The sequence below is a fragment of the Micromonospora sp. NPDC049801 genome (genome assembly GCF_040656575.1).
GTDB lineage: Bacteria > Actinomycetota > Actinomycetes > Mycobacteriales > Micromonosporaceae > Micromonospora.
This window is the reverse complement of the sequence record NZ_JBFAMS010000005.1, coordinates 1-57671: the sequence shown is the minus strand read 5'-3', so window position 1 is coordinate 57671 and position 57671 is coordinate 1. Positions and strand designations below refer to the sequence as shown.

Annotated in this window: 53 protein-coding genes and 1 riboswitch (1 of these 54 running past the window's edge); of the genes, 16 read left to right on the top strand and 37 right to left on the bottom strand. The window is 71.4% G+C overall.

Annotated features, from left to right (window positions below; all coding sequences use genetic code 11):
- A protein-coding gene (locus AB0I89_RS10820) for a WXG100 family type VII secretion target (protein ID WP_357123575.1) crosses the window boundary here: on the bottom strand, positions 1-126 show its start. It extends 195 nt beyond the left edge of the window; only the first 126 of its 321 coding nucleotides appear in the window; it begins with the start codon at positions 124-126; its stop codon lies beyond the left edge, outside the window.
- A 289-nt stretch (positions 127-415) separates the two neighbouring features.
- On the opposite strand from AB0I89_RS10820, the gene eccE reads away from it, so the two are divergent.
- From eccE to rarD, 4 genes are all read left to right on the top strand, one after another.
- Positions 416-2356: a type VII secretion protein EccE gene (gene eccE, locus AB0I89_RS10815; RefSeq protein ID WP_357123572.1), complete on the top strand. Its 1941-nt coding sequence runs from the start codon at positions 416-418 to the stop codon at positions 2354-2356.
- 131 nt (positions 2357-2487) lie between these two features.
- Complete coding sequence (locus AB0I89_RS10810) at positions 2488-2874, top strand: phage holin family protein (protein WP_355049298.1); 387 nt, start codon at positions 2488-2490, stop codon at positions 2872-2874.
- Positions 2875-2985: 111 nt separating this feature from the next.
- Positions 2986-3483 carry a GNAT family N-acetyltransferase gene (locus AB0I89_RS10805; RefSeq protein ID WP_357123568.1) on the top strand — a complete coding sequence of 166 codons (498 nt, stop codon included), beginning with the start codon at positions 2986-2988 and terminating at the stop codon, positions 3481-3483.
- Entirely contained in the window at positions 3480-4412 is a 933-nt protein-coding gene (gene rarD, locus AB0I89_RS10800) for an EamA family transporter RarD (protein WP_357123565.1), read from the top strand. The genes AB0I89_RS10805 and rarD overlap by 4 nt, the downstream gene beginning before the upstream one ends.
- Positions 4413-4524: 112 nt before the next feature.
- Here the strand turns inward: rarD and AB0I89_RS10795 are convergent, their stop codons facing one another.
- Together AB0I89_RS10795 and AB0I89_RS10790 are read right to left on the bottom strand one after the other, a co-directional pair.
- Positions 4525-5247: a zf-HC2 domain-containing protein gene (locus AB0I89_RS10795; RefSeq protein WP_357123562.1), complete on the bottom strand. Its 723-nt coding sequence runs from the start codon at positions 5245-5247 to the stop codon at positions 4525-4527.
- On the bottom strand, positions 5244-5759 hold the full coding sequence (locus tag AB0I89_RS10790) for a sigma-70 family RNA polymerase sigma factor (RefSeq protein WP_357124632.1): 516 nt from the start codon (positions 5757-5759) through the stop codon (positions 5244-5246). The genes AB0I89_RS10795 and AB0I89_RS10790 overlap by 4 nt, the downstream gene beginning before the upstream one ends.
- A gap of 215 nt (positions 5760-5974) precedes the next feature.
- On the opposite strand from AB0I89_RS10790, the gene AB0I89_RS10785 reads away from it, so the two are divergent.
- On the top strand, positions 5975-8101 hold the full coding sequence (locus tag AB0I89_RS10785; protein ID WP_357123559.1) for a PhoX family phosphatase: 2127 nt from the start codon (positions 5975-5977) through the stop codon (positions 8099-8101).
- Positions 8102-8183: 82 nt separating this feature from the next.
- Here AB0I89_RS10785 and AB0I89_RS10780 read toward each other — a convergent pair whose 3' ends face one another.
- Entirely contained in the window at positions 8184-8966 is a 783-nt protein-coding gene (locus AB0I89_RS10780; RefSeq protein ID WP_357123556.1) for an IclR family transcriptional regulator C-terminal domain-containing protein, read from the bottom strand.
- Between the two features lie 154 nt (positions 8967-9120).
- On the opposite strand from AB0I89_RS10780, the gene AB0I89_RS10775 reads away from it, so the two are divergent.
- Positions 9121-10353 carry an MFS transporter gene (locus tag AB0I89_RS10775; protein ID WP_357123553.1) on the top strand — a complete coding sequence of 411 codons (1233 nt, stop codon included), beginning with the start codon at positions 9121-9123 and terminating at the stop codon, positions 10351-10353.
- Between the two features lie 48 nt (positions 10354-10401).
- Here AB0I89_RS10775 and AB0I89_RS10770 read toward each other — a convergent pair whose 3' ends face one another.
- From AB0I89_RS10770 to paaA, 26 genes are all read right to left on the bottom strand, one after another.
- Complete coding sequence (locus AB0I89_RS10770; RefSeq protein WP_357123550.1) at positions 10402-11487, bottom strand: polyprenyl synthetase family protein; 1086 nt, start codon at positions 11485-11487, stop codon at positions 10402-10404.
- Positions 11488-11577: 90 nt separating this feature from the next.
- Entirely contained in the window at positions 11578-13131 is a 1554-nt protein-coding gene (gene nuoN, locus AB0I89_RS10765; RefSeq protein WP_357123547.1) for an NADH-quinone oxidoreductase subunit NuoN, read from the bottom strand.
- Positions 13132-13246: 115 nt separating this feature from the next.
- Positions 13247-14782: an NADH-quinone oxidoreductase subunit M gene (locus AB0I89_RS10760; protein ID WP_357123544.1), complete on the bottom strand. Its 1536-nt coding sequence runs from the start codon at positions 14780-14782 to the stop codon at positions 13247-13249.
- Between the two features lie 64 nt (positions 14783-14846).
- Positions 14847-16772, bottom strand: a complete 1926-nt coding sequence (nuoL, locus tag AB0I89_RS10755; RefSeq protein ID WP_357123541.1) for an NADH-quinone oxidoreductase subunit L — start codon at positions 16770-16772, stop codon at positions 14847-14849.
- 12 nt (positions 16773-16784) lie between these two features.
- A complete protein-coding gene (nuoK, locus tag AB0I89_RS10750) occupies positions 16785-17084 on the bottom strand; it encodes an NADH-quinone oxidoreductase subunit NuoK (protein WP_355048264.1) in 300 nt (99 codons plus the stop codon).
- Positions 17081-17851 (bottom strand): NADH-quinone oxidoreductase subunit J, encoded by a 771-nt coding sequence (locus AB0I89_RS10745; RefSeq protein WP_357123536.1) that lies wholly within the window; start codon positions 17849-17851, stop codon positions 17081-17083. Before AB0I89_RS10745 ends, nuoK begins: the two co-directional genes overlap by 4 nt.
- Positions 17848-18489 carry an NADH-quinone oxidoreductase subunit NuoI gene (gene nuoI / locus AB0I89_RS10740; RefSeq protein WP_355048266.1) on the bottom strand — a complete coding sequence of 214 codons (642 nt, stop codon included), beginning with the start codon at positions 18487-18489 and terminating at the stop codon, positions 17848-17850. Before nuoI ends, AB0I89_RS10745 begins: the two co-directional genes overlap by 4 nt.
- Before the next feature lies 1 nt (position 18490).
- Positions 18491-19843 carry an NADH-quinone oxidoreductase subunit NuoH gene (gene nuoH, locus AB0I89_RS10735; protein ID WP_357123532.1) on the bottom strand — a complete coding sequence of 451 codons (1353 nt, stop codon included), beginning with the start codon at positions 19841-19843 and terminating at the stop codon, positions 18491-18493.
- Positions 19840-22332 (bottom strand): NADH-quinone oxidoreductase subunit G, encoded by a 2493-nt coding sequence (locus tag AB0I89_RS10730; protein ID WP_357123529.1) that lies wholly within the window; start codon positions 22330-22332, stop codon positions 19840-19842. Before AB0I89_RS10730 ends, nuoH begins: the two co-directional genes overlap by 4 nt.
- The gene (nuoF, locus tag AB0I89_RS10725; RefSeq protein ID WP_357123526.1) at positions 22332-23648 is read right to left on the bottom strand and encodes an NADH-quinone oxidoreductase subunit NuoF; all 1317 of its coding nucleotides are present in this window, start codon (positions 23646-23648) and stop codon (positions 22332-22334) included. The genes AB0I89_RS10730 and nuoF overlap by 1 nt, the downstream gene beginning before the upstream one ends.
- Entirely contained in the window at positions 23645-24856 is a 1212-nt protein-coding gene (nuoE, locus tag AB0I89_RS10720; RefSeq protein WP_357123523.1) for an NADH-quinone oxidoreductase subunit NuoE, read from the bottom strand. The genes nuoF and nuoE overlap by 4 nt, the downstream gene beginning before the upstream one ends.
- Positions 24853-26178, bottom strand: a complete 1326-nt coding sequence (locus AB0I89_RS10715; RefSeq protein WP_357123520.1) for an NADH-quinone oxidoreductase subunit D — start codon at positions 26176-26178, stop codon at positions 24853-24855. Before AB0I89_RS10715 ends, nuoE begins: the two co-directional genes overlap by 4 nt.
- The gene (locus AB0I89_RS10710; RefSeq protein ID WP_357123517.1) at positions 26175-26912 is read right to left on the bottom strand and encodes an NADH-quinone oxidoreductase subunit C; all 738 of its coding nucleotides are present in this window, start codon (positions 26910-26912) and stop codon (positions 26175-26177) included. Before AB0I89_RS10710 ends, AB0I89_RS10715 begins: the two co-directional genes overlap by 4 nt.
- Complete coding sequence (locus AB0I89_RS10705) at positions 26909-27586, bottom strand: NADH-quinone oxidoreductase subunit B (protein WP_007454590.1); 678 nt, start codon at positions 27584-27586, stop codon at positions 26909-26911. The genes AB0I89_RS10710 and AB0I89_RS10705 overlap by 4 nt, the downstream gene beginning before the upstream one ends.
- 14 nt (positions 27587-27600) lie before the next feature.
- Positions 27601-27966 (bottom strand): NADH-quinone oxidoreductase subunit A, encoded by a 366-nt coding sequence (locus AB0I89_RS10700; RefSeq protein WP_007454588.1) that lies wholly within the window; start codon positions 27964-27966, stop codon positions 27601-27603.
- Between the two features lie 135 nt (positions 27967-28101).
- Complete coding sequence (locus tag AB0I89_RS10695) at positions 28102-29379, bottom strand: geranylgeranyl reductase family protein (RefSeq protein WP_357123514.1); 1278 nt, start codon at positions 29377-29379, stop codon at positions 28102-28104.
- A 139-nt stretch (positions 29380-29518) separates the two neighbouring features.
- The gene (locus AB0I89_RS10690; RefSeq protein WP_357123511.1) at positions 29519-29743 is read right to left on the bottom strand and encodes a hypothetical protein; all 225 of its coding nucleotides are present in this window, start codon (positions 29741-29743) and stop codon (positions 29519-29521) included.
- A 114-nt stretch (positions 29744-29857) separates the two neighbouring features.
- Complete coding sequence (locus AB0I89_RS10685) at positions 29858-30568, bottom strand: demethylmenaquinone methyltransferase (protein WP_357123508.1); 711 nt, start codon at positions 30566-30568, stop codon at positions 29858-29860.
- Between the two features lie 128 nt (positions 30569-30696).
- Entirely contained in the window at positions 30697-31947 is a 1251-nt protein-coding gene (locus tag AB0I89_RS10680; RefSeq protein ID WP_357123505.1) for an LPXTG cell wall anchor domain-containing protein, read from the bottom strand.
- A 364-nt stretch (positions 31948-32311) separates the two neighbouring features.
- Positions 32312-33502, bottom strand: a complete 1191-nt coding sequence (gene mqnC, locus AB0I89_RS10675; protein WP_357123502.1) for a cyclic dehypoxanthinyl futalosine synthase — start codon at positions 33500-33502, stop codon at positions 32312-32314.
- A 73-nt stretch (positions 33503-33575) separates the two neighbouring features.
- Positions 33576-33971 carry a hypothetical protein gene (locus tag AB0I89_RS10670; RefSeq protein WP_357123499.1) on the bottom strand — a complete coding sequence of 132 codons (396 nt, stop codon included), beginning with the start codon at positions 33969-33971 and terminating at the stop codon, positions 33576-33578.
- Positions 33968-35077, bottom strand: a complete 1110-nt coding sequence (paaE, locus tag AB0I89_RS10665) for a 1,2-phenylacetyl-CoA epoxidase subunit PaaE (protein WP_357123496.1) — start codon at positions 35075-35077, stop codon at positions 33968-33970. The genes AB0I89_RS10670 and paaE overlap by 4 nt, the downstream gene beginning before the upstream one ends.
- Positions 35074-35580 carry a 1,2-phenylacetyl-CoA epoxidase subunit PaaD gene (paaD, locus tag AB0I89_RS10660; RefSeq protein ID WP_357123493.1) on the bottom strand — a complete coding sequence of 169 codons (507 nt, stop codon included), beginning with the start codon at positions 35578-35580 and terminating at the stop codon, positions 35074-35076. Before paaD ends, paaE begins: the two co-directional genes overlap by 4 nt.
- Complete coding sequence (gene paaC / locus AB0I89_RS10655) at positions 35577-36302, bottom strand: 1,2-phenylacetyl-CoA epoxidase subunit PaaC (RefSeq protein ID WP_357123489.1); 726 nt, start codon at positions 36300-36302, stop codon at positions 35577-35579. The genes paaD and paaC overlap by 4 nt, the downstream gene beginning before the upstream one ends.
- A gap of 76 nt (positions 36303-36378) precedes the next feature.
- Positions 36379-36666: a 1,2-phenylacetyl-CoA epoxidase subunit PaaB gene (paaB, locus tag AB0I89_RS10650; protein ID WP_266248073.1), complete on the bottom strand. Its 288-nt coding sequence runs from the start codon at positions 36664-36666 to the stop codon at positions 36379-36381.
- Complete coding sequence (gene paaA, locus AB0I89_RS10645) at positions 36663-37742, bottom strand: 1,2-phenylacetyl-CoA epoxidase subunit PaaA (protein ID WP_357123485.1); 1080 nt, start codon at positions 37740-37742, stop codon at positions 36663-36665. Before paaA ends, paaB begins: the two co-directional genes overlap by 4 nt.
- Positions 37743-38113: 371 nt before the next feature.
- Between paaA and AB0I89_RS10640 the strand changes: the two genes are divergently transcribed.
- Positions 38114-39103: a hypothetical protein gene (locus AB0I89_RS10640; RefSeq protein WP_357123482.1), complete on the top strand. Its 990-nt coding sequence runs from the start codon at positions 38114-38116 to the stop codon at positions 39101-39103.
- Complete coding sequence (locus AB0I89_RS10635; RefSeq protein ID WP_357123479.1) at positions 39103-40065, top strand: hypothetical protein; 963 nt, start codon at positions 39103-39105, stop codon at positions 40063-40065. The genes AB0I89_RS10640 and AB0I89_RS10635 overlap by 1 nt, the downstream gene beginning before the upstream one ends.
- Before the next feature lie 12 nt (positions 40066-40077).
- On the opposite strand, the gene AB0I89_RS10630 is transcribed toward AB0I89_RS10635, so the two are convergent.
- From AB0I89_RS10630 to AB0I89_RS10620, 3 genes are all read right to left on the bottom strand, one after another.
- Positions 40078-40929, bottom strand: a complete 852-nt coding sequence (locus tag AB0I89_RS10630; RefSeq protein ID WP_357123476.1) for a menaquinone biosynthesis protein — start codon at positions 40927-40929, stop codon at positions 40078-40080.
- A gap of 136 nt (positions 40930-41065) precedes the next feature.
- Positions 41066-42412: an MFS transporter gene (locus tag AB0I89_RS10625; RefSeq protein ID WP_357123473.1), complete on the bottom strand. Its 1347-nt coding sequence runs from the start codon at positions 42410-42412 to the stop codon at positions 41066-41068.
- A 42-nt stretch (positions 42413-42454) separates the two neighbouring features.
- Positions 42455-43036, bottom strand: a complete 582-nt coding sequence (locus AB0I89_RS10620) for a winged helix-turn-helix domain-containing protein (RefSeq protein WP_357123470.1) — start codon at positions 43034-43036, stop codon at positions 42455-42457.
- A gap of 237 nt (positions 43037-43273) precedes the next feature.
- Here AB0I89_RS10620 and AB0I89_RS10615 point away from each other — a divergent pair, with 237 nt between their 5' ends.
- The 7 genes from AB0I89_RS10615 (at position 43274) to AB0I89_RS10585 (ending at position 51027) form a co-directional block, all read left to right on the top strand.
- On the top strand, positions 43274-44524 hold the full coding sequence (locus AB0I89_RS10615) for a DUF222 domain-containing protein (RefSeq protein WP_357123467.1): 1251 nt from the start codon (positions 43274-43276) through the stop codon (positions 44522-44524).
- 361 nt (positions 44525-44885) lie between these two features.
- Positions 44886-47276, top strand: coding sequence for an AAA family ATPase (locus AB0I89_RS10610; RefSeq protein WP_357123464.1), 2391 nt, complete (start codon positions 44886-44888; stop codon positions 47274-47276).
- 234 nt (positions 47277-47510) lie between these two features.
- Positions 47511-48152: a transporter gene (locus tag AB0I89_RS10605; RefSeq protein ID WP_357123461.1), complete on the top strand. Its 642-nt coding sequence runs from the start codon at positions 47511-47513 to the stop codon at positions 48150-48152.
- Positions 48149-48475 carry a transcriptional regulator gene (locus AB0I89_RS10600; RefSeq protein WP_357123458.1) on the top strand — a complete coding sequence of 109 codons (327 nt, stop codon included), beginning with the start codon at positions 48149-48151 and terminating at the stop codon, positions 48473-48475. The genes AB0I89_RS10605 and AB0I89_RS10600 overlap by 4 nt, the downstream gene beginning before the upstream one ends.
- Entirely contained in the window at positions 48472-49419 is a 948-nt protein-coding gene (locus AB0I89_RS10595) for an ABC transporter ATP-binding protein (protein ID WP_357123455.1), read from the top strand. Before AB0I89_RS10600 ends, AB0I89_RS10595 begins: the two co-directional genes overlap by 4 nt.
- An 11-nt stretch (positions 49420-49430) precedes the next feature.
- Positions 49431-50168, top strand: coding sequence for an ABC transporter permease (locus AB0I89_RS10590; protein ID WP_357123452.1), 738 nt, complete (start codon positions 49431-49433; stop codon positions 50166-50168).
- A gap of 94 nt (positions 50169-50262) precedes the next feature.
- Positions 50263-51027, top strand: coding sequence for a VOC family protein (locus AB0I89_RS10585; protein ID WP_357123449.1), 765 nt, complete (start codon positions 50263-50265; stop codon positions 51025-51027).
- A gap of 22 nt (positions 51028-51049) precedes the next feature.
- Here AB0I89_RS10585 and AB0I89_RS10580 read toward each other — a convergent pair whose 3' ends face one another.
- The 4 genes from AB0I89_RS10580 to AB0I89_RS10565 form a co-directional block, all read right to left on the bottom strand.
- On the bottom strand, positions 51050-51838 hold the full coding sequence (locus AB0I89_RS10580; protein ID WP_357123446.1) for an ABC transporter ATP-binding protein: 789 nt from the start codon (positions 51836-51838) through the stop codon (positions 51050-51052).
- Positions 51835-52932: an iron ABC transporter permease gene (locus AB0I89_RS10575; RefSeq protein WP_357123443.1), complete on the bottom strand. Its 1098-nt coding sequence runs from the start codon at positions 52930-52932 to the stop codon at positions 51835-51837. Before AB0I89_RS10575 ends, AB0I89_RS10580 begins: the two co-directional genes overlap by 4 nt.
- 31 nt (positions 52933-52963) lie before the next feature.
- Positions 52964-53893 (bottom strand): ABC transporter substrate-binding protein, encoded by a 930-nt coding sequence (locus AB0I89_RS10570; protein ID WP_357123440.1) that lies wholly within the window; start codon positions 53891-53893, stop codon positions 52964-52966.
- A 110-nt stretch (positions 53894-54003) separates the two neighbouring features.
- A riboswitch (cobalamin riboswitch) is annotated at positions 54004-54067 on the bottom strand.
- A 165-nt stretch (positions 54068-54232) separates the two neighbouring features.
- On the bottom strand, positions 54233-56110 hold the full coding sequence (locus AB0I89_RS10565) for a M14 family zinc carboxypeptidase (RefSeq protein ID WP_357123437.1): 1878 nt from the start codon (positions 56108-56110) through the stop codon (positions 54233-54235).
- Between the two features lie 212 nt (positions 56111-56322).
- Between AB0I89_RS10565 and AB0I89_RS10560 the strand changes: the two genes are divergently transcribed.
- On the top strand, positions 56323-57660 hold the full coding sequence (locus AB0I89_RS10560) for a C39 family peptidase (RefSeq protein ID WP_357123434.1): 1338 nt from the start codon (positions 56323-56325) through the stop codon (positions 57658-57660).
- Positions 57661-57671: the final 11 nt, after the last annotated feature.

Here is a 57671-nt window from a genome sequence, read left to right as displayed (position 1 = left end):
GGCCTGCTGCAACACCTCCAACTCGGCCAGCAGGCCGGTCAGCATGGACTGCAACGACTGGTCCACCTGTTCGAACTTCGCGGCGGTCTGCTTCATCACCGCTGCTTCTGCCTGGGTCTGGGACACCCGGACGTCACCTCGTCTCCTCGGTCGTGCCTGGCTGTCAATGCGCCCGCGGTGGGAGCGCACCGCTCGCGTGGCCCGCTCGACGAGCACGGTCGGACACGGGTCAGCGATGAACTTCGTGGCTGACGGTAGCGGCCTGGTAGCGGTTCTGCTACCCCCGGCTCTCCCCTGTGGACAACTACGACAGCCATCGGTCGCCTACTATGTGCGGCAGCCCCGTCGCGGCGCGTGACGGGCATCCGGGGGCGGTCGGCCGCCGGGCACGTCCAGAGCGGGTCGAGGAGGCGCGGTGCCGCCGATCACCACATCGGGCGCGCAATCGGCGAGCGACGCCGGGTGGGGCCCGACCGCAACTTCCCCGACCGCCGGGTCGGACATCCCCGCCGTCCCGTCGGTCGGCACCGCACTGGACGTCGGATCGACCACGATCGGCGGCAGCGCGTCGGGCACTCTCGGCAGCGCCGCCGTACCCGCTCGACGGCCCACCGCGCGGTGGGCCGCCATCGGTCGGCTCGGTGCGGCGATGCGCGCGGGCCAACTGGTCACCGGGCAGGTCGCCGTGGCGGTCGTCCTCGCCGCCTCCGGCCAGGGCGCCCCGGTCATGATCGCCGCGCTGTTGGGGGCGACGCTTCTGGTGACGGCCGCCTGCGCCCGGTTCCGGGGCCGGTGGCTCTTCGAGTGGCTGGGCACCGCCGCCGGGCACGTGACCCGCCGTCGCGGCCTGGGCGAGCGGGCCGGTGCGGCCGAACTGCTCGACCTGGTCGCGCCCGGAGCCGTCGTCGGCTCGACCGAGTTGTCCAGCGGGCCGGCGGCGGTGCTGGAGGACACCGGCGGCATGGTGGTGATGCTGGAACTCGGAGACCCCGGCGACCTGCTCGGCGACGCGTCCCGGGCGATCCCCGCGCCGTCCACGCTGCTACCGACGCCGGGGCCGGACGTGCCACCGGTACGGATCCAACTGCTGCTCACCGGCACACCGGCGCCGGTCCCGACGGCGGGTGGCACGGTCGGGACCTCGTACCGGCAGCTCACCGACGGCCGCCTCGTCGGGCGGGAGCGGGCGGTGCTCGCGGTCCGGGTGCTGCGGGCGGACGGCTGGACGCCGGAGGCGCTGCGCCGGGCACTCGCCGGCACGACCCGCCGGATCATCCGTCGGCTCGGGCCGCTGACCGCCCGGCCGCTCGGCGTACCCGCGGCGCTGCGGGTCCTGGGCGAGCTGGCCCATCACGACGGCGAGCCGATACTTCAGGCCTGGCCGTCGCTGCGCACCGGCACTCTGGTCCAGGCGACGTTCCGGCTGGTCCGCTGGCCACAGGGCGGTGGGGCGGGGGCCCGGCGGCTGGTACCCCGGCTGCTGACGCTGCCGGCGACCGCGACGACCGTGTCGCTCTGCGTGGGGCCGGCCGCGGACGCGGTGACCGAGCTGACCGTACGCCTGGCCGCCACGTCGACGGCCGAACTGACCGTGGCCGTCGCCGCGTTGGGCCGCCTCGTCGACGGCGCGGGCGGGGAACTGCGGCGGCTCGACGGCGCGCACCTGGACGGCCTGGCCGGCACGCTACCGCTGGCGCTCCCCTCGGCCGGGCGGCCCGAGGCGGCGCCGGACGACTGGGAGTTGACCCTGGGCGAGGCGGGGATGTTGGTCGGCACCAACCGGCAGGGTGGCGCGGTCACCGTGCGGCTGTTCCGGCCGGAGGGCACGCGGGTGCTGTTGCTGGGCGGGGTGCGTACCGCTCAGCTCGTCGCGTTGCGTGCGATGGCGCTGGGGGCGCTGGTGGTGGTGCAGACGGCGCGACCCCGCGCGTGGGAGCCGTTCGTACGGGGGGTGGGCGCGCCGGGCGGAACGATTCCGCTCATCCCGCCGGGCCGGCCGGTCGCCGAATCGGCCGGCGCCGCACTGCGGCCGTTGCTGCTGGTCGTCGACACCGGAGCGGTGCCGGCCGAGACCGAACCTGGTCCGGCGTGGCGGGCCACCCTCGTGGTGCGCGACGAGCTGACACCGGCCGACGTGGACACGTTGACCCGCGCCGACCTGGCGGTGCTCCAGCGGCTGCACCCGGCGGAGGCGACGCTGGCCGGCGCGGCGCTGGGCCTGGGCGCCTCGGCCGACTGGCTGACCCGCATCCGCGACGACATGGTGGCGGTGGTGAACCGTCGCGCGTTGCGGTGGGCACTGCTCTCCCCGACTCCGATCGAGTCCCAGCTGATCGGCCGGCCGGCACGGGCCTGAGCGCGCCCGCGCCCAGGGGTCTGCGCGCGCCCGCGCTCAGGGGTCTGCGCGCTCGCGCGAGGCGGGCCGGTCGTCCTCGATGGTCAACTGCCGGGTTACGCCCGTGGATGGTCCGTGGCACGATCCCCGCCATGGGTTTTCTGAAAGGGTTGCTGATTCGGCTGGCCACCACGGCACTGGCCTTCTGGCTGGCCACGCTGCTCATTCCGGGCATCGACCTGGAATCGACCTCCGCCGTCCAGACGGTCACCACGCTGATCCTGGTGGCGGCGATCTTCGGCATCGTCAACGCGGTGCTCCAGCCGGTCATCAAGACCGTCGGCTGCGGCTTCTACCTGCTCACGCTCGGCCTCATCGCGCTGGTGGTGAACGGGCTGCTGTTCCTGCTCACCAGTTGGATCGCCGATCAGGCCGGGCTGCCGTTCTCGGTGGACGGGTTCTGGCCGGCCGCCGTTCTCGGCGCCCTGTTCGTGAGCATCGTGACGTGGATCCTCGGGGCCGTCCTCGACCGCGACTGACCGACCACCACCGTCCCGGACCGCCCGGCCCCGACGGGCGGGGCGGTCCGGTGACCAGAGTTCGGGAATTGGCCGGCTGGCGGCCCCCTCGGGTCGGTTAGCGTCGCCGACGTGTTCACCCTGACCCGGCCCGACGGCCACCTGCTGAGCACCGATCCCGCCCGACTCGACCTGGACCGGGTACACCACTGGCTGTCCACCGACGCGTACTGGGCACTGGGACGCGACCGGGACAGCGTCGTGCGGGCGTTCGCGGGGTCGCTGCCGTTCGGCATTTACCGGACCGACGACGACAGCCAGGTCGCGGTGGCCCGCGTGGTCACCGACCGCGCCACCTTCGCCTGGCTCTGCGACGTGTACGTCGACCGGGCCGCGCGAGGGCTCGGCCTGGGCACCTGGCTGGTGGGCGCGGTCCGAGACCACCTGGACGAGCTGGGCGTACGGCGGATCCTGCTGATCACCAACGACGCGCACGAGGTGTACGCGCGGGCGGGCTTCACCCCGTTGGACGTTCCCGAGCGGTGGATGAACCTCGATCGGCGACCGCCGGTGACCCCCATCACCGGAAAGGAACCAGACGGAGGTTCACCCCTTACGGTGGAGGCGTGACGCCACTCCGCCTGGGATACCTCTACGGCATCGGCGCGTACCTGCTCTGGGGTTTCTTCCCGCTCTACTTCAAGGTGCTGCGGCCCACCGGCCCGTTGGAGATCCTGGCCCACCGGATAGTGTGGTCGGTGCTCTTCGTGGCCCTGCTGCTCGGCGCGCTGCGCAACGTCGGCTTCCTGCGGGCCCTGCTGCGCCGGCGCGCGGCGCTCGCCGGAATCGTCGCCGCGGCGGCGCTCATCGCCGTCAACTGGGGCACCTACATCTACGGCGTTAGCTCCGACCGGGTGGTGGAGACCGCGCTCGGCTACTTCATCAACCCCCTGGTGGTGGTGCTGCTCGGGGTGACGGTGCTGCGGGAGCGGCTGCGGGCCGCGCAGTGGGTGGCCCTGGGCATCGGCGGGTCGGCCGTCGCGGTGCTCGCCGTCGACTACGGCCGGCTGCCCTGGCTGGCGCTGACCCTGGCGTTCAGCTTCGCCGGCTACGGCCTGATCAAGAAGCGGCTCGGGCTGCCCGCCGCCGAGGGGCTCTTCGTCGAGTCGGCGGTGCTGGCGCTGCCCGCGCTGAATTACCTGGCCTGGTTGTCCCGGCACGACGGACTGACCTTCGGGCACGTCTCGGCCGGGCACACCGCGCTGCTGGTGCTGGCCGGCGCGGCCACCGCGATCCCGCTGCTGCTCTTTGCCGGGGCCGCCAACCGGCTGCCGCTGACCGGCCTCGGCATGATCCAGTACCTGGCGCCGATCCTCCAGCTCGGCTGCGGTGTGCTGATCTTCCACGAGCCGATGCCGCCGGCCCGCCTCGCCGGCTTCGCGCTGGTCTGGCTCGCCCTGCTGGTCTTCACCGCCGACGCCATCCGCGCCGCCCGCCAGTCCCGCCGGTCCCGCCCCGTCGTGGCCGATCATGGAGTTGTGGTGCCCGCCGAACACTAGTTCGGGCGCTTTGTCACCCACCACAACTCCATGATCGACGGGGTGGGGGTGGGGGGCGGGGTGGGGGCGGGGCGGGGCGGGGGCGGGGTGGGGGGCGAGCCTGGGGGCGGGGTTAGGGGACTGCGTAGGTGAGCAGGGGGGTGCCGTCGGCTCGTTGGAGTTCCACGCTGACCAGCTCCGCGTCGGTGAAGCGGGTCATGCCGGTGAACACCAGGTCGTCGCCGGGCGCGGCGAGCCAGGAGCCGATCTGTTCGCTCGCGCCGCTCGGGCCCTTCGCCACCAGCCGGAACGGGTACGCCTTGCCGTAGCTCGTCCGCGCGTCGTACCCGCAGTGCATGGTGATCTCGGTGCCCCACTTGCTGCCGGTCAGACCGATGTCGGCGTGCACCGGACCGGCGAGTGCCACCGGCCGCATAGCGACCATCGACACCTGCGGGGCGGGGCGCGAAGTGCCCTGCGCCCCCGGGTCAGGCGGCGGGGCGACCGGTCGGGGCAGCACGGCAGCCGTTCCCACGCCGACCACCAGGGCCAACGCGGCGGCGGCCAGCGTCGTCAGGGCGTACCGGCGACGGATCCTGGTCCGTTCGCGGCGCCGGCGCGCCCGGGCCTCCTCGAGCAGCGCGGGCGCCCGGGGCGCGGTCGGCGGTGGCAGGAACTGTTCCAGGCCCGCCGGGTCGAGGCGGCCGAGCAGTCCCGGTAGGACGGCGATCTCGGCGACGGCATCCCGGCACGAGGCACAGCCGGCGAGGTGCCGCTCGTAGGCCGCCCGCTCGGCGGGGGCCAGGGCGCCCAGCACGTACGCGCCGTCGTCGTGCGCGAACTCGCACCGGGTCATCCCGTCACCCCCATCTCGGCCAGGACCAACCGTAGTGAGCGCAGCGCGTAGTGGGTGCGTGACTTGACGGTGCCCGGCGGCACCCCCAGCCGCGACGCCGCCTCCGCCACCGACCGCCCCTGGTAGAAGCACTCCACCAGGACTTCACGGTGGGTCGGGCTGAGCCGGTTCAACGCCTCGGCGACGGTCCACGCCTCGACGGCGCGCTCGGCCTCGTCGACGACCTCCGGCGGCTCGGGAATCTCGTCGGTGAACACCTCGCCGACCCGCGTGGAGCGTCGACGCCAGGCGTCGATGGCCAGGTTGCGGGCGGTCGTGAACAGCCAGGCCCGCACGGAGCCACGTCGTGGGTCGAGGGACTCGGGATGCCGCCAGGCCCGCAGCAGCGTCTCCTGCACCAGGTCCTCGGCCCGCTGCCGGTCGCCGTTGACCAGCCGCAGGGCGTGTGCGTACAACGCCTCCGCGTGCTCGTCGTGCAGCGCCCGCAGCAGTTGGGCGTCATGGTCGCTGATGGCGGTCTCCTCACTTCCGGCGCGGGTCCGGCGGTGCGTCCGCCCGGGAATACGTGTGGTGACGCCGAACGGTTCAGCCCGAGGTCAGACCACTGGTGGCCGGGCAGGTGTTCACGCCTGGTTCACATCGCGGCCGACGACCGCTCACCGCGTCCTCCTAGCGTCCGGCTGGTACGCCGCCTGTCGCGCCACCCACTCACCTGGAGGCTTCTCCCATGAGCGACCGTCCCCGGCTGCTCCCGCTGTTGACCGGCAAGCGCCACGGCACCCGTGACGCCATGACCTGCCTGTACCGCTGCGGCAACGCCTGTGACCACCCGGTACCGAACACGTCCGAGAACGCGTACTTCGGTGACGTGGTGGACGCGGAGGTCTCCCGGCGCGGCGTGGTCCGGGCCGGCGCGGTCGGCGCCCTGGTGCTCGGCTTCGGCGGCGCGGCGGTCGGCGCGCTGGCCGGCGCGGCCCCCGCCAGCGCGGCCCCCGCCACCCCGGACGTGCCGGAGAACTTCGGCTTCGGCCGTCCCACCACGGGTGTCGGCAGCGGCGCGCTGACCTTCAAGCCGATTCCGCCGAACAAGCTGGACACCCTGGTCGTGCCGAACGGCTACGACCACGCCGTGGTGATCAAGTGGGGTGACCCGGTGCTGCCGGGCGCGCCGGCGTTCGACCTGCACCACCAGAGCGCCGCCGCGCAGTCGAAGCAGTTCGGCTACAACAACGACTTCGTGGGTGTGCTGCCGCTGGACAAGCAGGGCAGGAGGGCGCTGCTCGTGGTCAACCACGAGTACACCAACGAGGACCTCATGTTCCCCGGGTTCCCCGGCCTGGACGGACTCTCCGTGGAGCAGCTGCGCACCGCAATGGCCGCGCACGGCATGTCCGTGGTGGAGCTGGAGCGGGTCGGCGGCACCGGGCAGTGGAAGCCCGTGGGCAACGGCCGCCGGCCGTACAACCGGCGGGTCACCGCGCTGAGCACCAAGTTCGACCTGACCGGCCCGGCCGCCGGCTCGGCCTGGCTGAAGACCGCCGCCGACCCGAAGGGCCGTACGGTCGTCGGCACGCTGAACAACTGCTCCGGTGGCGTGACCCCGTGGGGCACCGTGCTGTCCGGCGAGGAGAACTTCAACCAGTACTTCGTCGGCGCCGACGCCGCGCCGGCCGACCTGAAGCCGAAGTTCGACCGCTACGGCATCACCACCACCGCTCGCTACCCCAGCGGCAGCCGCAAGTGGGAACGCGCCGACGAGCGCTTCGACCTGGCCAAGCACCCCAACGAGGCGCACCGGTTCGGGTGGGTCGTCGAGATCGACCCGTTCGACCCGGAGAGCCGTCCGCGCAAGCACACCGCGATGGGTCGCTTCAAGCACGAGGGCGCGAACGTCATCATCGCCAAGGACGGCCACGTGGTCGCGTACATGGGCGACGACGAGCGGTTCGACTACCTGTACAAGTTCGTCTCGGACAAGAAGTTCCTCAAGGGCAACTCCTGGGCCGCCCGCAAGCACAACCTGACCCTGCTGGAGTCCGGCACGCTGTACGTGGCGAAGCTCGACCAGACCAGCGCCGCCGAGATCGACGGCTCCGGCACGCTCCCCACCGACGGCGCGTTCAACGGTCGGGGTCGCTGGATCAAGTTGGTCAGCGGCAACAGGTCGTTCGTCGACGGGATGACCGCCGCGGACGTGCTCACCTTCACCCGGCTCGCCGGTGACAAGGTCGGCGCGACCAAGATGGACCGTCCCGAGGACGTCGAGCCGAGCCACCTCACCGGCAAGGTGTACGTGGCGCTGACCAACAACACCGACCGCGGCAAGGCCGGCAAGGCGGCCGCGGACGAGGCCAACCCGCGCAACGCCAACAAGCACGGGCAGATCCTGGAGCTGGTCGAGGAGCGCGACGACAACACGGCGGAGACGTTCGCCTGGTCGCTCCCCATCGTCTGCGGCGACCCGACCGACCCCTCGACGTTCTTCTCCGGGTACGACAAGACCCAGGTCTCGCCGATCTCCTGCCCGGACAACGTCGCCTTCGACGCCACCGGCAACCTGTGGATCTCCACCGACGGCAATGCGCTGGGCAGCAACGACGGCCTCTTCGCCACCGCGGTCGACGGTCCGGAGAAGGGCCACCTCAAGCAGTTCCTGACCGTGCCGATCGGCGCGGAGACCTGCGGTCCGTTCATCACCGGCGACAACCGCTCGGTGTTCGTCGCGGTGCAGCACCCGGGCGAGATCACCGGCGCGTCGGTGGAGAACCCGGCCTCGAACTGGCCGGACGGCGACTACGCCAAGCCGGGCGTGGTGGTCACCTGGCGCCTCGACGGCGGCCCGGTGGGCAGCTGACGTTCCCCTGGCGGTTCGGCGCCGGACCGCCCCGAGAGGCCCTCTTCCAGCCCGGGAGAGGGCCTCTGGCGCGTCCGGCGGGTCAGTGGTCGGCGGCGATGCCGTCGGCGACCGTACGGGCGACGGTGAGCAGCTTCGCGCGTACGACCCGGGCGGAGGTCATCATCTCGCTCGCGGGCAGGGCGCAGGCCAGCACAACTCGACGTTCCATGTCCTTGTCGGGTGCGACGAGCACCGCCGCGCAGGCCACCCCCTGGCGGAACTGTCCCAACTCCAACTGCATCCCCCGGCGGTCACCGGCGGCCAGGTCGGCCTCGAACGTCTCGGTGGCGGTCAGCGTGGCGCTGGTGAAGGGACGCATGCCGTACTCGCGGAGATAGCGGAAACGCTGCTCGGCGGTCAGGGTGGCGAGCAGGGACTTGCCGAGAGCGGTCGCGTGGGCCCCCTCGTCGAAGCCGGGAACGAGATCTTCCAGATACGGCGAGCGGTGCCCCTCGGCCACCGCCGTGATGGCGACCTGACCGCCGACGAACCGACCCAGGAAGTGGCTGTAACCGGTGTCGACGGCGGCGCGTCGCAACGTCTCGCCGACCACCGGCGGACCCCGGAACGCGGTCACCAACTCGCGGTAACGGTCGGCCACCTCGAGACCCACGATGTACGTGCCGTCCTCGCGACGGATCACGTAACCCTCGTACGCGAGGGTGCGGACGAGGTGGTAGGTGGTGGCCACGGTCAGCTCACACCGTCGGGCGATCTGCTTGACGGTCAGGCCCTTCGGGGCACGACCGACCGACTCGAGCACCCGCAGTGCTCGGGACACGCTGCGGATCAGGTCCGAAGGTTCTGCCAAGGGGTCGCGCACAACCACCTCCGCCGCCGGGGACTTACACCATATGAAAAACAGGCCGCGTGCGAAATGCCTGTTCGGGTCGAGGATGCCAGATCACCATCCACTCCTCGTACACCAGCGGTCACCAGGAGTTGCCTGAGCGCGACTCGCGTAGGTTTGCCGCACGATGACCCACACCGTCCTCACCCCCGCGCCCGTCCGCACCCGCCCCATCCGGGCCAGCGCCGGCGCCGTGGCCACCACCGTGGCCTGCGTACTGCCCGTCTTCCTGCTCGGCGGCCTCGCCGTGCAGATGGGTGCGGATCTCCGCTTCTCCCCCGCCGGGCTGGGCCTGGCCGTCTCCGTCTACTTCGGCGTGAGCGCGCTGGCCTCGGTGCCCTCCGGACGCCTCGTCGAGCGGTACGGGCCGGCGCTGGTGGCCCGCTGTGCCATCGTGCTGGCCTCCGGGTCGATGCTGGCCGTGGCAGCGCTCGCCCGCTCGTACGAGGCGCTGCTCGCCCTGCTGGCGCTCAGCGCCGCCGCGAACGCCCTCGGCCAGCTCGCCAGCAACGCGGCGCTCGCCGAGCACGTCCCGCCGCGGAGGCAGGGCCTGTCGTTCGGCGTCAAGCAGGCGGCGATCCCGGTCTCGACGCTGTTGGCCGGCGCGGCGGTGCCCACCATCGCGCTCACCGCCGGCTGGCGTTGGGCGTTCGTGGTGGCGGCAGTCGCGGCGCTGACCACGCTGCCGGCCGTACCCCGGCAGGTGTCCGGTCGTGCGCGTCGGGCCGACGGGACGCGCGGAGGCCGGGCCACGACGGCCCTGGTGGTCGTCGGCGCGGCGGCGACGTTGGCGGCGGGCGCGGCCAACGCGCTCGGCACCTTCCTGGTCGACTCGGCCGCCGCCCGGGGCCTCTCGCCTGCTCTGGCCGGCCTCACCCTGACCCTGGGCAGCGCGGTCTGTGTCGTCGCCCGGGTGGGCGCTGGCGGACTGGCCGACCGGCGGGCGAACGGTCACGTCGCGCTCATCGCCGCGATGCTGGTGATCGGGGCGGTCGGGCTGGGCCTGCTCGCGGTGGCCGGCCCGGTGCCGCTGGTGGCGGGCGTGGTGCTCGGGTTCGGTCTGGGCTGGGCCTGGCCCGGCCTCATGACCTTCGCGGTGGTCCGGCTGCACCCGCAGGCTCCGGCCGCCGCCACCTCGATCACACAGACCGGGGTGTACGCGGGCGGCTGCCTCGGCCCACTGAGCCTCGGCCCGCTCGCCGCCCACCTGGGCTACCCGACAATGTGGGCCACGGCCTCGGTGTCGATGCTGCTGGCCGCCGCCCTGATGCTGACCGCCAGCCGCCTCCTACCAACCCCTCACCCCCGAGCCGGTGATCATGAAGTTGTTGCCCGATCACACGGCGTGTCGAGGCAATAACTTCATGATCAACGAAGCTGGGGGTGCCGCGCTGGAGGGGTGTGCTGGTCAGCTTGTGCGGTCGGCTATGTAGTCGCAGAGCGACTCCAGGGCCTGGCGGGACGAGTTCGCGGGGAGCGGGGCCAGACAGGCGCGGGCGTCCTCGGCGTAGCTGCGCACGGTCTCCCGGGCACGCTTGAGCGCCGGGCTCTCCCGCAGCAGCCCCAGCGCCTCGGCGTGCAGCGCGTCGTCGGTCAACGGACCGGTCGCCAGGATCTCCCGCAGCCGCACCGAGGAGGCGTCGGAGTCGTCGGCCGCACGGGCGTAGAGCACCGGGAGCGTCGGGACCCCCTCGCGCAGGTCCGTGCCGGGCGTCTTGCCCGACTGCACCGACTCGGACGCGATGTCGAGCAGGTCGTCGGAGAGCTGGAAGGCGACGCCGATCGTCTCGCCGTACCCGGCGAGCGCCTCGACGTGCTCCGCCGGAGCGCCACTGAACATGCCGCCGAAGCGGGCCGACGTGGCGATCAGGGAGCCGGTCTTCTCGGCGATCACGCTCAGGTAGTGCGCGACCGGGTCGTCGCCGGCACGCGGCCCCACCGTCTCGGCGATCTGCCCGTGCACGAGCCGGGCGAAGGTGCGCGCCTGCAACCGGACGGCCTCCGGGCCCAGGTCCGCCGCGATGTCCGCGGCGCGGGCGAAGAGGTAGTCGCCGACCAGGATGGCGACCGAGTTGGTCCAACGCGAGTTGGCGCTCGGCGCACCCCGCCGCACGTCCGCCTCGTCCATCACGTCGTCGTGGTAGAGGGTGGCCAGGTGCGTGAGCTCCATCACCACGGCCGCCGGGACCACCCGCGCACCCGTGGGATCGCCGAACTGGGCACCGAGCGCCACCAGCAGCGGCCGGAACCGCTTACCCCCGGCGTCGAGAAGGTGCCGGGCCGCCTCGGAGACGAACGGGTCGGCGCTGGCCACACTCGCACTCAGCTCGACCTCGACCGCTTCCAGCAGGCCCAGCACGGATGCCTCGACGCGGGGATCGGCGAGATGAAGGCCGAGCGCGCCGAACTGACTCATGCTCGCCCGACCCCGGCGACCGCCGGAACCGGTGGCACCTGAACGCTCGCCAGCCGGAATCACCACACCATCAACCATGCCACACCCGTTCTACCTGCTCCGGATCGGGGATACGCAGCGGGGGCCGGCACGCTGTCGCGCGCCGGCCCCCGGTGGTAGAGCCACGTCTCACCGCACGAATTCGGCGGCTCCGGTAGCCAGGTCGAGCAGCGGCGCCGGGGCGACACCCAGCACCAGGGTGGCCAGCACGCCGATCATCAGGGCGGCGGAGGTGAGCCCGCCCGGCACGGTCACGGTCGGGGTGGACTCGCCCGGCTCGGACAGCCACATCATCACCACGACCCGCAGGTACGGGAACGCGAGCACCATGCTGGTCAGCACACCGGCGATCACCAGCCACGCCTGACCGCCCTCAAGGGCCGGCCCGAAGATGGCGAACTTGCTGGTGAATCCGCTGGTCAGCGGGATACCGGCGAAGGCCAGCAGGATGAACGTGAACAGCGCGGCGAAGAACGGCGAGCGCCGGCCCAACCCCGCCCACCGGGACAGGTGGGTGGCCTCGCCGTCGGCGTCCCGGACCAGGGTCACCACGGCGAACGCGGCGAGCACCGAGAAGCCGTACGCGACCAGGTAGAACATCGTGCCGGACAGCCCGTCCTTGCTCGGGGCCAGCACGCCGACCAGCAGGTAGCCGGCGTTGGCGATCGAGGAGTACGCGAGCAGCCGCTTGATGTCGGTCTGGGTGACCGCGAGCACCGCGCCCAGGAGCATGGTCAGCACCGCCACCGCGCCGAGGACCGGGGTGAAGTCCCAGCCCCCGCCCTCGAACGCGACGTGGAAGACGCGCAGCAGGGCGCCGAACGCGGCGACCTTGGTGCAGGCCGCCATGAAGCCGGTGACCGGGGTCGGCGCACCCTGGTAGACGTCCGGGGTCCAGACGTGGAACGGGGCCGCGGCGGCCTTGAAGAGCAGACCGATGGCGAGCAGCGCCATGCCGGCGAAGAGCAGCACCGGGCTGGCCGGAGACTCACTCACCGCCGCGTTGACGGTCGCGAAGTCGACACCGGCGGAACGGCCCGGAACGCCCGCGGTGAAGCCGTAGATCAGGGCCACACCGAACAGGAAGAACGCCGAGGCGTACGCGCCGAGCAGGAAGTACTTCATCGCCGCTTCCTGGCTCAGCAGCCGCCGGCGGCGAGCCAGCGCGCAGAGCAGGTACAGCGGGAGGGAGAAGACTTCCAACGCGATGAACATGGTCAGCAGGTCGTTCGCCGCCACGAAGATCAGCATGCCGCCGATGGCGAACGTGACGAGCGGGTACACCTCGGTGAGGCCGTTGCGGCCCTCAGCCTGCTTCCGGTCGTCGGCCGACTCCGCCGTCACGGCGGCCTGGGCGACGAACGCGCCGCCCCGCTCGACGGAGCGGTCGCCGATCAGGAGCAGCGCCATGGCCGCCAGCACCAGGATCGCGCCCTGGAGGAACAGCGTCGGCCCGTCCACCGCGATGGCCTGACCGGCCGTGATGAGCCGGTCGTCGGCGTTGAGGACCACCATGGTCAGCGCGGCGAGCACGGCCAGCAGTGCCAGCGTCAGCTGCACCAGGTGTCGCGAGCGCCGGGGCACGAAGGCCTCGACCAGCACGCCGAGCAACGCGGTGCCCAGCATGATCAGGATCGGGGCGAGCGCCGCGTAATCGAGCGACGGCAGTTTCAACTCGGTCACTGTGCCGACCTTTCGTTCGCGACTGCGGGGCTCCGCTGCGCTGCACTCCTCGCGCTCACCGATGCCGACCTTCCGTTCGCGACTGCGGGGCTCCGCTCCGCTGCACTCCTCGCGCTCACCGGCCTGCCTCCTGGAGAGTGCCGCCCACCGATGGGGCGGGGTCGGTCCTGCCGATGTCGTCCATGGTCGCCTGGACGGCCGGGTTGATCACGTCGGTGACCGGCTTCGGGTAGAAGCCGAGCAGCACGATCAGCGCGATCAGCGGGGCGACCACGACCTTCTCCCGCAGGCTGAGGTCCCGGCGCATACCGTCGACCTCGGTCAGCGCCGGGTTGAGCGTGCCCTGCGTGGTGCGTTGCACCATCCACAGCACGTACGCCGCCGCCAGGATGATGCCGACCGTGGCGATGACCGCCACCGGCTTGTTCACCGTGAACGTGCCGATCAGCACCAGGAACTCGGAGATGAACGGCGCGGTCCCCGGCAGGGCGAGCGAGGCCAGACCGGCGAAGAACAGCACACCGGCGAGCACCGGGACCAGCTTGCCGGCACCACCGAAGTCACTGATCAGCGCCGAGCCACGCCGGGCGACGAGCATGCCCACCACGAGGAAGAGCAGGCCGGTGGCCAGGCCGTGGTTGAGCATGTAGAGCACCGCGCCGGTGCCGGCCTGGGTGGTGAACGCGAAGATGCCCACCCCGATGAACCCGAAGTGCGCGATCGAGGTGTACGACACCAGCCGCTTGAGGTCGTTCTGACCGACCGCCAGCAGCGCCGCGTAGATGATGCCGATCACGCCCAACGCCAGCGCCCAGGGCGCGAACCACTTCGACGCCTCGGGGAACAGCGGCAGGCAGTAGCGCAGGATGCCGAACGTGCCGACCTTGTCCAGCACACCGACCAGCAACGCGGCGGCACCCGCCGGGGCGGCGCCACCGGCGTCCGGCAGCCAGGTGTGGAACGGGAAGAACGGGGCCTTGATGGCGAACGCGAGGAAGAAGCCGAGGAACAGCCACCGCTCGGTGCCGGTGCTGATGTCGACCTGCGAGAGCGCCTGCCAGTCGAACGTCTTGCCACCGACCACCCACAGGCCGATCACCGCGGCCAGCATGAACAGACCGCCGACCAGCGAGTAGAGGAAGAACTTCACCGCCGCGTACTGCCGCTGGTGGCCGCCGTAGCTGCCGATCAGGAAGTACATCGGCACGAGCATGACCTCGAAGAACACGTAGAACAGGAAGACGTCGGCGGCCGCGAAGACGCCGATCATCGTGCTCTCGAGGATCAGCAGTAGCGCGAAGTAGACCGGGATGGACCGCTTCGACGACTCGGCGTCGTGCCAGGACGCCAGGATCACCAACGGCACCAGCACCGCGATCAGCATCAGCATCACCAGCGCGATGCCGTCGGCGGCGAAGGTGAAGTTGACGCCCCAGTTCGGGATCCAGGTGTACGACTCCCGGAACTGGAACCGGTCACCGCCGGCGTTGAAGCTGACCCACATCACCACCGAGAGCACCAGTACCAGCAGCGACCAGGCGAACGCCACCTGCTTGGCCAGCTCGGGCCGGTGGCGCGGCAGGAAGGCCACCACCAGAGCGCCCACCAGTGGCGCCACGGTGAGCACCGAGAGGAACGGGAAGTTGGACATTATGCGGCCTTACCTCCGTGGTGGATGCGTGGTCCGCCGGCGGGGGCGGGCGTCTTCGGGTCGGTCATGCCAACCACCCCGCCTGCACCGCGAGGAACGCCGCCATCACCAGCAGCGCGCCGGCCAGGATCGAGGTGGCGTACGAGCGGACGAAGCCGGTCTGCATCCGCCGGAGTCGACCCGAACCCCCGCCGACGGCGGCGGCGAGCCCGTTAACGAGACCGTCGATGCCCCGGTTGTCGAGGAAGACCAGCGCCCGGGTGAGGAAGATGCCCGGCTTCTCGAAGACCGCCTCGTTGACGGCGTCGGTGTAGAGGTTGCGTCGGGCGGCGGTGACCAGGATCCCGGCCGGCTGCGGCGCGGTGGCCGTGCCGGCCCGGAACAGGAACCAGGCCAGGCCGGCGCCGAGCACGGTGACCAGCAGCGACAGCGTGGTGATCACGAGGTGCGAGAGGACCGGCTCGTGCTCCGCGTGCTCGCCGCCCAGACCGGCGGTGGACGTCAGCCAGTCCGGCACGGAGGTGGAGAGCAGGAAGCCGGCGCCGACCGAGCCGATCGCCAGCAGGATCAGCGGAATGGTCATCAGCTTCGGCGACTCGTGCGGGTGCTCGATGTCCTCGGTCCACCGCTTCGGACCGTGGAACGTGAGCACGAACAGCCGCGTCATGTAGAACGCGGTCAGGCCCGCACCGAGCAGCGCGGCACTGCCGTAGAGCCAGGCGGTCCAGTCCTCCCGCTCGAAGGCGGCCACGATGATCGGCTCCTTGGAGAAGAAGCCGGAGAACGGGAACATGCCGATGATGGCCAGCCAGCCCATCATGAACGTCAACCAGGTGACCTTCATGTACGTCGACAGCCCACCGAAGCGGCGGATGTCCACCTGGTCCTTCATGCCGTGCATGACCGAGCCGGCGCCCAGGAACATGTTGGCCTTGAAGAAGCCGTGCGCCAGCAGGTGCACGATGGCCAGCGCGTACGCCCCGCCGCCGAGACCGACGCCGAGGAACATGTAGCCGATCTGGCTCACCGTCGACCAGGCGAGCACCCGCTTGATGTCGTCCTTGGCCGCGCCGATGATGCAGCCCATCAGCAGGGTGAGCGCGCCGACGCTGACCACCACGAGCTGGAGCGTCGAGTTCGCGGAGAAGATCGGGTTGGAGCGGGCGATCAGGTAGACACCGGCGGTGACCATGGTGGCGGCGTGAATGAGCGCCGACACCGGGGTGGGGCCCTCCATCGCGTCCGGCAGCCACGCCTGCAACGGGAACTGGCCGGACTTACCGGCCGCGCCGAGCAGCAGCAACAGGCCGAGGACCAGCACGGTGGTGCCGGTCAGTGAGCCGACGCCGTTGAAGACCTCGTCGTACTGGGTGGTGCCCAGGGTCGCGAACATGATGAAGATGCCGATGGCGAGGCCGGTGTCACCGACCCGGTTCATCAGGAACGCCTTCTTGCCGGCCGTGGCGGCGCTCGGCCGCCCGTACCAGAAGGAGATCAGCAGGTACGACGCCAGACCGACGCCCTCCCAGCCGAAGTAGAGCATCACGTAGTTGTTGCCGAGCACCAGCAGCAGCATGGCGGCGACGAACAGGTTGAAGTACGCGAAGAACCGGCGGCGACCCGCGTCGTGCGCCATGTACTCCACGGCGTACAGGTGGATCAGGAAGCCGACGCCGGTGATGAGGAGCACGAAGACGGCGGCCAGCGGATCGAACAGCAGGCCGAAGTCGACCCGCAGGTCACCGACCGCGATGAAGTCCCACAGGCTCAGCTCGACCGACTTGTTCTCCAGGCCTCGTAGCTGGAAGAAGGACGCCAGCCCGAGCACGAACGCGGCGCCGATGGCCGCGACGCCCAACCAGTGCCCCCAGCGGTCGGCCCGCCGGCCGAGCAGCAGCAGGATGGCCGCGCTGACCAGCGGGATCGCCACCAGCAGCCAGACGCCCCCGAGCAGCCCCGTGGCCTGGGCGTATTCCACAGTCTCTTCCACCGGTGGACCCCTTTAGTACTTCAGCAGGTTGGCGTCGTCGACGCTCGCCGAGCGTCGCGTCCGGAAGATGGCCATGATGATCGCGAGGCCGACCACGACCTCGGCGGCGGCCACCACCATCACGAAGAACGCCATGATCTGGCCGTTGAGGTCACCGTTGATCCGGCTGAAGGTGACCAGCGTCAGGTTGGCCGCGTTGAGCATCAGCTCGACACACATGAACAGCACGAGCGCGTTGCGTCGGACGAGCACCCCGGCGGCGCCGATGGTGAACAGCACCGCGGCCAGCACCAGGTAATAGTCAGGAGTCACCGGTCGGTCCCCTTCAGAGTGGTCTCCTGCGCGGTCAGCTCACGCACCGGCAGGATGTCCGGCGTGCTCCGCTCGGTGAGCCGGCCGTCCGGCAGTCGCGCCGGGGTGGCCACCGAGGAGGAGGTCGCGAAGACGCCGGGGCCCGGCTTGGGGCCCGGGTAGTTGCCCGGCGCGAAGCGGGCCCGCATGGTCGCCGGCTGGTCCATCTTGTCCTGCTTGCGCCGCTCGACGTGCGCGAGCACCATGGCGCCGACCGCCGCGGTGATCAGCAGCGCCGAGGTCAGCTCGAACGCGAAGACGTACTTCGTGAACAGCAGCCGGGCGATGCCCTGCACGTTCCCCTCCGCGTTGGCCTCGTCCAGGCCGACGGCGGTGGAGCCCTCGACGGCCCGGTAGAGGGCGCCGCCGACGAGGCCGGCGAAGCCCAGCCCCAGCACGATCGCGGCGACCCGCTGACCGCGCAGGGTCTCGATCAGCGAGTCGGACGCGTCCCGACCGACGAGCATCAGCACGAACAGGAAGAGCATCATGATCGCGCCGGTGTAGACGATGATCTGCACCATGCCGATGAACGGCCCGGCCTGGAGCACGTAGAACACGCCCAGGCAGAGCATGGTCAGCACCAGCCAGAGCGCCGAGTGCACCGCGTTGCGGGCCGCCACCATCCCGATCGCGCCGATCAGCGCGAGCGGCGCGAGGATCCAGAAGGTGACCTGCTCGCCGCCGGACACCCCGCCCGCCGCGGCGAGCACCGTAGACGTGGTCATGCGTTCTCTCCCTTGCCGACCGCCGCACGCTGGGCGGCCTGCTCGGCGCCCGGGAACGTCACGCCGGGGTGCTCCTCGACCTGGTAGCGGCCAGGGCCCATCGGTGACGTCTCGGCACCGGCGGAGGTGCCCGGGTTGTCCAGCGCGCCGACGTAGTAGTCCTTCTCGCTGTCACCCAGCCGCATCGGGTGCGGCGGCTGCTCCATGCCCTCCAACAGCGGGGCGAGCAACTGCTCCTTGGTGAAGATCAGGTCCTGTCGGTTGTCCCGGGCCAGCTCGTACTCGTTGCTCATGGTCAGCGAACGGGTCGGGCAGGCCTCGATGCAGAGTCCGCAGAAGATGCACCGCGCGTAGTTGATCTGGTAGGTGCTGGCGTACCGCTCACCCGGCGAGAAGCGCTGCTCGTCGGTGTTGTCGCCGCCCTCGACGTAGATCGCGTCCGCCGGGCAGGCCCAGGCGCACAGCTCGCAGCCGATGCACTTCTCCAGGCCGTCCGGGTGCCGGTTGAGGATGTGCCGCCCGTGGTAGCGCGGCGCCGAAACCGGCGGCTTGAACGGATAGTCGGTGGTGACGACCTTCCTGAACATGTGCGAGAAGGTGACACCGAATCCCTTGAACGTTCCGGTGATCGCGCCCACGTCACACCTCCCTGGAGTCCGAGCCGGCGACGATGTTGGCCGGCTCCCGCTCGGCGACCACGCGCGTGATACGCGGGCTCGGTGGTACCTGTAGATCCATCGGCGGCAGCGGGAAGCTCCCGTACGGCCGGCTGTCGACCTGCTCCTGCGTGGTCGGCTGCGGCTGCGGCTTCCGGCTCGGCCAGAAGAGCGTGGCGAGCAGCAGGATGCCGGCCGGGATACTCACGGCGATGACCTTGCCGCGGGTGTCCCAGTCCTCGATCGAGCGCAGGCCCGACAGGACCAGGATCCAGACCAGGTTGATCGGCAGCAGAACCTTCCAGCCGAAGCGCATGAACTGGTCGTAGCGCAGTCGGGGCAGCGTGCCGCGCAGCCACACGAAGACGAAGACCAGCGCGATCACCTTGCCGAAGAACCAGAGCATCGGCCACCAACCGGAGTTGGCGCCCTCCCACAGCGTGATCGGCCAGGGCGCCCGCCAGCCGCCGAGGAACAGCGTGGTGGTGACCGCGGACATGGTCACCATCGCGACGTACTCGCTGAGCATGAAGAGCGCGAACTTCAGCGAGCTGTACTCGGTCATGAAGCCGGCGACCAGCTCGGACTCGGCCTCGGGCAGGTCGAACGGCGCCCGGTTGGTCTCACCCACCGTGGCGATGAAGAAGATGACGAAGCTGGGCAGCAGCAGGATCGCGTACCAGCCCGGGGCCGGGATCTCGGTGCCGAAGATGGTCAGCCGGGTGGCGTCACCCTGTGCGGCGACGATCCCGCTGGTACTCATCGTGCCGGCGGTCATGAAGACCGCCACGATGCTCAGGCCCATCGCGACCTCGTACGAGATCATCTGGGCGCTCGACCGGAGACCACCGAGCAGCGGGTACGTCGAGCCGGAGGCCCAGCCGCCCAGCACGATGCCGTAGACGCCCATCGAGGAGCAGGCCAGCAGCAGGAGCACGGCCACCGGCACGTCGGTGACCTGCAACGGCGTGTGGTGGCCGAAGATGCTCACCATCGGGCCGAACGGCACCACCGCCAGCGCGGTGACCGCGCAGATCACCGAGATCGTCGGTGCGAAGAAGTAGACGACCTTGTCGGCCGCCTTCGGGAGGATGTCCTCCTTGAAGGCCATCTTCAGGCCGTCGGCGAGGGTCTGCAACAGGCCGAGCGGGCCGACCTGATTCGGGCCGGGCCGCACCTGCATGTAACCGACCACGCGCCGTTCGAACCAGACACCGAGCAGGGTGGCCAGCAGACCGAACGCGAAGGCGAAGACAATCTTGCCGAGAACCAGCCACCACGGATCCCGACCGAAGTCGGCAAGCGTCGGGTCCTGAGCCAGGACGATCGAGTTCACTGGTTACCCCCAGAACTGAGGATGGTCTCGTCGGCCGCCACGCGTCCGGCCGGGATGGCCGTACCCGATGCGGGAACGGAGATCCGGACGACCGTGCCGGACGTCGCCCCGAGGCTGCGTCGCACGGTCGAACCGGGTGAGTTCGTGGGCAGCCAGACCACGCCGTCCGGCATCTCGGTGATCTCCGCCGGCAGGGTCAGCGCGCCCCGGTCGGTGCCGACCGTGACCGCGTCACCGTCGGCGACACCGAGCGCCTCGGCGGTGCCCTTGCCCAGCCGGACCACCGGCGGGCGGGCGGTCCCGGCGAGGTTCTCGTCGCCCTCGGTCAGGGTGCCGTTGTCGACGAGCTGGTGCCAGGTGGCCAGCACGGCCTCCCCGGCGGCCGGGTGCGGCACGGTGCCCGGCGACACCGACGGCGCGGACGGCCGGGACATGCGCGTGGCCGGCAGCGAGCCCAGCTCGCGGCGGACACTCGGCACGTCGGCGGTGCCGAGGCTTACGTCGAGGAGCGCGGCCAGCGCGTCGAGCACCCGCCCGTCGGTCATCGCGGCGGTGTTCAGCACCGCCTCGAACGGACGCAGCCGGCCCTCCCAGTCGAGGAAGCTGCCGGCCTTCTCGACCACCGGGGCGACCGGCAGCACCACGTCGGCCCGCCGGGTCACCGCGCTGGCGCGCAGTTCCAGGCTGACCAGGAACGGCACCGCGTCCAGCGCGGCCTCGGCCAGCCGCGGGTCGGCCAGGTCGGCCGGGTCGACGCCGCCGACCAGCAGCGCGCCGAGCTGTCCGTTGGCCGCCGCCGCCAGGATGCCGTCGGTGTCCCGACCGGCCTGGCTGGGAATCACCCCGGCCGGAATGTCCCACGCCTCGCCCAGTTCGGCCCGCGCGGCCGGCTCGGTGACCAGCCGGCCCCCGGGGAGCAGGTTGGGCAGGCAGCCCGCGTCGACCGCGCCGCGGTCACCCGCGCGCCGCGGCACCCAGGCCAGCTTCGCACCGGTACGCCGGGCCACGTCCGCCGCGGCGGAGAGCCCGCCCGGCACACCGGCCAGCCGCTCACCCACGATGAGGATCGCGCCCGGCGCGCTCAGCGCCTCGGTGACCGTGGCGTGCTCGGCGAGCACGCTCGCCTCCTCGCCCGGCACGACCCGGGCCAGCTTGGCGCCGAGCTTCTCCAGGCCGCGGGTGGCGAACGGCGCCAGCGCGTACACCGTCAGGGTCTTCTTCAGGTACGCCTTGCGCAGCCGCAGGAAGAGGATCGGGCACTCCTCCTCCGGCTCCAGGCCCACCAGCACCACGGCCGGCGCGTTCTCCACGTCGGTGTAGGTGACGTCGGTGACCCCGGCGACCGAGCTGGCCAGGAAGTCGGCCTCCTCGCGGGAGACCGGCCGGGCCCGGAAGTCGATGTCGTTGGTGTTCAGCGCGACCCGGGCGAACTTCGCGTACGCGTAGGCGTCCTCGACGGTCAGCCGACCGCCGGTGAGCACCGCCGTGCCCTGGCCGCCCTCGCGGGCCGCGTGCAGCCCTTCGGCGGCCCGGGTCAGCGCCTCACTCCAGGACGCCTCCCGCAGCTCACCGGTGTGCTCGTCGCGGACCAGCGGGTTGGTCAGGCGGTCGGCGGCCCGGGTGTACTGGAAGCCCCAGCGGCCCTTGTCGCAGTTCCACTCCTCGTTCACGGCCGGCTCGTCACCGGCGAGCCGGCGCAGCACCTTGCCGCGCCGCCAGTCGGTGCGCTGCCCGCAGCCGGCCGAGCAGTGCTCGCAGACGCTCGGGCTGGACACCAGGTCGAACGGACGGGCCCGGAACCGGTACTGCGCGCCGGTCAGCGCCCCCACCGGGCAGATCTGCACGGTGTTGCCGGAGAAGTAGGAGTTGAACGGCACGTCACCGTCGTCGCCCTGCTCGCCGTACGCGTCGTCCCGGTAGATGTTGATTTCCTCGGCGGACGACCGGCCCATCAGGTCGATGAACTTGTCGCCGGCGATCTCCTCGGAGAACCGGGTGCAGCGCTGGCAGAGCACGCAGCGCTCGCGGTCCAGCAGCACCTGGCTGCTGATCGCCATCGGCTTCTCGTACTCGCGCTTGTGCTCGTGGAAGCGCGAGTCGGTGCGGCCGGTGGACATCGCCTGGTTCTGCAGGGGGCACTCGCCGCCCTTGTCACACATCGGGCAGTCCAGCGGGTGGTTGAGCAGCAGCAGCTCCATCACCCCCTCCTGCGCCTTCTGGGCGACCGGGGAGGTGAGCTGGGTCCGGACGACCATGCCGTCGGCGACGGTCTGGGTGCAGGAGGCGACCGGCTTGCGTTGCCCCTCCACCTCGACCAGGCACTGCCGGCACGCGCCGGCCGGGGCCAGCAGCGGGTGGTCGCAGAACCGGGGGATCTCGGTGCCCATCTGCTCGGCGACCCGGATCAGCAGCGCCCCCTTGGGGGCGGTGACCTCGACGCCGTCGATGGTGAGGGTGACGGTCTCGGTCTGCTTGGCTACGTCGGTCATCAGTGCGCCCCTACCAGGGTCTTCTCCGACAGCATGGGAGCTTTACGACCCTCGATGTAGTCGAGGTAGTCCTGCTTGAAGTACTTCAGCGACGAGGTCACCGAGCTGGTCGCACCGTCACCCAGGCCGCAGAACGAGCGGCCGAGGATGTTGTCGCAGGTGTCCAGGAGGGTGTCCAGGTCCTCGTGGGTGCCCTGGCCGGAGAGGATCCGCCGGTAGACCCGGACCATCCAGTAGTTGCCCTCCCGGCACGGGGTGCACTTGCCACACGACTCGTGGTGGTAGAACTCCAGCCACCGGTACGTCGCGTAGACCGGGCAGTCCTGGTCGGAGAAGATTTGCGTGGCCGTGGTGCCCAGGATCGAGCCGGCCGCCGCCACGCCCTCGAAGTCCAGCGGCACGTCCAGGTGCTCGGCGGCGAGCAGCGGGGTCGACGATCCACCCGGGGTCCAGAACCGCAGGTTGTGACCGGGCTGCATGCCGCCGGCAAGTTCCAGCAGCTCCCGCAGCGTGACACCCATCGAGCACTCGTACTGGCCCGGGTTGGCGATCCGGCCGGAGAGCGAGTAGATCATCGGTCCGGAGGACTTCTCGGTGCCCATGGACTTCCACCAGTCGGCCCCGCCGAGCACGATCGGCGGGACGCTGGCGATGGTGCCGACGTTGTTCACCACCGTCGGGCTGGCGTACAGGCCGTGGGTGGCCGGGAACGGCGGGCGCAGCCGGGGCTGCCCCCGGAACCCCTCCAGCGAGTCGAGCAGCGCCGTCTCCTCGCCACAGATGTACGCCCCGGCGCCGGAGTGCACGACCAGCTCCAGGTCGAAGCCGCTGCGCATGATGTTGCGACCCAGGTAGCCCTTGTCGTACGCCTCCTGGACGGCGTTGCGCAGCCGCCGGGCGGCGTGCACGGCCTCGCCCCGGATGTAGATGTAGGCGCGGCTGGCCCGGATCGCGTACGACGCGATGATCACGCCTTCGACCAGCGCGTGCGGATCGTGGGTCATCAGCGGGAGGTCCTTGCAGGTGCCCGGCTCGCCCTCGTCGGCGTTGACCACCAGGTAGTGCGGCTTGCCGTCCCCCTGCGGGATGAAGCCCCACTTGAGACCGGTGGGGAAGCCGGCGCCGCCACGACCGCGCAGCCCGGAGTCCTTGATCAGCTGGATCAGGTCATCCGGGTGGGCCTTGAGGGCCTTGCGCAGCGCGGCGTAGCCGTCGAGCTGCTCGTAGGTGCCGATCCGCCAGGCGTCCGGTGACAGCCAGCGCTTGGTCAGCACCGGCGTCAGCTTGGCCAGCGTCTCCGGGCGGGGAGTGGTCACTTGTGGGCCCCCGTTTCGCTCGCGGCGGCGGGGTCCGTGCCATCCGCGTCCGCCGACGCTTCGGTGAGGTTGCGCTCCTGCGCGCCGGTCGAGTCACCGGCGGGCTTACCGTCGCCGGCCGGGGCGTTGGCCGCCGCGCCGGCGGCCTGGGCCGCCTGCGCGTCGCGCGGTCCCGGCGGCGAGGTCTCCGCCGGCACCTTCGTGCCGGGCGCGTCCGGCACGGCCGTCTCCGCGTCGGGCTGCCGGGTCTCGGCGGTACGCACCTGCGGCGACTTGTCGTCCGGCGCCTTCACGTCCGGTGCGGTGCTGCCGGTGGCCGCCGCCGGCTCGACCCGCTCGGCGGTGCCGGCCGTACCCGTGGGGGTGGCCGCGCCGTCGCCGCTGGTGACCGGGGTGGCGGGGGCCGCAGCCGGGGTGGCCGCTCCGTCGCCGCCCTTGACCGGCGCGGTGCTGGCCTCGACGGGTGCCGGCTTGGCGGCCTCCGCCTTCGCCTTCGCCTCGGCGGCTGCCTTGTCGGCCTCGGCCTTGCTGCGGATCGGGGTGTTCGGGTCGAAGCCCGGCACCGAGACGCCGTGCTCCTGCGCCAACCGCAGACCCCGCAGGGTCGGCTCGCCCGGCCCGCCGTCGGCGACCGCGCCGTCGCGCTCGTCGGCGAATCCGGCGAGCTGCACCGCCATCTCCTTCAGCGTGCACAGCCGCGCGCCGCGCGTCGGCATCGGCCGGCCGCCCGCGCGCAGCTCGTCGACCACACCGACCGCCGTGGACGGGTCCACGCCGTCGAAGAAGTCGTAGTTGACCGTCATCACCGGGCCGTAGTCGCAGGCCGCCAGGCACTCGGCGTGCTCCAACGTGACGGTGCCGTCGGCGGTCGTCTCGTCGTGCCCGACACCCAGGTGCTCGGAGAGGGTGTCGTAGACCTCCTGGCCGCCCAGCACGTTGCACATCGTGTTGGTGCAGACGCTGACCAGGAAGTCGCCGGTGGGCTTGCGCTTGTACATGGTGTAGAAGGTGGCGACCGCGCCGACCTGGGCCTTGTTCAGCCCGAGCACCTCGGCGCAGAACGTCACGCCGGCCGGAGAGACGTACCCCTCCTCGGACTGGACCAGGTGTAGCAGCGGCAGCAGGGCCGAGCGGGACCGGTCCGCCGGGTAGCGGGCGATGATCTCGCGTGCCCGCTCCCGCGTCTCGTCAGTGAACGTCGTCGTCATCGGTCACAACCACCCATCACGGGATCCAGCGAGGCGCCGCCGGCGATCACGTCGGCGATCAGGCCACCCTCGGCCATCGCCGGGAGGGCCTGGAGGTTGACGAAGCTCGGCTCCCGGTAGTGCACCCGGTAGGGCCGGGTGCCACCGTCGGAGACGGCGTGCACGCCCAGCTCGCCGCGCGGCGACTCGATGCCGACGTACACCTGGCCGGGTGGGACCCGGAAGCCCTCGGTGACCAGCTTGAAGTGGTGGATCAGCGACTCCATCGACTGACCCATGATCTTCGCGACGTGCTCCAGCGAGTTGCCCATGCCGTCCACGCCGATGGCGAGCTGCGCGGGCCACGCGATCTTGCGGTCGGCGACCATCACCGGGCCCGGGCGCAGCCGGTCCAGCGCCTGCTCGACCAGCTTCATCGACTCACGGATCTCGGCGAGCCGGACCTGGTAGCGGCCCCACACGTCGCCGTCGGGGTGGGTCGGCACGTCGAACTCGTACGTCTCGTAACCGCAGTACGGCATGGTCTTGCGCAGGTCCCAGGCGAGCCCGGCCGAGCGCAGCACCGGACCGGTGATGCCGAGCGCCACGCAGCCGGTCACGTCCAGCACCGCGACGTTCTTCGTCCGCTCGGTCCAGATGGGCTGGCCGGAGAGCAGGTCCTCGTACTCCTTGAGCTTCTTCGGCATCATCTTCAGGAAGTCGCGGATCTTGCGGATCGCGTCGTCCGGCACGTCCTGCGCCACACCGCCCGGCCGGACGTACGCGTGGTTCATCCGCAGGCCGGTGATGGTCTCGAAGATGTCGAGGATGTACTCCCGTTCGCGGAAGCCGTACAGCATGATCGAGATGGCGCCCAGCTCCATGCCGGTGGTGGCCAGCCAGACCAGGTGCGACGAGATCCGGTTGAGCTCCATCATCAGCACGCGGATGGTGGTGGCGCGCTCGGTCACGTCGTCGGTGATGCCGAGCAGCTTCTCCACCGCGAGGGCGTACGCCGTCTCGTTGAAGATCGGGGAGAGGTAGTCCATCCGGGTCACGAACGTCGAACCCTGCACCCAGTTGCGGTACTCGAGGTTCTTCTCGATACCCGTGTGCAGGTAGCCGACGACCGAGCGGGCCTCGCGGACCGTCTCGCCCTCCAGCTCGAGGATCAGTCGGAGCACCCCGTGGGTCGACGGGTGCTGCGGACCCATGTTGACCACGATGCGCTCGTCGTTGATCGGGTCGGTGCCCGACACGACCGTGTCCCAGTCCCCACCGGTGACGGTGAAGACCCTGCCCTCGGTGGTCTCGCGTTCGGTCGCGTAGTTCGACGTGGTCACTGGTAGGACCTCCTCCGGTCCGGCGGCGGAATCTCGGCGCCCTTGTACTCGACGGGCACGCCACCGAGCGGGTAGTCCTTGCGCTGCGGGTGGCCCTCCCAGTCGTCCGGCATGAGGATCCGGGTCAGGTTGGGGTGGCCGTCGAAGACGATGCCGAACATGTCGTACGCCTCCCGCTCCTGCCAGTCGGCCGTCGGGTAGACGGCGGTGACGCTGGGCAGGTGCGGAGACTCGGCCGGGACCGCGGCTTCCAGCCGGATCCGACGCCGGTACGTCATCGAGGTGAGCAGGTAGACCGCGTGCAGCCGGCGCTCGTCGGCGCCGAGGTAGTCCACCCCGGACACCGAGGAGCACAGCTCGAACCGCAGCGCCATGTCGTCGCGCAGCACCTGGCAGACCTCGGCGATCCGCTCCGGGCGTACGTGCAGGGTCAGTTCGCCCCGGTCGACGACCACCTTCTCGATCGCGTCCCCGAAGGCCGGGTACGCCTCTTCCAGCGCGTCGCGGACCTCGTCGAAGTACCCGCCGTACGGCCGGGCGGCCTCCTCGATCGGCTGGCGCGGGCGGACCAGGCCGCCGTAGCCGGACACGTCACCCGTGCCCTGGTTGCCGAACATCCCGCGACCCGCCGGGCTGGCCGGCGGGTACTCGGCCGGGGCGGTGCCGCTCGCGCCGGGCGGCGTCACCGGCACCGGCACCCCGCCGTCGTTGGTCTTGTCCGTGGGAGACGTCATTTCGGGCCTGCCTGCGGGTGGAGATGGTTCTGGGCGTTCATCCAGTTCTCGATCCGCAACTGCTCCTCGCGCCCCTCGCGGACCGCCTGGGTCCACTCGGCGCGCCGGGCCTTGTCGTTGCGGTAGGAGGACGGCATCGAGCCGTACGGCACGACCGGAACGTCGCCGCGCTCCTGGCGGGCCGCCAGCATCTTGCGACCGTTCGGGCCCAGCGGCTCGTACATGATCTTCTCGCGGAGCTTGAGGATCGCGTCGATGAGCATCTCCGGCCGGGGCGGGCAGCCGGGCAGGTACATGTCGACCGGTACGACGTGGTCGACGCCCTGCACGATGGCGTAGTTGTTGAACATGCCGCCGCTGCTGGCGCAGACGCCCATCGAGAGCACCCAGCGGGGCTCGGCCATCTGGTCGTAGATCTGGCGCAGCACCGGTGCCATCTTCTGGCTGACCCGGCCGGCCACGATCATCAGGTCGGCCTGCCGGGGCGAGGCCCGGAAGACCTCCATGCCCCAGCGGCCCATGTCGTAGTGCGGACCACCGGCGGCCATCATCTCGATGGCGCAGCAGGCCAGGCCGAAGGTCGCGCCCCACACGGACGACTTCCGGGACCAGTTGACCAGCTTCTCCACCGAGGTGAGCAGGACGCCGGCGGGGAGCTTCTCCTCGATGCCCATCTGACGTTCCTTCCTCAGTCCCAGTCCAGGCCGCCGCGCCGCCACACATAGGCGTACGCGACGAAGACCGCGACGATGAACAGGACCATCTCCACGAAGCCGAAGATCGGCAGAGCGTCGAACGAGACCGCCCAGGGGTAGAGGAAGATGATCTCGATGTCGAAGACGATGAAGAGCATCGCCGTCAGGTAGAACTTGATCGGGAACCGCCCGCCGCCGACCGGCTGCGGGCTGGGCTCGATGCCGCACTCGTACGCCTCGAGTTTGGCCTTGTTGTAGCGACGGGGACCGGCGAAGCGGGCGGCGCCGACGGAGAACAGCGAGAACGCCGCGGCGAGGGCGAACAGCCCGATGATCGGTGCGTAAGGCGAGAGCGACATCGTTTTCTCCTGCTCGTCCTTCCCTGCCGTCAGTGCTTGACGAAAATCACACTATTCACGTCCCTCGCGGTGGCTGCCGGCGGGGGTCGATCTTTGTCGGCTCCGAGGCTGTGACCAGCACCGATGCCGTCCCAACTAGACGGCTGGCGCCGCCTTCGTCATCGCATTGATGACCCGGTCCATCGCGTCCCCACCCCGGGGGTCGGTCAGGTTGGCCAGCAACTTGAGGACGAAACGCATCAGCGTCGGATGGGGCATGCCGTGTTTGGTGGCGATCCGCATGATCTCCGGACGGCCGATCAGTTTCACGAAGATGCCACCGAGGCGGTAGTAACCGCCGAGGCGGGCCTTCAGCTCGTTCGGGTACGCCAGGAGCGCCCGCTCCCGCTCCGGCCCGGCCGGACGCGCGAGGGCCTGCACCGCCACCTCCGCGGCCAGCTCGCCGGACTCCATGGCGTACGCGATGCCCTCACCGTTGAACGGGTTGACCATGCCGCCGGAGTCGCCGACCAGCAGGACGCCACGGGTGTAGTGCGGCACCCGGTTGAAGCCCATCGGCAGGGCGGCGCCGAGGATCGGGCCGTCCGCGTTGGTCTCGTCGGTCATCCCCCACTCGGCGGGGGTGTTGGCCAGCCAGTCGGTGAGCAGCCTGCGGTAGTTGGTCTTGCCGAACGCGGACGACGAGTTGAGCACGCCGAGGCCGACGTTGACCCGCCCGTCGCCGAGCCCGAAGATCCAGCCGTACCCGGGCAGCAGGTTGTCGCCGCTGTCCTTGCTGCGCAGCTCCAACCACGACTCCAGGTAGTCGTCGTCGTGCTTGGCCGGCGAGTGGTAGTAGCGGCGGACGGCCACGCCGATCGGCCGGTCCTCCCGCTTGGCGAGCCCGAGCGCGAGCGGGAACCGACCGGAGACGCCGTCGGCGGCCACGACCAGCGGGGCGTGGAAGGTGGCGGGCTCCTTGCCGGGCCCCACCTCCGCCTGCACGCCGGTCACCCGGCCGTCGTCGTCGAGCACCGGGCCCAACACGTTGACGTTGGTCCGCAGTTTGGCGCCGGCCGCGACCGCGCGCTGGGCGAGCAGGTCGTCGAAGTCCAGCCGGGTACGGACCAGCCCGTAGTTCGGGAAGCTGGCCAGCTCCGGCCAGTCCAGTTCCAGGCGTACGCCGCCGCCGATCACCCGCAGGCCCTTGTTGTGCAGCCAGCCGGCCTCGGGCGAGGTGTCCACGCCCATCCGGATGAGCTGGCGCACCGCGCGCGGGGTCAACCCGTCGCCGCAGACCTTCTCCCGGGGGAACTCGGTCTTCTCCAACACCAGAACCCGTACGCCGTGCCGGGCCAGGTGGTACGCAGTCGCCGATCCACCGGGACCGGCGCCAACGACGATGACATCGGCGTCGTGTTCCACCGCGGTCATTCGCGCCTCCTCCCGCACGCTCGTGAAATGCTTCACAAGCCAGACGGGACGAGTGTATGACCGGCGTCATACCTGCGCAGGATCAGGGGTACCTAACTCGCCGATGTGACAGCCGACGACCGTCCACAGCAGCCGACTGTCAGGCCGGGCTGGGCGCGTCCAGGCCGGCGTCGACCCGGATCGTCTCCGGCAGATGCTCCCGCAGCGCGCCGCCCGCCGCCCGGTCCAGGGCGGCCAGCACCTCGGCGACCACCTGCCGGACGTCCGTCGGGTCCGCGCCGGCCAGCGCGCGCAACTGCGTGATGAGTTCGGCCGCGTCGTCGTCGGTGGCGGCCACCGGGCTCGCCGGGTCTGCTCCGGTCATGCGGACGAGCGTACGGCGCAAAGTGGACTAAAGTCGGATATTCCTGAAACGCGCAAGCATCTCGCGTGCTACGCGCGGACGTCTCGCCGGGCTACGTCCGGACGTGTCGCCGGGCTACGCGCGGACAGCCCGGTGCAGCGCGACCACACCGCCGGTCAGGTTGCGCCATCCCACCCGACCCCACCCCGCCGCGGCCACCCGCCCGGCCAGCGCCGCCTGGTCCGGCCACGCCCGCACCGACTCGGCCAGATAGACGTACGCGTCGGGGTTGCTCGACACCGCGCGGGCCACCACCGGCAGCGATCGCATCAGGTACGACAGGTACACCGTCCGGAAGACCGGGTTGATCGGGGTGCTGAACTCGCACACCACCAGTCGACCACCCGGCCGGGTGACCCGGGCCAGCTCGCGCAGCGCCGCGTCGGTGTCGTTGACGTTCCGCAGGGCGAAGGAGATGGTCACCGCGTCGAAGCTCGCGTCGGCGAACGGCAGCCGCAGCGCGTCACCGGCCAGCAACGGCACCTCGGGACGCACCCGCTTGCCGACCTGGAGCATGCCCAGCGACAGGTCCGCCCCCACCGCGTACGCCCCGGACTGGGCCAGCTCGCGGGTCGACACACCGGTGCCCGCTCCCACGTCCAGCACCCGCTCACCCGGTCGCAGCCCCAGGGCCGCGCGGGTGGCCCGCCGCCAGGAGCGGTCCTGCCCGAAGGCGAGCACGGTGTTGGTCAGGTCGTAGCGCTCGGCCACGCCGTCGAACATCGCGGCGACCTCGTGCGGTTGCTTGTCGAGACTGGCGCGCTGGCCCTGCGGGGTACGGCTCACCCCGTCCACTCTGCCAGCCCCGCGCGAGCCCTCGGCCGCTGGGTCCGCGTACCCCACGGTGGTCGGCGCCGCCGATATGCGCGAGGGCGGGGTGGTCGCCCACCCCGCCCTCGCGTCGCGCCTGCGGGTCAGTCGGTCGACGTCTCGTCGCCGGGAGCGACCATGACGACCTTGCGGCGGCGGGAGAGCACCAGCAGCGCCCCGCCGACGAGCAGGATCAGACCACCGATGCCGCCGATCAGGCCGGCCTGCACACCGGTGACCGGCAACCCGCCGCCACCGGAGCCACCGCCGCCGGTGGTCGGCGACGTGCTCGTGCCCGGCGTCGTCGTGCCGCCCGGAGTCGGAGTCGCGGTCGGCGTCGGGGTCGCGGTCGGCGTCGGGGTCGGCTGCGCGCTGAGGTCGACGAACACGTCGAACTGCGCGGTGTTGTCCACCTCGTCGGTCTCGGTGAACGCCCGGCGCTGCGCGCCGGAGGCGTCCCGCGGCGCCTCCTCGGGGCTGCCCTGGGTGGCCTCGAGACCGGCGGCCCAGACGAACCCGGGCCGGAGCACCGACTCGGTGACGTCCTCGCCGACCTTCACCCGGACGTCGGCCGTGTAGAACTGCCCGGGCTTCAGCACGACGCCACTGTCCTCGCAGTAGGCGTTGGCGAAGCCGCCCAGCGGCTGCTCGACGCAGCCCTCCGGCAGCTTGGCGAAGGTGACGCCGGCCGGCAGCGTGATCCCGTACGCCACGCCGGTCGCCTTCTTGCTGCCGTCGTTGTAGACCGCCCAGTCCAGCGGCGCGGTGTCGCCCCGCTTGACCGGCTTGAGGCCGGACTCGCCCGCCTCGTCGCCGTCCACCGTCACGTCGGCGTAGACGTCCTGCACCCAGGTGGTCAGGTCGTAACCCGGCTTGGCGACGGTGATGTCGTGCCGCACCTTGTTGTCCCGCGGGTTCGGGTCGGCGGTGGCCGAGCTGATGCTGACCACCAGCGTGCCGGCGTCGCCGCGACCGCCGGTCGAGAAGATCGGAATACCGAAGTCCTCCGTGGTGCCGGCGGCCAGGTCGCCGAGCAGGCAGGTGAAGGTCGTGCCCTTGAGGTCACAGCCGTCCGGCGCGAGGACGCCGACCTTGCGGTTCTTCAGGCCCTTCGTCTCCACGGTGACCCGGACGTCCTTGGCGTCGACCGCGCTTCGGGTGTTGTCGACCTGGAACTTGAACGGCTTGGCCTTGGCCGCCTTGACGCCCTGAGCCAGCTCGTAGCTGAGCGGCACCAGGGCCAGGTCGGCCTGGTCGGCGGCGTGCGCCGGGGCGGCGACGGTGGCCACGCCACCGGCCGCGAGCAGGGCCACGACGCCGGCACGAACCAGGGCCGAGCGGTGGAACGCTGTCATCAGTCCCCCGGGGGTAGGGAAGAAAATAGGATCGGTTGCGCCGAACGAGCGGACGTTATCGGAGGTCGATCTCCCACGCCAGCGTGGCGGCGGGTTTTCAACCGTCCGGCCTGGACCCGGCACACGGATCGGGCGGGATGGTCACCCATCCCGCCCGTACCGCCGTGCGTTATGTGAACGACCCTCATGGGCCGATGGAGGACGCGCCTCAGGCAGACGGCCGCACGCTATCCGCCGACGATCATCTCCACCAGACCCGCACCGGGCTATGCGCCGGCGAGCCGACCGGGAGGACCCGTACCGCCGAGTGGACGCAAGCGGAAGCAGGATCCCCGGTCAGCCGAACGGCCGGCCGCGACGTACCTCAGTTGACCTCGACGAGCGGCAGCGACCGGCCCGCGCCGCCGCCGGGCAGCGCGATCGACGAGAAGTGCGAGACCACCCGCTCGTCGGTCGGGTCGTCGGCCGGCGTGTGGTGCACCGCCAGCCGGTTGTAGAGGGTGTCGCGCTGCGCCGGGATCCGGTCGGCAGAGCGGATCATGCCGATCAGCTCGTGCAGGTTGGAGCGGTGCCGGGCGCCGGCGGAGGAGATCACGTTCTCCTCCAGCATGATCGAGCCGAGGTCGTCCACGCCCATGTGCAGGGCGAGCTGCCCGACGTCCTTGCCGGTGGTCAGCCAGGACGCCTGCAGGTGCGGCACGGTCTCGAAGAAGAGCCGGGCCACCGCGACCAGCCGCAGGTACTCGAGCGTGGTCGCCTGCGTACGACCCTTGAGGTGGTTGTTCTCCGGCTGGTACGTCCACGGGATGAACGACCGGAACCCGCCCGTACGGTCCTGCACGTCGCGGATCATCCGCAGGTGCTCGATCCGCTCGGCGTGCGTCTCGCCGGTGCCCATCATCATGGTCGCGGTCGACTCGACACCCTGCCGGTGGGCCAGCTCCATGACCTCCAGCCAGCGCTCGCCCGACTCCTTGAGCGGGGCGATGGCCCGGCGCGGGCGCTCGGGCAGCATCTCCGCGCCGGCGCCGGCGATCGAGTCGAGGCCGGCGGCCTTGATGCGGGCGATGGCCTCGTCCAGGCTGACGCCGGAGACCTTGGCCATGTGCAGGATCTCGCTCGGCCCGATCGAGTGGATGACCAACTGCGGGTACGCCTGCTTGACCGAGGAGAACAGCTCCTCGTAGTACTCGACGCCGTAGTCCGGGTGGTGCCCGCCCTGGAGCATCACCTGGGTCGCGCCCAGCTCGACCGCCTCGCCACAGCGACGCAGGATCTCCTCGGTCGGGTGCGTCCACCCCTCGGCGTGCTTCGGCGCGCGGTAGAACGCGCAGAACTTGCACGCCGTCACGCAGACGTTCGTGTAGTTGATGTTGCGATCGATCAGGTAGGTGACGACGTTGTCCGGATAGCGCCGCCGGCGCACCGCGTCCGCCGCCTCGCCCAACGCGTGGAAGGGCGCCTCGGTGTAGAGCAGCAGGGCTTCCTCGGGCGTGATCCGCCCGCCGTCCGCGCCACGCTGCAGGATGTCGTCGATCTCCCGGCTCACCGTCACAACCCCGAGCCTACGTCGCCTCACCCGGCTCGACCGCCAGGCCCCGTCGAGGTGCGGCACGTCCCACAGCCGGTCAGCTCTCGCGTACCTCGATGCGTATGTCGTAGGTGTCCCGCAACTCTGCGGCGAGCACCGGGCCCGCCCACGCCGGCACGTACGCCTCCCACCACGGCCCTTCACGCTGCGCCGGCATCCGCTGCTCGGAGAGCACCGCCCGGAACCGCTCGTCCGCCGCCGCGACCCGCTCCCGAACCCACCCCATCTGCGGAAAGCCGAACAACCGTTCGTCGGTCAGCACCCTGTCGATGGTGTGCCGGATGCTCAGGTCGAACCAGTACTCGTCGAGGATGTCGTCGTAGCCCTCCTCGCAGAACTCGACGACCTGCTCCCACCCCTCCACGAGACCGGTCGGACGCTGGCCCCCGGTCACCTCGGCGAACCGTTGCACGAACTGCCGGTCGTCGGTCATGCGTCGTAGTCGACCGTGAGCTTGTCGGTGGTCGGGCTGGACTGGCAGGTCAGCACATAGCCGGCGGCCACCTCGTCCGGCTCCAGGGCGTAGTTGCGGGCCATCGTGACCGACCCGTCGACGACCTTCGCCTTGCAGGTCGAGCAGACACCGCCCTTGCAGGCGTACGGCAGTTCGCCGCGCACCTTCAACGCGGCGTCCAGCACCCGCTGCTCCCGGCCCATGGTGAAACTCGACGAGCGGCCGTCCAGGACGATGGTGACGTCCGTCCCGACGCCCGGCTGCTCGGTGGGACGCGCCACCGGCTCGGGCGGCGCGTCGACGTGGAACAGCTCGGTGTGCACGGCCGACTCCGGCAGACCCCGCGCGGCCAGCACCTCCCGGGCGTCGACCACCATGCCGTACGGCCCGCAGAGGAACCACTCCTCGATCAGCTCGCCCGGGACAATGGTGCCCAGCAGGCGCCCCAACCGTTCGGCGTCGATCCGTCCGGACAGCAACGGCGACTCGCCCTGCTCCCGGGACAGCACGTGCACCAGGTGCAGCCGGGACGGGAACCGGTCCTTCAGGTCGGCCAACTCCTCGGCGAACATCACGGTGTTCGCCGTGCGGTTGCCGTACACCAGGGTGAAGGTGCTGGCCGGCTCGACGGCCAGGGCCGTCGCGACCAGCCCGAGCACCGGCGTGATGCCGGAGCCGGCGACGACCGCGCCGTAGTGGCGGACCCGGTCCGGCGCGAACGCCGTGGTGAAGGCGCCCAGCGGGGGCAGCACCTCGACCGTGTCGCCGCCGCGCAGCGCGCCGCACGCGAAGGCCGAGAAGGCGCCGCCGGGAACCTCCCGCACCCCGATCCGCAGCCGCCCGCGCCGGCCCAGGTCGTCGGGGGTGGAGCAGATGGAGTACGACCGGCGCACGTCCTCGCCGTCGTCGGTCACCCGCCGCACCGTCAGGTGCTGCCCCGCCTGGAAGGCGAAGGTCTCCCGCAACTCCTCGGGTACGGCGAAGGTGACCGCCACGGAGTCGTCGGTGAGCCGGTCGACGGCCGCGACCGACAGTGGGTGGAAGGCCGGCCGACGACGGACCGGCCGGGAGATGGTGACTGTCACAGCGCCTTCAGGTGGTCGAAGGGTTCGGAGCAGGAGCGGCAGCGCCACAACGCCTTGCAGGCGGTCGAGCCGAACCGGCTGACCTGCTCGGTCTCCGGGGAGCCGCAGAGCGGGCAGCGGACCGCGAGGGTCAGCGCCACCACGCCCGGGGCGGACGCCGGGGCGGGCGGGGCGATCCCGGCGGACGCGAGCTTGGCCCGCCCGGTGTCGGAGATCCAGTCGGTGCTCCACGGTGGGCTGTAGACCGTTCGCACGTCGACGTCCGGGTAACCGGCCTTCGCCAGGGCACGGCGCACGTCGGCCCGGATCACGTCCATGGCGGGGCAGCCGGTGTAGGTCGGGGTGATGGTGACGACGACCCGACCGGTGATCCGGTCCTGCTCGACCTCGCGGAGGATCCCCAGCTCGTCGATGGTGATCACCCGGATCTCCGGGTCCACCACGCTCGCCGCCGCCGTCCACGCGTCGGTCCGACTCCGCTGTGCGGTCGCTCCCGCGCTCACCACTGCGCCCCCGGGTGGGCGCGGTGCAGCACCTGCATCTCGGCCAGCAGGTAGGACAGGTGCTCGGTGTGTACACCGGCCCGCCCGCCGGTCGGCGCCCAGCCGCGCTCGGGACGGGTGAGCGTCGCCTCGGCCAACACCGGACCGACGACCTCGTCGAACGCCGGCCACAGACCCGCCGGATCGACCGGCGCCGCCGGGTCCGCCCCGAAAAGCTCATGGGTGTACGGCCAGACGTGGTCCACGGCCTCCTGCATCCGGCGGTGCGACTCCTCGGTGCCGTCACCGAGCCGCCTCACCCACAGCGCGCCGTGGTCCAGGTGGTACGCGGACTCCTTGCGCGCCTTCGCGCCGATCGCGGCCAACCGCTCGTCCGCGCAGCCGGCGAGCGCGGTGTAGAGCGGCACCTGGTACGCCGCCAGGAAGAACAGCTTCGCCATGGTCACCGCGAAGTCGCCGTTGGGCAGCTCGACCAGGAGCACGTTGCGGAACTCGCGGTCGTCGCGCAGGTACGCGAGCGCGTCCTCGTCCCGACCCGCGGCTTCCAGCTCACCCGCGTACGACAGCAGCAGCCGGGCCGCGCCGAGCTGGTCGAGGGCGATGTTGGCGAGCGCGATGTCCTCTTCCATCTCCGGCGCGCGGGTCGCCCACTCGGCCAGCCGCTGGGCGGCGACCAGCGCGTCGTCGCCCAGGCCGAGAGTGAAGGCGAAGGGCCCGTTCACGCCACCACCTCGCTCCGCTCGGCGGCGACGCGAAGCGCCCCGTTGCTGGACTGGCTGGTTCGCTCGCTCCGCTGGCTCACAGGTGTGCCACCCCGTCCGGGACCTCGTAGAAGGTGGGGTGGCGGTAGACCTTGTCGGCGGCCGGGTCGAAGAAGGCGTCCTTCTCGTCCGGGCTGGACGCGGTGATCGCGCCCGCCGGCACCACCCAGATCGACACGCCCTCCTGGCGGCGGGTGTAGAGGTCACGGGCGTTGCGCAGGGCCAGCTCGGCGTCCGGGGCGTGCAGGCTGCCGACGTGGGTGTGCGACAGGCCCCGCCGTGCCCGGACGAAGACCTCCCACAGAGGCGAGTGTTCGTTGCTCACGCGGCCACCTTCTCCCTCGCGTCGGCCCGCTTGGCGGCGTACGCCGCGGCGGCCTCGCGTACCCATGCGCCGTCGGCGTGGGCCGCCCGACGGTGCGCCATCCGCTCCCGGTTGCACGGTCCGTTGCCCTTGATGACCCGCATCAGCTCGTCGTAGTCCGGCTGGCTGTAGTCGTACGCCTGCCGCTCCTCGTTCCAGCGCAGGTCGTCGTCGGGAATGCGGAGCCCGAGGACCTCGGCCTGCCCGACGCACATGTCGACGAAGCGTTGGCGCAGGTCGTCGTTCGAGAAGCGCTTGATCTTCCAGGCCATCGACTGGGCGGAGTGGGTGGAGTCGCCGTCCGGCGGACCGAACATGGCCAGCGACGGGTACCACCAGCGGTCGACCGCGTCCTGGGCCATGGCCTTCTGCGCCGGGGTGCCGTGCGCGAGGGTGTGCAGGATCTCGTACCCCTGGCGCTGGTGGAACGACTCCTCCTTGCAGACCCGGATCATCGCCCGGGCGTACGGCCCGTAGGAGCAGCGGCACAGGGGCACCTGGTTGACGATTGCCGCACCATCCACCAGCCAGCCGATCGCGCCCACGTCGGCCCAGGTCAGGGTGGGGTAGTTGAAGATCGAGCTGTACTTCTGCCGGCCGTCGAGCAGCAACCGGACCAGTTCGTCGCGGCTGATGCCGAGGGTCTCGGCGGCGGCGTAGAGGTAGAGGCCGTGGCCGGCCTCGTCCTGGACCTTGGCCAGCAGGATCGCCTTGCGCTTGAGCGAGGGCGCCCGACTGATCCAGTTGCCCTCGGGCTGCATGCCGATGATCTCGGAGTGGGCGTGCTGCGCGATCTGCCGGATCAGCGTCCGCCGGTACGCCTCGGGCATCCAGTCGCGCGGCTCGATCTTCTGCTCCGCGTCGACCACCTCGGTGAAGTAGGCCGCCAGATCCTCGTCCGGCGCCGGGCCGCCGCGCCGTTCACGAGCGGCGGCGGCGCGCAACTCGGCCTCGGCCGCTTCGACCTCGCCGAGCAGGCCCGCGCCGGGCGCGTCGTCCGGTGCGTCGCCGGGGGCGGAGAAGTCGTTGCCATACATGAGGACAAGTGTTACAGCTTGCGCCCGAATGCACTAGGGGGTGTAACAGGAAACCCGAGTGACGTTCCGTCACCGATGGGCAGATCTCCGCTACCCACCGCAACACCGGCGTTTATGACGTGGCTCACGGAAAGGAGGTCAAATCTCCCATAAGGCGCAAAGCGCCGGGATTTTCTCCCGATTTCGCACGTTGCCCGGTGTCGCCCTCTGGCGATCGGCCCGTCCAGACGTAGACTTCTGCCGGTCACACGATCGGCTGCCCCCACGCCGGCTTCACAGAGGCCACCTCCCCCGGCCTCGGCGCACGCACCGGTCGCCCCGGACAACGAAGCCGGTCCCCCCGGCCCTGACATCTGGAGCTCACCCAACTCATGCGATCTCGCGTGACCATGGTGTTCGCCGTCGTGGCGATAATTCTCGGTGGCGTCCTACTGGTCCCCACCGCGTACGCCCGACTGTCCAGCGACGTCGGCGAAGGCGGCGGTGGTGGCGGCGCCGCCACCAGCAGCGTCGCCGCGCCCGCGCCGGCCCCGCCACCACCTCCCACGCTGGCCCCGGGCCGCGTGTCGGTGGCGTTCAAGGGTGAATTCTTCTCGTGGGCGCTGCTCGACCGGAAGACCGGCAAGGTCTCCGGATCGTCGAACATGAGCGCGACCAGCTCCACCGAATCGATGATCAAGGCGTGGATCGTCTCCGACTACCTGCGCCAGCTCAAGGACAGGGAGCCGCCGGCCGGGCTGAAGCAGGCGGCCAGCCTCGCCATCATCGACAGCAACGACGCCGCGGCCAACAAGGTCTACGCCGCCGCGGGTGGGTCGTACAAGCCGTCGAAGAGCAGCATCCCGGACCCGGTGATCCAGCGGGCGATCAAGACCTGCGGCCTGACCGACACCAAGCGCGGCAACACCGAGCCCTACACCGGATACTGGAGCTTCACCCGGATGTCCCCGCGCGACGCCGTCCGGCTCGGCGACTGCATCGCCGACGGTAAGGCCGCCGGCCCGAAGTGGACAAAGTGGGTGCTGGACCAGATGGCCAAGGTCCGGGGCAGCACCGACGCCCAGCGGGCCAGTTCCGGTGGCGGCCGCTGGGGGATCATCGACGGTCTACCCAAGTCGATCACCGCGCAGGGGCCGGTCAGCATGAAGAACGGCTGGACACCGATTGCCTCCGACGGAAACTGGCACGTCAACTGCCTCGCGGTCAACGGGAAGTGGAGTCTCGCGGTGATGCTGCGCTACTCGATCAAGCTAGGGCTGGACTACGGCGCGAAGGTCTGCGCCAGCGTCACCACCCAACTGGTCACCCCGCAGCCCGGCGCCGCGCTCAAGGTGCCGCAGCAGCCGGTCGGGAAGCTCTGATGGCCGGGAACCGGCGGGCCGATCGACGCGGTGCGGGCGAGACCTCGCCGCTGCGCCTGATCGCCGTCGCGGTCATCCTCATCGGGCTGGTGCTGGTCTCGCTACGCCTGCTGCCCGGGTCGCCGTTCGAGTCGGCCGCCGCCGCCAAGTGGGGTGACTCCGAGGCGACGACCAGCGACCGGTCCACCAACGCGGCCACCGACCGCAGCGCCCGCCAGCCGGCCCCGCCGAGCCCCAGCCCCAGCCCTTCGCTGACGCCGCTGCCGTTCGAGGCCAAGAACCTCGACCTCGACATCGAGGGCTGGTACTCCTGGAGCGTCCTCGACCGCCGGACCGGGAAGATCATCGGTTCGAAGAACATGGGTGAGACCAGCACCACCGCCTCGCTGATCAAGTCCTGGATCGTCGCCGACTACCTGCGCCGCGCCGCCGAGGCCGGCCAGACGCCGAGCGACGCGAAGCTCGCCGACGCCACCCGCATCATCCGGGACAGCGACAACACGCGGGCCGAGCAGTTCTACAACTCGGTCGGCCGGGACGCCTCGATCCGGCGGCTGCTCTCCATGTGCAAGCTGACCGACAGCAGCGTCGCCCCGGACAAGGGCTGGTCCCGTACCGCGCTCTCCCCCCGCGACACCGCGCGACTGGGCAACTGCATCGCCACCGGCACCGCCGCCGGACCGAAGTGGACCAAGTGGCTGCTCAACGAGATGAAGCTGGTCCGGGGCGCCGGTGACTTCGGTATCCGCAAGGCGTTCCCGCCCGCGCAGCAGAAGCAGATCGCCATCAAGAACGGGTGGATCGACCGGACCGCCGAGCAGGAGATGCACATCAACTGCCTGGCCATCGGCGACACCTGGACGATGGGCGTGATGGTCCGCTACCCGATCAACATGGGCTACGAGTACGGCATGAAGAACTGCCAGAAGATCACCGAGGCGCTGCTGCGCCCCGGCGTCTGATCCGGCCGCCGGTCAGCCGGCGAAGAACTCGGGACCGCCGTCCGGCAGCGGGGGGACCTCGCCGAGCGCGGCGACCCGCCGGGCGAACTCGCGCAGCCCGGAGACCTGCCGCTCGCCGAGCGAGAAGTCCAGGGCCCGGAAGTACGTGGCCAGCGTCGCGGCGTCGAACGCCTCCCACCGCGCCGCCGCCTCGGCGACCTGGTCCAGCTCGGCGAGGCAGAGGTCACGCGAGCGCAGGAACGCCTCGTGCACCTCCTTGACCAGGCCCGGGTGCGCGGCCGCGAAGTCGCGGCGGACCGCCCAGACGGCGAAGACCATCGGCAGCCCGCTCCAGTCCCGCCAGGCCTGCCCCAGGTCGGTCACGGTGAGGCCCCGCAGCGGCGCCTCGTAGTACGCCCGCAGCGCCACGTCCCCGATCAGGACCCCGGCGTCGGCCTCCAGCAGCATCTGGGTCAGGTCCGGAGGACAGCGGAAGTACTCGGACCGCACCCCGTACCGCTCGGTGAGCAGCAACTGCGCCAGCATCACCCCGGTCCGCGACGTCGAGCCGAGCGCCACGCGGGCGCCGTCCAGCTCGGCGAGCGGTCGGGTGGAGACCATGTTGACCGAGAGCACCGGCCCGTCGCTGCCGACCGCCAGGTCCGGCAGGAGGAGCAACTCGTCGGTGTGCTTCAGGTACTCCATCAGCGTGATCGGACCGATGTCGAGGTCGCCCGCCACCAGCGCCGCGCTCAGCCGGTCCGGGGAGTCCTTGTGCAGGTCGACGTCGAGCAGGCTGCCCGAGCGCATCAGGCCCCAGTAGATCGGCAGGCAGTTCAGGAACTGGATGTGCCCGACCCGCGGGCGTGCGACGCGCTCAACCATGACCCGACCGTATCCCCGGCCTCGGGATCCAGCCCGGCGGGCCGGCCCGGAGTGGCCAACCCCGCACCGGACCCACCCGATCGCGGGCCCTCCGACGACGTCACAGCCGGCCGCCCACGTTCGGTGGGATGCGCGTTCACCCGCCCCCCGGGTCTCGTCCAGCCACGTCTCCGTCGGGCCGGCGTGCCGCCCGCACGACGACCGGCACGAAGAGCAGCACCACCAGGAGCCCGGTCGCCCCCACCACCGCGATCAGTGGCCGAGGTGGGATTCGGGTGAGCAGGGCGCCACCGATCAGGTACCCACCCATTGAGCCACCCTGCACGGCCGCGCCGTAGGTGGCGTACGCCCGCGCGCGCATCCGCTCGGGCACCCGCCGAGCGGTGAGGAGGTTGGCGAAGACGTTCCCCGCGCCGTTGGCCGCGCCGCCCACCAGCCAAAGTGGCACCAGCAGGGCCGCAGCGGGCACCCTCGCGGCGAGCAGCACCATCAGACTGCACCCGGCCAGCGTGATCAGCACGCCGCGGACCAACGCACTGTCGTCCTCGATCCGGCGTACGAGCCGCGCCGCCAGCCAGCCGCCCGGCAACATTCCGGCCATCCAGGCGGCCCCGATGAGGCCGTACGTGGTGGCCGACCCACGCAGGGTCTCCCGGATGAAGAACACTTCGATCACGTTGATGCCACCGATCGCCGCGATCACCACGGCGGTACTGACCACCATGACGACCATCAGCGGGTCCCGGCGGAGCCGCCAGCCCTGCGCCGTACCGGCCGGCGTTTCGGGGCTACCGGCGTTCTGCTCGGCGCGGCTGGACTGCTCGGCGCGGCTGGACTGCTCGGCGCGGCTGGACTGCTCGGCGCGGCTGGACTGCTCGGCGCCGTCGGGATGGTGGCTCGCGGATCGCCAACCACCGCGCCGAGTTCGCAGCGCGAGGCCCGCGACCACGAGCGCGAGGTAGGTCGCGGCGTCGATCAGCAGTGGTACGCGGGTGCCGAACTGCCCCACCAGCAGGCCGGCAAGCACCGGACCGCCGAGCGCGCCGAGGGAGACGGCGGTCTGGCTGATCGCGCTCGCACGCGGCAGGTCGGCCGGGCGGACCATCGCCGGGAGCAGCGCCGCCAAGCAGGGCTGGGTGACCGCGAGACCGCAGGCGAGCAGCGCCACGAGGGCCACGACGAGGACTGGGTCGTCGGCGACGGCGAGCAGCAGGCAGATCACGGTCTGCGCCAGCCCGGTCGTCACCAGCACGGTACGGCTGTCCACCCGATCGGCAAGCCGTCCGGCGAGCGGGGCCAGCACCACCAGGGGAAGGGTGGCCGCGAGCAGCAGTCCCGAGACGGCGAGCCCTCCGGCACCGGCCCCCTGCAGGGCCAGCGCGAGCGCGGTGGCCGCGAGGAAGTCCCCGCAGATCGTGGTGCCGCGAGCTGCGGCGGCGATCCAGACGTCCGTCCAACGCGACGTGTCACTTGTGAAGGACATACTTCGAAAATAATCCTTCACAAGTGACCGACACAACCCCTTCTATGCCAGCGGCACCGCCCGATACTGGACCGTGACGGAACGTGCACCCGTCGGCGCGTCGGTACGACGTCGAGGGTGATACGGCTTCAGCAGCGCCAGGACCGCCTCATTCAGGGCGGCCAACTCGTCCGCGGTGAGCAGCAGCAGGGTGTCGTGGAACAGCGCCACGTCGTACCACTCGGCGGGCTCATCCCCCGCCCGCCGCAACCAGTCCCGAGTCCGTTCCATGGCACGGGCGGCGTGCGCCTCCACGAGCGCCTGCTCAGCCGCACGCCCCTCGGGACCGGCCTCGCGGCCCGCGTCGACCATCCAACTGACGCCCGGCGTACGCCACACCCGCTCCCGCGCGTCCCCCCGGCTGGGCGCCTGCTCAACCAGGCCGAACTTCGCCAGCGCCCGCAGGTGGTAGCTGGTGGCGCTCGGCGACAACCCAGCGATTTCGGCGCATTCGGTGGCGGTGCCGCCGCCCTCGCGGCTGCTCAGGTACTCGATGATCGCGATCCGGGCCGGATGCGCCAACGCCCGCATCACCTGCGGATCGCTGATCGTCTTCCGACGCGACTCGGGACTGGCCTCGGTCATGCCCCCATGATCCCGGCCACCCGCCCGACCCGCCATCAACCCCGCGCGCCGCCCCCGCGGCACGCGCCGTCGAACCGTGGAAGCGCTGAAGGGTTGGCACCCCCGCCCCCTGGCACAGGGGCGTCGTGGTCACGCGACGCAGGCCCGCGTGGCGGAGGTGCGGCGCCGCCGAAAAGGTTGACCACAGGGCGGCCCTTCGGGAGGAAAAATGTCGTACACCTGTTCTAGGGTCAGTCCATGTTGGGGGCGTTGGCGCAGGCGGGTGGCGGTGTCGACGCCTGCGCCGACACCGCGCCGTGGGCCCTTCCCGACGACGAACTGCTCGCGGCGCTGGACGCGTCGCACGCCTTGGCGCAGCGCCTGGCAACCATCCAGCTCGCTCTCGTGCGCGAGCTCGACGGCCGTGGTCTCGCGGTCGCCCAGGGCGCATCGTCCACCGCCGTCTGGTTACGGGAGCGGCTGCGGCTGTCCGGGCGGTCGGCCCGCCAGTTGGTCCAGCTCGCCGCCACCATCGACGCGTCGCCGCCGACGGTCCGTGCCGCTCTCCTGGACGGCCGCCTCACTGTGGAGCAGGGCAAGGTGGTGGCGGAGACGATCGCGGATCTCCCCGTCGAGGCCGGCCCGGAGGTGGCAGAGAAGGCCACCGAGTTACTGATCGCCTGGGCCGACCGCTTCGATCCGACCACCCTGAGTCGCCTCGGCGAACGCGTCCTCGCGCACGTCGCGCCCGACCTGGCCGACGAGGCCGAGCTGGCGGCCCTCGAGCGGGCCGCCGAGCGGGCCGAGGCTCGCCGGCACGTCACCCTCTCCGAGCCGAAGGACGGGCAGGTACGCCTCACCGGCAACCTCGACACCGAGACCGCGAGCCTGCTGCGGGAGGCCGTCGATCCGCTCTGCACCCCGGCCGGCGAGCACGACGACCGCAGTCCGGGCCAACGCAGGGCCGACGCACTCGGCGAGATCTGCCGGCTGGCACTGCGCACCGGCCACCTGCCCGACAACGGTGGAGACCGGCCGCAACTGGTTGTCACCATGTCGCTCGACGCGCTGGTCAACGAGCTCGGCGCGGGCACCCTGGACACCGGAGCGCGTCTCACGCCGGGCGCGGTCCGCCGCCTGGCCTGCGATGCCGCCGTGCTGCCGGCGGTCATGAACGGCAACAGCCAGATTCTGGACGTCGGGCGTCAGCGCCGGCTCTTCACCGGTCCGCTGCGGCGCGCGCTGGTGCTCCGCGACGGCGGCTGTGCCTTTCCCGGCTGCGACCGGCCATCCCGTTGGTGCGACGGCCACCATGTGCGCCACTGGGCCGACGGCGGCGCCACGACACTGGGCAACGCGGTCCTGCTCTGCGGGCATCATCACCGAATCCTGCACCGGGGCGACTGGGTCGTCCGCGTCGCATCGGACGGCCAGCCCGAATTCCTCCCACCCGCCTGGCTGGACCCGCTGCGCTCCCCACGCCGCAACCTCTACCACCGGCGCTGCTGAGCACAAGTGGTTCATCCCGCCACACGTCACGGCACCCACAGCAAGGCGTGCTCGTTCTTCGTGAGCACGTCTTGGGGGAACGCCACGACAAGGCGACGCTCCCGCTCGCAGCTCGGCCCCGACAGGCGGCCCGCTGTCGCGCGGGCTCGGGCGTAGCTATCACTCAAGTCCACGACGCGCCGACTCGTCCGGGTGGTTGGCTCGGTAATTCGGTGGAAGGGGCGGCCGGGAAGGCGTAGGGTTGCAGCCCGCTTGACGGCCGAGGTGAGCTGCACCGGAACGGACGTCGTCGCGCCGGGAGGTCGGCCATCCGTCCCCGGAAACGCGAGCGAGCAGCAGATGTGAACGATGGGACGTCAGCATGCCCGCACCTGACCTCGACACGGATCTCGACACGGATCTCGCGTCCGAACGCACTCACCTGGCCAGCTCCCGCGCGGCCCTGCGCCGGATGCGGGAGCGGGCCGAAGCCCTCTTCTCGACCGGTGACCAGGTCGCCGGCGACGCCTACGCGGCGGAGACCCTCGGCCGCACACTCGCCCGCCGGGTCGCCGAACTGGCCGACGACCCCACCACGCCGCTGTTCTTCGGCCGCCTCGAATTCGGCGGACAAGCACCAGACGAGGACACCGCAACCGGCCTGACGCCGGCAACCAGCAACAGCCCGACCACCAGCATCCCGGCCAGCGGCAGCGGCAGCAGCACAAGCAGGAGTGCCGGCAGCCTAGGCGGCGGCAGCGGGAGCAGCGGCAGCGGGAGCAGCGCCAGCGGCAGCGCCAGCGGCAGCGCCAGCGGCAGCGCCAGCGGCAGCGCCAGCGGCAGCGCCAGCGGCAGCGCCAGCGGCAGCGCCAGCGCCAGCGCCAGCGGCAGCGCCAGCGCCAGCGGCAGCGCCAGCGGCAGCGGCAGCGGCAGCGGCAGCGGCAGCGGCAGCGGCGAGCATGCTGGTCGGCGGTACCACGTGGGGCGGCGGCATGTCACCGATGAGCTTGGCGAGCCGCTGGTGCTGGACTGGCGGGCGCCGGTCTCCCGCTCGTTCTACCGGGCCAGCGCTCGTGACCCGCAGGGTGTCGCGGTGCGGCGGCGGTTCGGGTTCAGCAACGGGGTGTTGACCAGTTTCGAGGACGAGCGGCTGGACCGCGGCGAGGAGCTGGGCACGGCCAGCCGGATCCTCACGGCCGAAATCGAGCGACCACGCGTGGGGCCGATGCGCGACATCGTCGCCACCATCCAGCCGGAGCAGGACGAGCTGGTCCGGGCCGACCTGGCCGACTCGATCTGTGTGCAGGGGGCACCGGGTACCGGGAAGACGGCCGTCGGCCTGCACCGGGCCGCGTACCTGCTCTACCTGCACCGGGAGCGGTTGCGTCGGGCGGGGGTGCTGATCGTGGGGCCGAACCGGGCGTTCCTGTCGTACATCGCGGCGGTGCTGCCGGCCCTCGGCGAGGTCGAGGTCGAGCAGGCCACCGTGGAGGAGCTGATCTCGCGGGTTCCGGTGCGGGCGGTGGAGACGCCGGCCGCCGCCGCGCTGAAGCACGACGCGCGGATGGCGACCGTGCTGCGCAGGGCGGTGCAGGCCCAGATCGGTACGCCTACCGACTCGATCACCGTCTCCGACGGCTCGTTCCGGTGGCGGATCGGGCTGGAGCCGCTGCACCGGATCGTCGAGGAGACCCGACGGGAAGGGCTGCCGTACGGCACCGGTCGGGAGCGGGTCCGGGCGCGGGTGGTGAGTCTGCTGCAGCGGCAGGCCGAGTCGCGGCGGGCCGAGTCGCCCGGCGACGCGTGGCTGCGCCGGATGGGCCGGTGTCGGCCGGTGGTGGACTTCCTGGACGCGGTCTGGCCGGCACTCACCCCGGAAGGGCTGGTGCACGGCCTGCTCGCCGACCCGGCCCGCCTCGCCGCCGCCGCGGACGGGCTGCTCAACGACGCCGAGCAGGAGTTGCTGGTGTGGGCGAAGCCGCCGCGTACCCCGAAGGCCACCCGCTGGACCGCCGCGGACGCCGTGCTCGTCGACGAGGCGGCCGGGCTGTTGGAGCGACCTTCCGGGTTCGGGCACGTGGTGGTGGACGAGGCGCAGGACCTGTCCCCCATGCAGTGTCGGGCCATCGCCCGCCGGAGTGAACACGGTTCGATCACGCTCCTCGGTGACCTCGCGCAGGGCACCGCGCCGTGGGCGGCGACCGACTGGCGGGAGTCCCTGACACACCTGGGCAAGCCGGACGCCGTGGTGGTCCCGCTGACGGTCGGCTTCCGGGTGCCCGCCGCGGTGGTGGCCTTCGCCAACCTGCTGCTGCCGGCGCTCGCGGTGGACGTACCCCCGGCAGAGTCGCTGCGTCACGACGGCGGCCTGGAGGTGCGTACCGTGGCCGACCTGACCGCCGCGACGGTGGCCGAGGTGCGCGCGGCGCTCGCGCACGACGGGTCGGTGGGCGTGATCGCCGCGGACGACGCGGTCGACGGGCTGCGCGCGGCGCTGGCCGCCGACGGCGTCACCACCGCGAGCGCCGACGACGTCACGGCCGCCCAGCGGGTCACGGTGGTGCCCGCGACGCTGGTCAAGGGCCTGGAGTACGACCACGTGGTGGTGGTCGAGCCGGCCGCGATCGTCGCGGCCGAGCCGCGCGGGCTGCACCGGCTGTACGTGGTGCTCACCCGCGCGGTGTCCCGGTTGTCGGTGCTGCACACCGAACCGCTGCCCGCGCCGTTGCTGACCGCGCCGCAGGCCGCGCCGCTGGCACCGGTGCCGCTGTAGGTCGCCGCCCGCAGATCCCCTGAACGTCGACCGCGTCCTGGGGCACGGCCGACTCCTGCCGCAGATGCCCGTACGTCGACCGCGTCCTGGGGCACGGCCGACACCTGTCGCACGTACCCGGGCGTCGGGCACGTCCTGAGGCACGGTCGGCGGGCAAGTGCGCGGCGTCTCTGTCGGCAACCGGGCAGTCGCGCGGGGCACACAGGTTCAACTTTGCATCGTAAAGTAGTTTGCATGGGGCCCGACGACGACGACCTTCCACCCTCCGACGCCGCCACCGCTCTCCGGCTGATCGACGACCAGCGCGCCGCCACCGTGCGCCGCCTACAGCCCGACGCCCGGCTGCTCTACTGGCCGTGGGGCGTGGCCTGGCTGATCGGTTTCGGGCTGTTCTTCCTGCGCTTCTCCCCGGGTGGTCGGGTGCTGGTCGCGCTGCCCGACTGGCTGCCCCTGACCGTGCTCTTCGCCCTGCTGATCGTCGCCGGGGCGATCCAGACGGTGGCGGGCGCGCGGGCGTACGGGCAGGTGACCGGCGACTCGGCGGTGCGGGGTCGCTGGTACGGGTGCGCCTGGGCGCTGGGCACGGTGAGCGTCTACGCGGCGGTGGGCCGGGTGTCCGAGCACCTGCCGCACGACCTGGCGGGCCTGCTCTGGTCGGCCGCTGCGGTGGGCCTCACCGGCGCGCTGCACATGGCCGGCGGCGCGATCTGGCTGGACCGGGACCTGTTCCGTCTCGGCGTCTGGGTCAGCGTCATCAACGTGGTCGGCGCGATCGCCGGGCCGGGTTGGCACGCGCTGGTCATCTCGGTGGCCGGCGGCGTCGGCATCCTGGTCGCCGGGGCAATCGCCCGACTGCGCCAGCAAGGGCGCTCGTGACCGACCTCGATCCGGTCATCCACGCCCAGGCACGGCTGCGGGTGGTCGCCGCGCTCTCCACGCTCGGCGACGGCGACCGAATCACGTTTCCCCGGCTCCAGGAACTGCTCGCGATGACCGCCGGCAACCTCTCCGTCCACCTCCGCAAGCTGGAGGACGCCGGCTACGTCGAGATCAGCAAGACCCACCGTGGACGTACGCCGGCCACTCTGATCCGGCTCAGCCGGCGCGGTCGGCTGGCGTTCGAGGAGTACACCGAAGCGATCCGGAGCCTGCTCGACCCCTCCCCTCCGGACTCCACAGCGTCGAAGGAGCAGTCATGACCCTCGCCCGCGCCGACCAGGTCAGCCGCCGGTACGGCGACGTCCTCGCCCTCGACCGCGTCGACCTGGAGGTCCGGGCCGGCGAACTGGTCGGCCTGCTCGGCCCGAACGGCGCCGGCAAGAGCACCCTGATGAACCTGCTGGTGGGTCTGCGCCGACCCACCTCCGGGCGGGTCGAGTTGAACGGCCGCGACCCGCGCGACCCGGAGGCGCGGCGGCAGATCGGCGTCACCCCGCAGGAGACCGGCCTCCCGGGCACGCTGCGGGTCGGCGAGGTCGTCGACTTCGTCTCCGCCCACTACCCCGACCCGGTGCCCCGAGGCGAACTGCTCGACCGTTTCGGCCTGGGCGACCTCGCCCGGCGGCAGACCGGCGGACTGTCCGGCGGCCAGCGTCGCCGGCTGGCCGTGGCGCTGGCCTTCGTCGGCCGGCCCCGACTCGTCCTGCTCGACGAGCCGACCACCGGCCTGGACGTCACCGCCCGGCACACCCTGTGGGATGCGATCCGGGCCTTCCACGACGACGGCGGGACGGTGCTGTTGAGCAGCCACTACCTGGAGGAGGTGGAGGCGCTCGCCCGCCGTGTGGTGGTGATCGGGCAGGGCCGGGTGCTCGCCGACGACACCGTGGACGCCGTACGCGGCATCGTCGGCGTACGCCGGGTCAGCCTGGTCACCGACGAGGTGCCCGACCTGCCCGGCGTCGTCCGCGCCGAACGGGTCGACGGACGCCTGCACCTGCTCACCACCGACTCCGACGAGTTGGTCCGGGCGCTGGTCCGCTCCCAGGCCGCCTTCACCGACCTGGAGGTCCGGCCCACGTCGTTGGAGGAGGCGTTCCTCGCCCTCACCGGCGGGACGGATACCGCCCTCACAGGCGGAACCGACACGCCGTCGCAGGCCCCACCCGCTGCCGCCGCCAGCGGCCAACCCACCGCCGTCTGAGGAGGCGCACCGTGCAGCTCGCCCTGGTCCACGCCCGCTACCAGCTTCTGGAGATCATCCGGATTCCGGTGGCCGTCTTCGGCAGCGCCTTCTTCCCCGCCGCCGCGATGATCTTCTTCGTGGTGCCGTTCACCGGCGACGATCCGGTCGGCGCCACCTTCGCCACCGCGTCGATGATCACCTTCTCGGTGATGAGCGCCAACATCTTCCAGTACGGCGTCGGCGTCGCCGAGGACCGCGACCAGCCGTGGAGTCCGTACACCCGGACCCTGCCGGCCGGGCCGGCGCCCCGGTTCGCGGGCCGCGTGCTGGCCGGCCTCGCGTTGACGTACCTGTCGCTGATCCCGGTCGTGGTGATCGGCGCGACGCTCACCCCGGCCCGGGTCACCGCGACGGCGTTCCTGCTGACCGCCGTTATCGTGGCCGTCATCTCGGTGCCGTTCACGCTGATGGGCCTCGCCATCGGCTACTCGCTGCCCAGCAAGGCGGCGATCGTGGTGGCGCAGGTCGTCTTCCTGCCGCTCGCGTTCGGCGGCGGGCTGCTCTCCGCACCGGGCGACGCGCCCGGCTTCATCGAGACGATCGCGCCGTTCCTGCCCACCCGGGGCGCGGCCGAACTGATGTGGTGGGCGGTCGGCGACTATCCCGTCCAGCCACTCGCGATGATCATGCTCGCCGTCTGGATCGTGCTCCTCGCCTCGCTCGCCGCGTGGGCGTACCGACGGGACGAGGGTCGCCGGTTCAGCTGACGATTCGTCCGTTTCCGCCCCGTGCCCCAGCGGGACGGTGCCAGGATTCCCGCAGGGGGCCCGCCCGTGGCCGCCCGCCGAGAGGGGTCTTGACGTGAGCACCGTCCCGCCGGGCACGCCGTGCTGGGCCGACCTGGCCACCCCGGACCTGACCGGCGCACGGCGCTTCTACCCCGAACTGTTCGGCTGGACCGGACGGGTGACCCCGGAGCCCGAGGCGGGTGGCTACACCGTCTTCCTGCTCGACGGCAGGCCGGTGGCCGGTGTCGGACCGCCCGCCATCGAGGACCAGGTGCCGATCTGGTCGACGTACATCGCCACCGACGACGCGGAACTGGCCGCCGGACGGGTCGAACGGGCCGGCGGGCAGGTCGTCGTACCGCCGTTCGAGGTCTTCGACCGGGGCTGGATGGCCGTGTTCTCCGACCCGGCGGGCGCGACGTTCAGCGTCTGGCAGCCGCTGGCGATGCCCGGGGCCGAGGTGTTCAACGTGCCCGGCGCGATGAGCTGGAACGAACTGGTCACGCCCGACCCGGAGGGCGCGAAGGTCTTCTACGAGCTGGTGTTCGGCTGGCAGCCGGACGAACAACCGGTCGGCGGCATGACGTACACGGGGTGGCGGCTCGGGGCGCGGATCGTCGCCGGGATGATGCCGCCGCTGGGCGACGGCTACCCGGCCGACCTGCCCGCGTACTGGACGGTGTACTTCGCGGTGACCGACGCGGACGCCGCCGCCGCGCGCGCCGCCGAACTGGGCGGGACCATCCTGGTGCCACCGCGGGACATCCCGACCGGCCGGTTCGCCGCCCTGCGCGACCCCCAGGGCGCCCTCTTCTCGGTCATCGACCTGGGCCCCTGACCCGAGAGCCCCGCCGCCCGGGTCACGAACCGGGACGGACGGGGACCACCAGGGGGCCGTTGGTGCCGGGGAGCACCCGGACGCTCGCCCGGTAGTGAGTCGCGAGGAGGTGTTCGGTCAGCACCTCGTGCGGCGTGCCGGTCGCCACCACCCGCCCCTCGGCGAGCATGACCATCCGGTCGGCGTACTCGCCCGCGAGGGAGAGGTCGTGCATGGTGGCGAGCACCGTCAGGCCGTGTGCCCGGCGCAACTGGTCGACCAGTTCCAGGACCTCCTGCTGATGGCCGATGTCCAACGCGCTGGTCGGCTCGTCGAGCAGCAGCAGCGTCGCGCCCTGGGCGAGCGCGCGGGCCAGGAAGACCCGCTGTCGCTCTCCCCCGGACAGGGTGGCCAGCTCGCGGCGGTGGAAGCCGCCGAGGTCCAGGCGGTCCAGCACGTCGTGGACGGCGGTCACGTCGGCGGCCGACTCCCGACCGAGCGGCGGGATGTACGGGGTACGCCCGAGCAGCACGTAGTCCAGGACCGACATGCCGGGCGGCACCGCCGGGGACTGCGTCACCGTCGCCACCACCCGGGCGCGTTCACGGCGGTGCAGCGCGCCGCTCGGCGTACCGAAGAGGGAGATGGCGTCCGGCGCGGGCAGCAGGCCGCCGACGGCGCGCAACAGGGTCGACTTGCCGGCGCCGTTCGGGCCGATCACGGTGACCCACTCGCCGACGGCGACGGTGAGGTCGACGCCGGTGAGGATCGGCGTGCCGTCCAGGCTGACGTGCAGCTCGCGGACCTCGACGGCCGGCGCACCCGGAGTCACGTGAGAACCCGGCGGGCGGTCCGCAGCACGAGGACGAAGAACGGGCCGCCGAGCAGGGCGGTGACCACGCCGATCGGTATTTCGGCCGGGGCGGCGGCGGTACGGGCGACCACGTCGGTCAGGGCCAGGAACGCGGCGCCGAACAGCAGCGACAGTGGCAGGATCACCCGGTAGCTCGACCCGGCGAGCAGCCGGACGGTGTGCGGCACGATGATGCCGACGAAGCCGATCAGGCCGGTCGCCGAGACCGCCGCGGCGGTGCCCAGGGACGCGGCGGCGATCAGCAGGTACCGGGAGCGCTGCGGGTGCAGGCCGAGGCTCGTCGCCTCGTCGTCGCCGAGCGCGAGGACGTCCAGCTCACGACGGTGCAGCAGCACCACGACCGTAGTCACGGCCGCGTACGGCAGCACGAGCAGCACATCGTGCCAGCCGGCGGTCGCCAGCCGGCCGAGCAGCCAGGAGTAGACCGGTTGGATGCTGTCGGCGTGGCGCTGGAGCAGATACGTCTGCCCGGCGGAAAGGAACGCCGAGACCGCCACCCCGGCCAGGATCAGCATGGCCGGGGACCGGCTCCGCCCGCCGGCCGCGCCGAGCAGGTAGGTCATCGTGACGGCGAGCAGCGAACCGACGAACGCGGCCAGCGGGATGGTCAACGGCAGCCCGGAGATCGCGCCCTGCCGACCGACGCCGCCGAGGGCGATCACCGCGGTGACCGCGAGGCCCGCGCCGGCGGCCACTCCGAGCAGGTACGGGTCGGCCAGCGGGTTGCGGAAGACGCCCTGGTAGCAGCCACCGGCGAGGGCGAGCAGACCGCCGACGAGCAGACCCAGCACGACCCGGGGCAGCCGCAGTTCGGTGACGATGGCGATTTCCCGCTCGTTCAGTCCACTGTCGAGGTGCACCCCGGGGATCAGGTTGAGCAGCTCGATGGCGACGCTGCCCGGTGGCAGGCTGACCGGTCCGAGCGACACCCCGGCGACGAGCGCGACGAGCACCGCGAGGACACCGATGACCAGCCAGCGCGCACGCAGCCCGGCGGGCCGGGACGCGCGAGGCGTACCGGCCGGCCGGGTGGCGGGTGCTCCAGAGGTCATCTGCGACGTTCCGGTCACGGACCGACCACGGTCACGCGGGCACCTTGGCGACCGCGTCGATGATCGTCCGGAGCAGGTCGACGACGCGCGGGCCCCAGCGGGAGGCGATGTCGTCGTCCAACGTGACGACCTGGTTGTTCTTGACGGCGGTGAGCCCGGCCCAGCCGCTGCGGGCCTTCACCGAGTCGGCGTTCTGCTGGCAGCACTTCGAGTCGGCCAGGAAGACGAAGTCCGGGTCGGCCTTGACGATGACCTCCTGCGACAGCTGCGGGTAGCCGCCGTTCTTGCCGTCGGCGTCGGCCGGGTCGGCGATGTTGGTCAGGCCGACGAGGCTGTAGATCGAGCCGATGAAGGTCTTGCTGGTCGCGCTGTACAGCTCCGGGCCCAGCTCGTGGTAGTAGGTGAGCTTCTCGGTGCGCTGGGGCAGGTCCTTGACCAGCTTGGCGATGTCGTCCTTCATCCGCTTGGCGACGTCGGCGGCCTGGTCGGCGTGCCCGGTCAGGGTGCCCAGGTCGGTGATCTGCTGGTACGAGTCGTCAAGCGTGGTCGCCGCCGGGGTCAGGTACACCGGGATCTTCAGCTTGCCGAGCTGGTCGACGATCTTGTTGGTGTCGTTGGAGAGCACCACCAGATCGGGGTTCTTGCCGGCGATCGCCTCGGCGTTCGGCTGGAAGCCGGACAGGTCGCTCTTGGGCGCCTCAGCCGGGTAGTTGGACTGGTCGTCGACGGCGCTCACCTGCGGGCCGGCGCCGATCGCGAAGAGCATCTCGGTGGCGCTGGGCGAGAGCGACACGATCTTCTCGGGACGCTTGTCGAGCGTGAGCGAGCCGACCGTCACCGGGTAGCTGGCGGCCGCGGTGCCGGCGGCCGGCTTGTCGTCGGTCTTCTCCGCGCACGCGCCGAGGGCGAGCGCGGCGACCGCGAGGGTCGCGGCGAAGAGCCGAGGGGTACGTCTGAACATGGGGCCTCCTGTCGGTCGAGGAGTGTGGTGCTTCGCCGACAGGACTTCGGTACGCCCGCCCACGAGGCGCCCTTCCTCGAGAGCGCGTGTCGCGACCCCTCCGCAGGCGACCTGGCTCGTCCCCGCCGTCGGCGGGGCATCACAGTTGCGGGACAGCGCCGGTTTCACACCGGCTTCGCTGCGGATTGGTCGCTAAGACGGTAGCGCACCGCCGGGACGTGCCGGATCGATCAACGACCGATCGACGTACGACGATCAGGCGTGGGGCCTTTGTCCAGGATCGGGAGGCTCGGAAGCGGGTGGTGGGGCCCCGCAGGGGCGGTACGGGGCCCCACCCGCTCAGGAGGCCGTGATGGTGACGTTGTCCACAGCCGCCTCCACCAGGCTCGCGCCGGACGCGTCCGCCGCCTCGACGAGGATGCGGACGGACTGCCCGGCGTACGGGCTCAGGTTGAGGCTCGCCACCGCCCAGCTCCCGTTCCGGTTGCTGGCCGCGCCGGTCTGGGTGAGCAGGGCGGTGGTGCCGCCGCTGTGCACGACGCTCACCCGCAGGTAGTCGGCCGACGAGGCGTTCGAGCCGTGCGCCAGGTACCAGGCCAGCGAGAGGGTCAGCGTGCCGGACGACGGCAGGGTCACCGCCGGCGACCGGGCGCTCGTCACACCGCCGTCGACGTCGTAGTCACCGGCCGCCGAACCGGCGAGCCGGCCGGTGACCAGGTCGTTCGAGCCGGCGTACGGGGTGAGCTGCTTCGCGCCGGAGGAGGTGGTCGCCTGGGCGGCGCCCACCTCGAACGCTCCGAGGGTCGCGGTGTCGGTGCCGGACGGGTTGATCGTCCAGCCGGTGGCGGTCTCGAAGGTGTCCGACCAGACCGTGGTGCCCCCACCGCCACCGCAGTACTGCGACTGCTTGCCGATGGCCCGGTACGGGCAGTCGGCGTACTCGCTGAGCATGAGTACGGCCTCGCGGTTACGGGTGGTCTGTGCGGGGATCACCTCGTCGGGCGGGTAGAAGCCGCCACCGCCGGAGGAGCCCGGGTACATCTCGAAGGTGTACGCCCAGATGCCGTGGGTGGCCCACATCCAGTCGATGCTGGTGCCGTCGGCGATGTACAGGTCGCTGGACTGCTCCGGCGTGTAGCTGTTGGTGGCCGCCATCTGCTGACCGATGGTGGCGAAGGTGTTGTACTGGTCCGCGCTCATCCCGGTGGCGGTGTTCGCCGTGGTGTAGCCGTACGGCCAGAGCACCAGTTGCGAGTACGTGTGGAAGTCGATGTTCGCCTTGATCTGCTGGACGCCACCGACGACGCGGCTGTTCACGAAGTTGCGCAGCGCCTGCGTCTCCGGCGCGGAGAACGCCGACGGGCCGCGGTACGTCTCCGACGAGGTGGTGCCGGACGACCCGCCGCAGCAGCCCCACTGGTAGGACCAGTTGCGGTTCAGGTCGGTGCCGACGTTTGACGAGCCGCTGTTCGGCTGACGGTTCTTGCGCCAGGACCGGTACGACCCGGTGGCGATGTCGTACTCGCTGCCGTCCGGGTTGACGGTCGGCACGATCCAGATCTCCCGGCTGTTGACGATGTTGGTGATCCGGGAGTCGCTGCCGTAGCTGTCGGTGAAGAGGTTGAGCAGGTAGATCGCCATCTCGACGGTCAGGTGCTCACGGGCGTGCTGCTGGGCGTTGAACAGGATCTCCGGCTCGTTCTCGTCGGTGCCGACGTTGTCGGAGATCTTCACGGCCATCAGGTCGCGGCCCTCGTACGACGTACCAATGCTGATCTTGCGGGCGATGGCCGGGTGGTCGGCGACGGCCTGGTTCACGACGGCGGTCAGTTCCGCGTAGTCGTGGTAGTTGGAGTCGGCGGGCGGGAACGCCAGCGTGCCCACCTCGCCCGCGCCGCGTTCGGCGCTCGGTGGCGGGGCGAGCGGTTCCAGCCGGAAGCCGAGCTTGCCGATCGCGGCGGCCTCGGCGGCGGTGGCCGAGACGTGCAGGACGCCGTGCTCGGAGTAGTCGATGGCGGCCCCGGTGCGGGCCACCGCGTTGCGGTCGGCGAGGGTCCGGGGCCCGAGGACCCGGTAACCGGCGGCGGCCGACTCGGCGGTGCGGTCCGGCGTCGGCTTGGCGGCGACCGGTCCGGCGGCGACGGTGACGATTCCCAGTCCGGTGACGACGGCGAGCACCAGGACGCGGCGGAGAGAGTGAGGTGGGCGGAGGGCCATGGACTACCTCCTCAAAGGGCGGAAGATCCCGCTCGGTGATGCACACTTCACCATCAGTCACATGGTCATATCAATATCGATCGCCGCGAAATCCATCCCAGGTTGACCATCGCTGCGGCAATGATTTTCTGCCGCTGAACATCTGGCGAAACTTCCTTCCAAGCGGAAAACTGACCAGCGACGATGCCCCCACTCGACACCGCGGAGCACCCATGGCCCCCTCCCGCCTGCACGCGGCCGCCCTCGCCGGCGTCAGCGCGCTCACCCTGCTCGCCACCGCGGCCCCCGCCGCGGCGGCCCGGCCACCCGCACCCGCCCACGACGAACAGATCACCTTCCAGGACTGGTCCGGGCCCGCCGACTGGCACCGTGGCAGCCAGGCCGGCACCCGCGTCGTGCCCGGCCCGCGCTCCGGCGTCACCCTGGCCCGCCCCACCGGCACCACCGAGTACGCCGACCCGCACACCGGCGTCACCCGCACCTGGGAGTACGGCACCTGGACCTCGCCCGTGACCCGGATCGGCTTCGACGCCACCGAACTGATCGCCTCCTGGAACGCCGAGACCCCCACCGGCACCTGGATCCAGGTGGAGATGCAGGGCGGTTACACCAACGGCGACCAGACCCCCTGGTACGTCCTGGGCCGCTGGGCCTCCGGCGACACCGACATCAAGCGGACCAGCCTCGACGGGCAGGGCGATCCCTGGTCGACGGTCTGGACCGACACGTTCAGCATCGACGACGCCGACGCCGGGGTGCTGCTGCGGTCGTACCAGCTGCGGCTGACCCTCTACCGGACCCCCGGGCAGACCGCCGCCCCGGTGGTACGGATGCTCGGCGCGATGAGCTCCGCCGTGCCGGACCGGTTCACCGTCCCGCCGAGCGCCGGGCACATCGCCTGGGGCGTCGAGCTGCCGGTGCCCCGCTACTCGCAGAACGTCCACAAGGGGCACTACCCCGAGTACGACGGCGGCGGCGAGGCGTGGTGCTCACCCACCTCCACGGAGATGGTCGTCGAGTACTGGGGTCGCAAGCCCTCGACGGCCGACACGTCCTGGGTGGACCCGACCTACCCGGACCCGACCGTCAACCACGCCGCCCGGATGACCTTCGACTACGCGTACGACGGCGCGGGCAACTGGCCGTTCAACACCGCGTACGCGGCCAGCTTCCCCGGCCTTGAGGGGCGGGTCACCCGGCTGCACTCCCTGGACGAGCTGGAGCGTTTCATCGCCGCCGGCATCCCCGTGGTGACCAGCCAGTCCTTCCTCGCCAGTGAGCTGGACGGGGCGAACTACGGCACCTCGGGGCACCTCTTCGTGGTGGTCGGCTTCACCGCCGACGGTGACGTGATCGTCAACGACCCGGCCTCGTCCAGCAACGACGTCGTCCGCAACGTCTACAAGCGCACCCAGTTCGAGCAGATCTGGCTGCGTACCAAGCGCACCAACGCCAGCGGCGGAGTCTCCGGCGGCTCCGGCGGCGTCGCCTACCTCATCAAGCCCGAGTCCAAGCCCTGGCCCAAGGCCCCCGCCTCCACCAACTGGTAACCCCCCACCCC

Excerpts from the sequence above, each read along its gene's own strand:
- AB0I89_RS10810 (WP_355049298.1), top strand. The coding sequence starts at position 2,488 with ATGGGTTTTCTGAAAGGGTTGCTGATTCGGCTGGCCACCACGGCACTG.
- AB0I89_RS10795 (WP_357123562.1), bottom strand. The coding sequence starts at position 5,247 with ATGACCCGGTGCGAGTTCGCGCACGACGACGGCGCGTACGTGCTGGGC.
- AB0I89_RS10785 (WP_357123559.1), top strand. The coding sequence starts at position 5,975 with ATGAGCGACCGTCCCCGGCTGCTCCCGCTGTTGACCGGCAAGCGCCAC.
- AB0I89_RS10775 (WP_357123553.1), top strand. The coding sequence starts at position 9,121 with ATGACCCACACCGTCCTCACCCCCGCGCCCGTCCGCACCCGCCCCATC.
- AB0I89_RS10770 (WP_357123550.1), bottom strand. The coding sequence starts at position 11,487 with ATGGTTGATGGTGTGGTGATTCCGGCTGGCGAGCGTTCAGGTGCCACC.
- AB0I89_RS10760 (WP_357123544.1), bottom strand. The coding sequence starts at position 14,782 with ATGTCCAACTTCCCGTTCCTCTCGGTGCTCACCGTGGCGCCACTGGTG.
- AB0I89_RS10745 (WP_357123536.1), bottom strand. The coding sequence starts at position 17,851 with ATGACCACGTCTACGGTGCTCGCCGCGGCGGGCGGGGTGTCCGGCGGC.
- AB0I89_RS10730 (WP_357123529.1), bottom strand. The coding sequence starts at position 22,332 with ATGACCGACGTAGCCAAGCAGACCGAGACCGTCACCCTCACCATCGAC.
- nuoE (WP_357123523.1), bottom strand. The coding sequence starts at position 24,856 with ATGACGACGACGTTCACTGACGAGACGCGGGAGCGGGCACGCGAGATC.
- AB0I89_RS10710 (WP_357123517.1), bottom strand. The coding sequence starts at position 26,912 with ATGACGTCTCCCACGGACAAGACCAACGACGGCGGGGTGCCGGTGCCG.
- AB0I89_RS10705 (WP_007454590.1), bottom strand. The coding sequence starts at position 27,586 with ATGGGCATCGAGGAGAAGCTCCCCGCCGGCGTCCTGCTCACCTCGGTG.
- AB0I89_RS10700 (WP_007454588.1), bottom strand. The coding sequence starts at position 27,966 with ATGTCGCTCTCGCCTTACGCACCGATCATCGGGCTGTTCGCCCTCGCC.
- AB0I89_RS10695 (WP_357123514.1), bottom strand. The coding sequence starts at position 29,379 with ATGACCGCGGTGGAACACGACGCCGATGTCATCGTCGTTGGCGCCGGT.
- AB0I89_RS10690 (WP_357123511.1), bottom strand. The coding sequence starts at position 29,743 with ATGACCGGAGCAGACCCGGCGAGCCCGGTGGCCGCCACCGACGACGAC.
- AB0I89_RS10680 (WP_357123505.1), bottom strand. The coding sequence starts at position 31,947 with ATGACAGCGTTCCACCGCTCGGCCCTGGTTCGTGCCGGCGTCGTGGCC.
- AB0I89_RS10670 (WP_357123499.1), bottom strand. The coding sequence starts at position 33,971 with ATGACCGACGACCGGCAGTTCGTGCAACGGTTCGCCGAGGTGACCGGG.
- paaA (WP_357123485.1), bottom strand. The coding sequence starts at position 37,742 with ATGTATGGCAACGACTTCTCCGCCCCCGGCGACGCACCGGACGACGCG.
- AB0I89_RS10640 (WP_357123482.1), top strand. The coding sequence starts at position 38,114 with ATGCGATCTCGCGTGACCATGGTGTTCGCCGTCGTGGCGATAATTCTC.
- AB0I89_RS10635 (WP_357123479.1), top strand. The coding sequence starts at position 39,103 with ATGGCCGGGAACCGGCGGGCCGATCGACGCGGTGCGGGCGAGACCTCG.
- AB0I89_RS10630 (WP_357123476.1), bottom strand. The coding sequence starts at position 40,929 with ATGGTTGAGCGCGTCGCACGCCCGCGGGTCGGGCACATCCAGTTCCTG.
- AB0I89_RS10625 (WP_357123473.1), bottom strand. The coding sequence starts at position 42,412 with ATGTCCTTCACAAGTGACACGTCGCGTTGGACGGACGTCTGGATCGCC.
- AB0I89_RS10620 (WP_357123470.1), bottom strand. The coding sequence starts at position 43,036 with ATGACCGAGGCCAGTCCCGAGTCGCGTCGGAAGACGATCAGCGATCCG.
- AB0I89_RS10615 (WP_357123467.1), top strand. The coding sequence starts at position 43,274 with ATGTTGGGGGCGTTGGCGCAGGCGGGTGGCGGTGTCGACGCCTGCGCC.
- AB0I89_RS10610 (WP_357123464.1), top strand. The coding sequence starts at position 44,886 with ATGCCCGCACCTGACCTCGACACGGATCTCGACACGGATCTCGCGTCC.
- AB0I89_RS10605 (WP_357123461.1), top strand. The coding sequence starts at position 47,511 with ATGGGGCCCGACGACGACGACCTTCCACCCTCCGACGCCGCCACCGCT.
- AB0I89_RS10595 (WP_357123455.1), top strand. The coding sequence starts at position 48,472 with ATGACCCTCGCCCGCGCCGACCAGGTCAGCCGCCGGTACGGCGACGTC.
- AB0I89_RS10575 (WP_357123443.1), bottom strand. The coding sequence starts at position 52,932 with ATGACCTCTGGAGCACCCGCCACCCGGCCGGCCGGTACGCCTCGCGCG.
- AB0I89_RS10570 (WP_357123440.1), bottom strand. The coding sequence starts at position 53,893 with ATGTTCAGACGTACCCCTCGGCTCTTCGCCGCGACCCTCGCGGTCGCC.
- AB0I89_RS10565 (WP_357123437.1), bottom strand. The coding sequence starts at position 56,110 with ATGGCCCTCCGCCCACCTCACTCTCTCCGCCGCGTCCTGGTGCTCGCC.
- AB0I89_RS10560 (WP_357123434.1), top strand. The coding sequence starts at position 56,323 with ATGGCCCCCTCCCGCCTGCACGCGGCCGCCCTCGCCGGCGTCAGCGCG.